Origin of the sequence: Cognatundibacterium rugosum (genome assembly GCF_014284365.1) — a bacterium.
GTDB classification, from domain to species: domain Bacteria; phylum Pseudomonadota; class Gammaproteobacteria; order Burkholderiales; family Burkholderiaceae_D; genus Undibacterium; species Undibacterium rugosum.
In genome coordinates this window covers 1-41,009 of sequence record NZ_JACOGG010000024.1, presented here as the reverse complement: position 1 = coordinate 41,009, position 41,009 = coordinate 1, and the positions used below count along the sequence as shown (strand labels likewise).

At 50.9% G+C, this 41,009-nt stretch carries 35 protein-coding genes; 21 read left to right on the top strand and 14 right to left on the bottom strand.

Features of this window, described 5'->3' with window-relative positions; all coding sequences use genetic code 11:
* Positions 1-195: 195 nt before the first annotated feature.
* Entirely contained in the window at positions 196-441 is a 246-nt protein-coding gene (locus tag H8K47_RS16350) for a hypothetical protein (protein ID WP_186882462.1), read from the bottom strand.
* Between the two features lie 384 nt (positions 442-825).
* On the opposite strand from H8K47_RS16350, the gene H8K47_RS16345 reads away from it, so the two are divergent.
* From H8K47_RS16345 to H8K47_RS16335, 3 genes are all read left to right on the top strand, one after another.
* On the top strand, positions 826-1,554 hold the full coding sequence (locus tag H8K47_RS16345) for a substrate-binding periplasmic protein (RefSeq protein WP_186882461.1): 729 nt from the start codon (positions 826-828) through the stop codon (positions 1,552-1,554).
* 252 nt (positions 1,555-1,806) lie between these two features.
* Positions 1,807-3,987 (top strand): ATP-binding protein, encoded by a 2,181-nt coding sequence (locus H8K47_RS16340; protein WP_186882460.1) that lies wholly within the window; start codon positions 1,807-1,809, stop codon positions 3,985-3,987.
* A 5-nt stretch (positions 3,988-3,992) separates the two neighbouring features.
* Positions 3,993-5,324: a response regulator gene (locus H8K47_RS16335; protein ID WP_186882459.1), complete on the top strand. Its 1,332-nt coding sequence runs from the start codon at positions 3,993-3,995 to the stop codon at positions 5,322-5,324.
* A 174-nt stretch (positions 5,325-5,498) separates the two neighbouring features.
* Here H8K47_RS16335 and H8K47_RS16330 read toward each other — a convergent pair whose 3' ends face one another.
* The gene (locus H8K47_RS16330; protein ID WP_162021193.1) at positions 5,499-5,855 is read right to left on the bottom strand and encodes an FKBP-type peptidyl-prolyl cis-trans isomerase; all 357 of its coding nucleotides are present in this window, start codon (positions 5,853-5,855) and stop codon (positions 5,499-5,501) included.
* 268 nt (positions 5,856-6,123) lie between these two features.
* On the opposite strand from H8K47_RS16330, the gene H8K47_RS16325 reads away from it, so the two are divergent.
* From H8K47_RS16325 to H8K47_RS16300, 6 genes are read left to right on the top strand one after another with little or no spacing between them, the layout of a single operon-like run.
* A complete protein-coding gene (locus H8K47_RS16325; RefSeq protein ID WP_186882458.1) occupies positions 6,124-7,098 on the top strand; it encodes a YVTN family beta-propeller repeat protein in 975 nt (324 codons plus the stop codon).
* A 40-nt stretch (positions 7,099-7,138) separates the two neighbouring features.
* Complete coding sequence (locus H8K47_RS16320) at positions 7,139-7,933, top strand: polysaccharide deacetylase family protein (RefSeq protein WP_230410230.1); 795 nt, start codon at positions 7,139-7,141, stop codon at positions 7,931-7,933.
* Positions 7,933-8,913, top strand: coding sequence for a sterol desaturase family protein (locus H8K47_RS16315; protein WP_186882456.1), 981 nt, complete (start codon positions 7,933-7,935; stop codon positions 8,911-8,913). Before H8K47_RS16320 ends, H8K47_RS16315 begins: the two co-directional genes overlap by 1 nt.
* On the top strand, positions 8,910-9,773 hold the full coding sequence (locus H8K47_RS16310; protein ID WP_186882455.1) for an EI24 domain-containing protein: 864 nt from the start codon (positions 8,910-8,912) through the stop codon (positions 9,771-9,773). Before H8K47_RS16315 ends, H8K47_RS16310 begins: the two co-directional genes overlap by 4 nt.
* Positions 9,774-9,805: 32 nt before the next feature.
* A complete protein-coding gene (locus H8K47_RS16305) occupies positions 9,806-10,609 on the top strand; it encodes a competence/damage-inducible protein A (protein WP_186882454.1) in 804 nt (267 codons plus the stop codon).
* A 9-nt stretch (positions 10,610-10,618) separates the two neighbouring features.
* Positions 10,619-11,956 (top strand): TAXI family TRAP transporter solute-binding subunit, encoded by a 1,338-nt coding sequence (locus tag H8K47_RS16300; RefSeq protein WP_186882453.1) that lies wholly within the window; start codon positions 10,619-10,621, stop codon positions 11,954-11,956.
* A 28-nt stretch (positions 11,957-11,984) separates the two neighbouring features.
* Here H8K47_RS16300 and H8K47_RS16295 read toward each other — a convergent pair whose 3' ends face one another.
* Complete coding sequence (locus tag H8K47_RS16295) at positions 11,985-13,073, bottom strand: threonine aldolase family protein (RefSeq protein ID WP_186882452.1); 1,089 nt, start codon at positions 13,071-13,073, stop codon at positions 11,985-11,987.
* A gap of 143 nt (positions 13,074-13,216) precedes the next feature.
* Between H8K47_RS16295 and H8K47_RS16290 the strand changes: the two genes are divergently transcribed.
* Positions 13,217-14,923: a M14 family zinc carboxypeptidase gene (locus H8K47_RS16290; protein ID WP_186882451.1), complete on the top strand. Its 1,707-nt coding sequence runs from the start codon at positions 13,217-13,219 to the stop codon at positions 14,921-14,923.
* Positions 14,924-15,009: 86 nt separating this feature from the next.
* Here the strand turns inward: H8K47_RS16290 and H8K47_RS16285 are convergent, their stop codons facing one another.
* Positions 15,010-15,579: a hypothetical protein gene (locus H8K47_RS16285; RefSeq protein WP_186882450.1), complete on the bottom strand. Its 570-nt coding sequence runs from the start codon at positions 15,577-15,579 to the stop codon at positions 15,010-15,012.
* 237 nt (positions 15,580-15,816) lie between these two features.
* Here H8K47_RS16285 and H8K47_RS16280 point away from each other — a divergent pair, with 237 nt between their 5' ends.
* Entirely contained in the window at positions 15,817-16,209 is a 393-nt protein-coding gene (locus H8K47_RS16280; RefSeq protein WP_186882449.1) for a hypothetical protein, read from the top strand.
* A gap of 135 nt (positions 16,210-16,344) precedes the next feature.
* On the opposite strand, the gene H8K47_RS16275 is transcribed toward H8K47_RS16280, so the two are convergent.
* From H8K47_RS16275 to hutC, 4 genes are all read right to left on the bottom strand, one after another.
* The gene (locus H8K47_RS16275; RefSeq protein WP_186882448.1) at positions 16,345-16,587 is read right to left on the bottom strand and encodes a DUF3820 family protein; all 243 of its coding nucleotides are present in this window, start codon (positions 16,585-16,587) and stop codon (positions 16,345-16,347) included.
* A complete protein-coding gene (locus tag H8K47_RS16270; RefSeq protein ID WP_186882447.1) occupies positions 16,580-17,227 on the bottom strand; it encodes a DUF2242 domain-containing protein in 648 nt (215 codons plus the stop codon). The genes H8K47_RS16275 and H8K47_RS16270 overlap by 8 nt, the downstream gene beginning before the upstream one ends.
* A gap of 118 nt (positions 17,228-17,345) precedes the next feature.
* Positions 17,346-17,543, bottom strand: a complete 198-nt coding sequence (locus tag H8K47_RS16265; RefSeq protein ID WP_162021181.1) for a hypothetical protein — start codon at positions 17,541-17,543, stop codon at positions 17,346-17,348.
* Between the two features lie 139 nt (positions 17,544-17,682).
* Positions 17,683-18,393, bottom strand: a complete 711-nt coding sequence (gene hutC / locus H8K47_RS16260) for a histidine utilization repressor (RefSeq protein WP_329604182.1) — start codon at positions 18,391-18,393, stop codon at positions 17,683-17,685.
* 235 nt (positions 18,394-18,628) lie between these two features.
* Here hutC and hutU point away from each other — a divergent pair, with 235 nt between their 5' ends.
* The 7 genes from hutU to H8K47_RS16225 all read left to right on the top strand — a co-directional run bounded on the left by hutU (position 18,629) and on the right by H8K47_RS16225 (position 30,262).
* Positions 18,629-20,332: a urocanate hydratase gene (gene hutU / locus H8K47_RS16255; protein ID WP_186882445.1), complete on the top strand. Its 1,704-nt coding sequence runs from the start codon at positions 18,629-18,631 to the stop codon at positions 20,330-20,332.
* A 155-nt stretch (positions 20,333-20,487) separates the two neighbouring features.
* Positions 20,488-22,029 carry a histidine ammonia-lyase gene (gene hutH / locus H8K47_RS16250; RefSeq protein ID WP_186882444.1) on the top strand — a complete coding sequence of 514 codons (1,542 nt, stop codon included), beginning with the start codon at positions 20,488-20,490 and terminating at the stop codon, positions 22,027-22,029.
* A gap of 99 nt (positions 22,030-22,128) precedes the next feature.
* Positions 22,129-22,740: a HutD/Ves family protein gene (locus H8K47_RS16245; RefSeq protein WP_186882443.1), complete on the top strand. Its 612-nt coding sequence runs from the start codon at positions 22,129-22,131 to the stop codon at positions 22,738-22,740.
* Positions 22,740-23,945 (top strand): imidazolonepropionase, encoded by a 1,206-nt coding sequence (gene hutI, locus H8K47_RS16240; protein ID WP_222612822.1) that lies wholly within the window; start codon positions 22,740-22,742, stop codon positions 23,943-23,945. Before H8K47_RS16245 ends, hutI begins: the two co-directional genes overlap by 1 nt.
* Before the next feature lie 305 nt (positions 23,946-24,250).
* Complete coding sequence (locus H8K47_RS16235; protein ID WP_186882442.1) at positions 24,251-27,919, top strand: DUF748 domain-containing protein; 3,669 nt, start codon at positions 24,251-24,253, stop codon at positions 27,917-27,919.
* Between the two features lie 298 nt (positions 27,920-28,217).
* Complete coding sequence (locus tag H8K47_RS16230) at positions 28,218-28,610, top strand: response regulator (RefSeq protein ID WP_186882441.1); 393 nt, start codon at positions 28,218-28,220, stop codon at positions 28,608-28,610.
* Entirely contained in the window at positions 28,610-30,262 is a 1,653-nt protein-coding gene (locus tag H8K47_RS16225; protein ID WP_186882440.1) for a diguanylate cyclase, read from the top strand. The genes H8K47_RS16230 and H8K47_RS16225 overlap by 1 nt, the downstream gene beginning before the upstream one ends.
* 94 nt (positions 30,263-30,356) lie before the next feature.
* On the opposite strand, the gene parC is transcribed toward H8K47_RS16225, so the two are convergent.
* Together parC and H8K47_RS16215 are read right to left on the bottom strand one after the other, a co-directional pair.
* Positions 30,357-32,672 carry a DNA topoisomerase IV subunit A gene (gene parC / locus H8K47_RS16220; RefSeq protein WP_186882439.1) on the bottom strand — a complete coding sequence of 772 codons (2,316 nt, stop codon included), beginning with the start codon at positions 32,670-32,672 and terminating at the stop codon, positions 30,357-30,359.
* 104 nt (positions 32,673-32,776) lie between these two features.
* Entirely contained in the window at positions 32,777-34,768 is a 1,992-nt protein-coding gene (locus tag H8K47_RS16215) for a DNA topoisomerase IV subunit B (protein WP_186882438.1), read from the bottom strand.
* Between the two features lie 134 nt (positions 34,769-34,902).
* On the opposite strand from H8K47_RS16215, the gene H8K47_RS16210 reads away from it, so the two are divergent.
* Positions 34,903-35,730, top strand: coding sequence for a PleD family two-component system response regulator (locus tag H8K47_RS16210; protein ID WP_186882437.1), 828 nt, complete (start codon positions 34,903-34,905; stop codon positions 35,728-35,730).
* Between the two features lie 62 nt (positions 35,731-35,792).
* Here H8K47_RS16210 and H8K47_RS16205 read toward each other — a convergent pair whose 3' ends face one another.
* Positions 35,793-36,962 (bottom strand): vWA domain-containing protein, encoded by a 1,170-nt coding sequence (locus H8K47_RS16205; protein ID WP_186882436.1) that lies wholly within the window; start codon positions 36,960-36,962, stop codon positions 35,793-35,795.
* Positions 36,963-36,965: 3 nt separating this feature from the next.
* Positions 36,966-37,559, bottom strand: a complete 594-nt coding sequence (locus tag H8K47_RS16200; RefSeq protein ID WP_186882435.1) for a GNAT family N-acetyltransferase — start codon at positions 37,557-37,559, stop codon at positions 36,966-36,968.
* Positions 37,560-37,827: 268 nt separating this feature from the next.
* Between H8K47_RS16200 and rpsT the strand changes: the two genes are divergently transcribed.
* Positions 37,828-38,091 carry a 30S ribosomal protein S20 gene (gene rpsT / locus H8K47_RS16195; RefSeq protein WP_162021168.1) on the top strand — a complete coding sequence of 88 codons (264 nt, stop codon included), beginning with the start codon at positions 37,828-37,830 and terminating at the stop codon, positions 38,089-38,091.
* 173 nt (positions 38,092-38,264) lie between these two features.
* Here the strand turns inward: rpsT and H8K47_RS16190 are convergent, their stop codons facing one another.
* Both H8K47_RS16190 and H8K47_RS16185 read right to left on the bottom strand, forming a co-directional pair.
* Positions 38,265-38,717 (bottom strand): DUF192 domain-containing protein, encoded by a 453-nt coding sequence (locus H8K47_RS16190; RefSeq protein WP_186882434.1) that lies wholly within the window; start codon positions 38,715-38,717, stop codon positions 38,265-38,267.
* Between the two features lie 115 nt (positions 38,718-38,832).
* Positions 38,833-39,381 carry a pseudouridine synthase gene (locus H8K47_RS16185; RefSeq protein ID WP_186882433.1) on the bottom strand — a complete coding sequence of 183 codons (549 nt, stop codon included), beginning with the start codon at positions 39,379-39,381 and terminating at the stop codon, positions 38,833-38,835.
* A gap of 182 nt (positions 39,382-39,563) precedes the next feature.
* Here H8K47_RS16185 and icd point away from each other — a divergent pair, with 182 nt between their 5' ends.
* Positions 39,564-40,817 carry an NADP-dependent isocitrate dehydrogenase gene (gene icd, locus H8K47_RS16180; RefSeq protein ID WP_162021165.1) on the top strand — a complete coding sequence of 418 codons (1,254 nt, stop codon included), beginning with the start codon at positions 39,564-39,566 and terminating at the stop codon, positions 40,815-40,817.
* Positions 40,818-41,009 lie beyond the last annotated feature (192 nt).

Genomic DNA, 41,009 nt, shown 5'->3' with positions numbered 1-41,009 from the left:
AGAGCGCAGCCAGCGTTCTCCTGCAGATAGTACTCAACAACCTGTACTTTGAATTGCTTTGTATATTTACTCATGAAAACACCCCAAAAGTATGGACGGGTGTCCAACTTTTGGGGTGCAGTTCATTTTATGGGGTAGCTTTTTTTGTATGTGGTTTTATGGCAGCTTAGTAGTTGGCACAGCTATTACTTATGTTTATCTGCAACTGACCGTCTTGTGCTCGACCTGTTTTAACCACGCGACTTTACCGATCAGCAAATTGGGTTCTTTTTTCCAACTCTCCGTCGTCTCTATGCAGCCATTTTTTTCTTTGGTGAGGTAGCTGCGCGGGTATCCGTCGGGAGGCGTGTCACCAACTGCGAGTAAGCTGTCGTTGGGGGAGGCGTAGTAGTTCGTGGTGGTAGAAGTACAGGCAGTTGCTGACCATACTGCGATGCTCATTACAATTGCTTTGAGCAAGAAACAATGGAGCCTGGTGGCTTGATGTGAAGCGTGAAGTGTAGGCATAGCGGCTTTCCAAGTGTGATTCAACGTGAGCTAGTTAGTGACGAGGCTAAACATATGGACGGGGTCACTTTGCATTGCTCTGATTAACTTAGCATGTCTGTGCAAAAATAACTATTTTTACTACAGCCATCACATTCATTTACAGCAGACAGACAGCGCAAAGCGTTCATTCTTTTTGTGGTTAAAAAATTTAACTGCTTAGTTGCATTTGCGAAATCAGACACTAGACTGAAATAGATACTGTTGCATCAAATCAAATAGTCGCATTTGGATTGTATCTATTATTGATTGAATACTACCTAGATAAGGGGAGTTGATATGCGCAAACTTACTGTGATGGGTTTCTTCTGTTTGTTTTTTATGGGCTCATGTTTCGCAGCTCAGGGAAACAGTTTGGTGATTACTACCGAAAATTATCCCCCCTTCAATATAGTCGATCCTAAAAATCAGGAGATATCCGGCATATCGACAGATAAAGTCCGTGAACTCATGCGCAGAGCTGGCGAAACGATCACGATTAAGGCTTACCCCTGGTCACGTGCGTTTAAGATGGGGCAAGAGGATCTGGATACTTGCGTGTATTCGACAACGCGTACTGCGGAACGAGAGGCTTTGTTCAAATGGGTGGGGCCATTGGTAAAAAACAACTGGTATTTTTTTGCCAGGGCAGATGATGAGCGCCAAATAAAAAGTCTAGAGTCTATGCACTCTTACGTTGTTGGTACTTATCACGATGATGCTGTTGAGAAATATTTGGCAAGCAATGGATTTAAAACAGACCCTGCTAACTACGATGGCGAAAACCCTAAAAAACTCATTGCAAAGCGGATTGACTTCTGGGCAACCGGAGAACTCTTGGGTTTGTACATTCTCAAGGAGCAAGGTATGACACAAAGTGTGAAGCCATTGTTTAAGTTCAATCAAACTGAAATGTATTTGGCATGCAATTTGAAAATTGATCAAAAACGCATCGATAACATGAACAAAGTGCTTCAAGCAATGGAAAAAGACGGAACCAATCTTGCGATTGAGCGGAAATATAAATAATTATTTGCAACTTATTTTCCTAAGTTAAAGATATTTTCTCTCAATGAAGCGATAGACTCAGTATATGAACTAATAGGACTACGCAAAACCGCGCCAGCGGCGTCATGGCTCTTTATCGTGCTTTGTATTGCCGGCGTCACCATGCTTTCTCTGGGCAGTTTTGCGCATATCCTGGCTAATTAGTTAATTAAATAAATGCTAAATTTCCCATAGCGTCATATTCTGTTGATTTGGGGATAGGGAATATTTCCAATGCATCTAAAACTACGTTCTTCGATCATTTTAATGGTCGTTATTGGTTTAACAATTCCAATGTCAGTCAGTAGCCTGCTGACTTTAAGTAAACGCCACCAGGAACTTCGGCAACGCATGGAATCGGATCACAAGCGTGCTCTGGATATCCTGGCACTCGGCATGCAGGAACCCTTGTGGAATTACAATCCGCGCGCGGGTCAGTCGTTATTTGACTCTCTGTTCAACGATCAGCGTATCGTCGGAATTTTTGTAGAAGACAACAGAGGGCGCGAATTTTTGTCTAAACAACTAGCTATCAGACATCAAGGACAACTATTCAGTCTTGATCAGCAAGTGTTATATCAAGGGAACAAAATTGGAAAGGTTCGCTTGGACATGGACAGTGCGTTGCTGGATAAAGAGTTCAAACGAGACCGATGGTTGATTGCTGGCACGATCAGCGCGCAATTATTACTTAGTGTAGCGTTGATTGTTTCACTCTTGCAGCGTCGCTTATTGACGCCGATAAAACGTCTGATGCATGAATCGGAAAGTTTGGCGAAACGCGATTTAAATACGCCATTCAAATGGACTCAATATGATGAGCTGGGTAATTTAGGCGTCAGTCTTGAGCACACTCGATTGTCATTGCAGTCCTTGTTTGAAGAGATTGAATCCAAAAATCGTTTGTTGGAAAACGATATTCAAGAACGTGAGAAAACGCAGAAGGAGCTTCAGTTACACAGGGATCATCTGGAAGACTTGGTAAAAGAACGAACTCACGAATTACAAGTGGCAAAAGAAAAAGCTGATATTGCAAATCAAGCAAAAAGTACTTTTTTGTCAAGCATGACCCATGAGCTGCGCACGCCATTAAACGCAATACTCGGATATTCACAAATACTAAGACGCGACAAAAATCTGAGTGATCGGCAAATGTTGGGTATTCATACCATTTATCAAAGTGGTGAACATCTCCTCACACTGATCAACGATTTACTCGATTTTGCAAAAATAGAAGCAGGAAAGTTCGAATTGGTGCCAGAACCAGTGAATTTTCATTTATTTCTGAATGAAATAGTCAATATTATCAAAGTTAAAGTAGAGCAAAAGAGCTTAGATTTTCACCTGAAGGTGTCTGAAAATTTGCCCGTAGCCGTTTTACTGGATGGTAAGCGTTTAAGGCAAATTCTGCTGAATTTGTTAGGAAATGCGGTGAAGTTTACAGATGCCGGGTGCATAGGGTTGAGCGTCGTCAGTAACATGACAGAAGACCAACAGCTTTGTTTACGTTTCACTGTCTCAGATAGCGGTATAGGCATACAAAAGGAACTGCTGAATAAAATTTTTAAACCATTTGAACAGGTAGGAAATGCACATAGAAACGCTGGAGGGACAGGCTTAGGCTTATCTATCAGCAGTCAACTTGCAAAAATGATGGGGGGAAATATTGAGGTCAGCAGCGAGTACGGAAAAGGCAGCCAGTTTTCATTCCAAATTGTTTTACCTCCATGTTCTGCAGCAGGTGTTCAAAGTGAAATCGCATGTACGCCAATCGGATATCAGGGGGTGACTAAAAAAGTACTGATTGTTGATGACATCGCCGTGAACCGTAACATGCTCAGGGACTCACTCAGCGCGCTTGGTTTCGATATTACCTTGGCTGAAGATGGAAAATTAGCCATCGAATCTGCAAAGAACGATACTCCCGATATCATTTTGATGGACATTCTTATGCCAAATATGAATGGCATAGATGCAATTCGCTGCATACGTGAATCCATGGAGTTGAGACATATTCCAGTGATCGCGGTTTCTGCAAGCGTAACCAGAGAGCAGCAGGTAGAGTCACTGGATTCAGGCGCGAATGCATTTATCAGTAAGCCCGTAGATCTCATTTTATTGATAGAAAAAATAGCTGAGCTTCTTCAGTTGACACTGAAATACGAAAAGCAGGAGGAAAATAGTCAGGCTGAAGTCATTGAGAAAAAGTTAGTTTTCCCTTCTCGCCAAGAAATGGAGTCACTGCGTGAACTAGCCCGTGAAGGCAATATGCGGGAAATTCTGACTCAGGCTGAAAATTTGAAAGTGTCGAATGCAGATTATGAGGTTTTTGCAGAAAAGTTAATGGAGTTGGCGAGAAACTATCAGTCAAAGGCGATTTTGAAGTTAGTTCAAGACGATATTCAACAAGGGTGAAAACCATGAAACTTTCAACTGTTTTGATCGTCGATGATACTCCTGCAAATATTGCAGTTTTAGCTGGCTATATGGAAGATCAGAAGTACAAAGTAGTGGTTGCGCAGGATGGTGAGGAAGCGCTGCAACGCGCCGATTATGTGAGACCAGATCTGATACTGCTTGATGTCATGATGCCAGGGATAGACGGCTTTGAAGTTTGCAGGCGACTAAAGGCCAATGATGCGTTGTCGCATATCCCGGTAATTTTCATGACGGCATTGTCAGATACACAAAGTTTGGTGAATGGGTTCAAGGTTGGTGCCGTCGACTATATTGTTAAACCAATACAAATTGAGGAAGTGCTTGCACGAGTCAAAACACATCTTTCGTTACGTTATGTACAAGCACAATTGGTTGAGAGTAACCAACATCTGAGCCATGAAATTGATGCAAGAACGCAAGCTGAAGTTGAATTAACAAAAATTAGCTCAGATCAAAAACAATTAATCAATAAGCTTCAGGAAGCACAGAACCAATTATTGCAATCAGAGAAAATGGCATCCATTGGTCAGTTGGCAGCCGGCATTGCGCATGAAATTAATAATCCAATTGGATTTGTGAACTCCAATTTGGGCTCATTACAAAGTTATTTTGTGACATTGTTGGACACCTTGAATGCGTTTAAGGACATCACCTTTAAGCAGGGGCTCCAGGCGGATGTACGTTCCCAACTTGGACAAATTTGGCACGATGGCGAAATTGATTTTTTAATTGAAGATTTTGTTGAGTTAATGAAAGAATCTAAAGACGGATTGAATCGCGTCAAAGAGATCGTCACTTCGCTGAAAGATTTTTCACATGTTGGTGGAAAAGAGTGGGCTGAAACTGATTTGCACAAAGGCATAGACAGCACGCTGAATATTGTAAATAACGAAATTAAGTATAAGGCCGATGTGGTCAAGAAATATGGCCAAATTCCACTGGTCAAATGTATCGGTTCTCAATTAAATCAGGTATTTATGAATTTGCTTGTCAATGCAGCGCATGCGATGAAAGAACGTGGAACGATTACAATTTCTACCGAGCTGCAGGAAATAGATGGAGTAAAGTTTGTCAACGTTGAATTCGCAGATACAGGGGAGGGGATACCTCCTGAAATTAAAAACCGGATTTTTGAGCCATTTTTTACGACTAAGCCGATCGGTCAGGGAACGGGCTTAGGATTGTCATTGTCGTATGGCATTATTCAAAAGCATAAAGGTAAGATTGAAGTCGACAGCCAAGTCGGCGTCGGCACCCGTTTTAAAATTTTACTCCCGGTAGTTCCGCCGCAAATTAGTTGCGACCAGGATTAGATTTTCGCACAGAAAGTCTATGCACTTATTTTTTTTGCAATTTTGAATCTAGGTGCGAAAAAAAACGTCTGCCAGTTGCACATAACGGGCAGACGTTTTAGAGGCTGAGTTGCTGGTTCCGCGCTGGTGGCTGAAGCGCCGGCAGCATCAGGGCCGAGCGAACAGGCCCGTGGCTTATACGCCCAGCAGCTCTACTTCAAAAATCAAAGTGGCATTTGGAGGAATCACGCCGCCTGCGCCGCGTGGACCGTAGCCCAGGCTGGAAGGAATAGTCAGGATGCGGGTGCCGCCGATTTTCATGCCTTGTACACCTTCATCCCATCCCTTGATCACGTGGCCTGCGCCCAGTGGGAAAGAGAATGGATCGTTGCGGTCTTTGCTGGAATCGAATTTTTTGCCAGCAGAGCCGTCCGGGTTTTGCAACCAGCCGGTGTAGTGCACCACGACGTGGTTACCGGCTTGCGCTTCGGCGCCTTCGCCGACAACTTTGTCTTCATATTGCAAGCCGCTGACGGTAGTAATCGTGCTCATGGTTTCTCCTCAATCTAAAAAATGTGGCGCAATTGTAGATCAAAAGTCCGCAGCAGATGGCGCGTGCAGGCCGAAATGTTGCCAGCAGCCAGTATTTATGCGGGTTTTGAAAACTAATTTTTGTGAAATAGGGTAAATTTATCGGGATAAGCGCTTGATTTTGCTCAAGTTAGCGGCAAAAGCAGAAAAACCATGTACAGAAACAAAAACTATGTTGTCTTTGCACGGTAAAATGGGAGCTTGATTCATTTATTTGCGGTCTTCTTTCATGCGTAGTCGTTCCTTGCTGGCGTCTTTACTGGTTGCTTTCCTCGTTCCATTTGCTGCACCTGCAGCGCATGCCAATGTGGTGGTGGTACTTAACTCCCGTGATGCTACGGTCAGTTTGCTGGATCAGCAAACCTATAAAGAAATCAATACTTTCCCAGTCGGTAAAGAGCCGCATCATCTGATGGCGACACCCGATAACAAGTCGCTCATCGTGGCCAATGCGGTCGGTGATGAACTGGTGTTCCTTGATCCTAAGACCGGTCAGATTCAGCGTCGTATCAGCGATATCGCCGATCCGTATCAGATTGGTTTTTCACCGGATCAAAAATGGTTTGTGTCGAATTCCCTGCGCCTGGACCGCGTCGATTTTTACCGCTATGACGGCAAGGACCTGAAACTGGCGAACCGTGTGCCGCTCGCGAAACTGCCTAGCCACATGGCCTTTGATGCGGCCAGCACGACCGTGTTCATTACCCAACAGGGCAGCGATCAGGTGTCGGCGATCGATCTGGCGACCCAAAAAGTCAAATGGACTATTCCGGTTGGCAAGCTGCCAGCGGGTATCGTGATGACGCCGGACGATAAATATCTGTTGGTTGGCATCATGGGTAAGGATTATGTCGAAGTGATCGACTGGCGCGCGCAGAAGACGGTGAAGCGTATCAAGGCCGGTGTCGGTACCCATAACTTCCGCGCCATGGGTGACAAGCGTCACATTTTTGTGTCTAACCGTACTTCGAACGAAATTAACATCCTGGATCAGCAAACGCTGGAAATGGTAGGCTCGATACCGGTTCCGGGTGGACCTGATTGTATGGAAGTCAGTGAAGACGGCAAAACGTTGTGGGCGACGCTGCGCTGGATTAAGAAAGTCGCCGTGGTTGATATCCCTAGCCGCAAAGTGATTAAGCTGATACCGGTTGGCCGTTCACCGCATGGTGTGTATTTTGCGAACCGCGCCAGCAATATGTAAGGCAAAGTGTAAGGCAAAGGCAGGGCTGGCCGCAGCCCTGTTGTGTTTCAGCGTCGCCGCTTCGGCGGCTGATGCGCAGCTGCCTGGCACCACCAATGTCGCTAATGCCACCAACACCAACGCGGCCAGCAAGTCCTGTCGTGGCACCATCTATCTGACCTTTGATACCGGCAGTCAGTCGCAGGCCGAATTCATCGCCAGCACCCTCAGAAAATACCGTATCAAGGCTAGTTTTTTTTTGGCCAATGAGAAGACCACGCGCGGCGATTATTCGCTGTCGCCGGAATGGGGCGGCTACTGGAAGCAACTGGTGGCGGATGGCCATGCTTTTGGCAGCCATACCTTTGATCACGTGTATGTGCAGTCGGATGCGCCGGATGGCCGCATACGGCTGAAGCCCCAGTTCGGCGCGCAGGCCGGGCAGAGTTTGCTATGGACCCCGGCGCAATACTGCGAAGAGCTGAAGCGGGTGGACCAGCGTTTCCTGCAACTCACAGGCCAGCATCTGGACCCCTATTGGCGCACACCTGGTGGCAAGCTGACACCTGGTCTGAGTGCAGCCGGTGCTGCCTGTGGTTATGCGCATGTGGGTTGGGCACCAGCCGGGTTTTCCGGGGATGAGTTACCGAGTGAGAAATTCAGTAACGCCAGCCTGTTGCAGCGCATGTTGAGAGACCTCAAAGATGGTGACATCGTGATGGCCCACCTGGGCATCTGGTCACGCCGCGATCCCTGGGCACCGGCGAATCTGGAACCCTTAATTCAGGGCTTGCAGCAGAAATCCTTTTGTTTTGCTACGCTACGCGAGCATCCACTTTATCGTTTGAAAAAATAATGAATGTCTCTGATTTGCTGACCAATAGTCAGGCCTGGCTGTTCGAAACCATCGTACAGCCCGCCATGTTTTTTCTGGGCTTGGGTGAATTTGTCGAAGATGCCTTTGAAGGCGTGGAATGGTTTGTACTCGGCGTGCTGCAATTGATCGTGCTCTATCTGGTCTTGCGCCCGCTGGAAGCCTGGATTCCGGTGCATGCGATTTCCGACCGGCGCGCGCGTTGGAATGATTTCATTTACACCGCGTTACACCGGCTGGGTGCATTTTCCATTGCGGTGTTTTTCATTCTTGATCCGGTGCTGGACCATATCACCGCGCTGCTGCATCTGCAGGGCGTTAATCCGCTGCATCTGGAACATTTGTGGTCGGGCTTTTTACAGTATCCGGCGCTGCTGTTCCTGGCTTATCTGGTGGTGCTGGACTTTTTTGATTATTGGTACCACCGCGCCGAACATCAGTTCAGCTGGTGGTGGGGGCTGCACAGCCTGCACCATAGTCAGCGCAATCTGAATCTGTGGAGCGATAACCGCAATCACTTGCTGGATGACTTTATCCGCGATATTTACATGGGGGTGATTGCGATTGTGATCGGCGTTGAGCCGCGTCAGTACGTGATGCTGGTGATGGCATCGCAAATGCTGCAAAGCCTGCAGCATGCGAATGTGCGCATCCATTTCGGAAAAATCGGCGAGTACCTGCTGGTATCGCCACGCTTTCACCGCTTGCACCATGCGATCGGTATCGGTCATGAAAGCGAAGGCAAAGGCACGCTGGGCGGGCATAATTTCGCGGTCTTGTTCCCGGTTTGGGACGTGTTGTTTGGTACCGCCTTGTTCCAGAAAGAATTTGTGCAGACTGGTATCCGGGATCAGTTACCTGCGCCGGAAGGCAGTGCCAGAAACTATGGGCAGGGTTTCTGGTCTCAGCAATACCTGGGCATCAGACGTATGCTGGGTTTGGAAAAGGAAAGCCATTCATGAATATCGCCGCAGTTGGCCTGGCCTGGGGGCGCGCCGTCGCCGCCCAGCTGCACTATCGTATGCTATTGCTCACGCTGCTGCCGTTTCTGGCCGCACTGGTACTCTGGGGTGTCGTGATCGGTTTTGGGCTGCAGGCCCTGATCGACTTTGTGCAGCAATGGTTGGGCAGCCATAACAGTTTTCAAACTGCAGGTGAGTTGCTGGCGGCGCTGGGACTGCTGAGCTTTAAGGCGATGGTGGTGCCTTTACTGGCAATGTGGTTGCTGCTGCCTTTGATGGTATTTACTGCGCTGTGTTGCATTGCCTTGTTTGCCATGCCTGCGATAGGTCGCCACGTCAGCAGTCGTCATTATCCTGAGCTGGAACTCAGACACGGTGGATCTTTAATCGGTAGCGTAGTCCACTCCATGAGCTCGTTTGTGATTTTCGTGCTGCTGTGGTTGCTGAGCCTGCCGCTGATGTTACTGCCGCCGCTCAACCTGGTGCTGCAGCCACTGCTCTGGGGTTGGCTGACTTACCGTGTGATGAGCTATGATGCGCTGGCGGATTTTGCTGATGCCGATGAGCGCCGTGCCTTGGTGCGCGAGCATCGTTGGTCGCTGATACTGATCGGTACCATCGCCGGTTTGTTTGGCGTAGCGCCTGGGCTGTTATGGCTGGGCGGGGTCTTGTCCTTCCTGTTGCTGCCGCTGATTGCGGGCGTCGCGGTGTGGTTATATGTGTTTGTGTTTGTCTTCACCGGACTCTGGTTTCAGCATTACTGCCTGGCTGCTTTGCAGGCTTACCGGCGTAAGCAGGAACCGGTGCTGGATGACGGCAATGCTGTCAGCGATGCAGCGCCTCTTACTATCCGTAATTAACAGAGTAACTGAACTGAAAAAGTGGAGGCGATATGGGATTTGGTGTCATTATCATCGGCGATGAAATTTTATCCGGCAAGCGGCAGGATAAACATTTAAGCCGTGTGATCGCGAGTCTGCAGCAACGTGGCCTGCAACTCGATTGGGCGGAATATGTGGGCGATCAGCCTGAGCGCATCATCGCGACTTTGCGCCGCAGTTTCGCCTCGGGCGACATCGTGTTTTCCACTGGCGGCATTGGCGCCACGCCGGATGACCACACCCGCCAGTGTGCAGCGGCTGCACTGGACTTACCTATCGTTCTGCATCCTGAAGCGAAAGTCTGCATACAGCAACGCATACTGAATATGGCGGCCGAGGCCGGGCAGACTGTAGATCTGGATAGCCCGGACAATTTACAACGCCTGAAAATGGGCGAATTCCCGCAGGGTGCGGCGCTGATTCCTAATCCCTACAACAATATCCCTGGCTTTGCGATTCAACACCATTACTTCGTGCCCGGCTTTCCGGTGATGGCCTGGCCGATGATAGACTGGGTGCTGGATACCCATTACCCGCATCTGTTCCATCAACAGCCGAAAGCAGAAAAAGCGGTACTGGTGTACGAGGCTATCGAATCTGTGCTGACACCGCTGATGGAACAGCTGGAGCAGGATTTTCCCTTGATAAAAATCTTCAGTCTGCCCAGCGTGGCCACCGCGACGGAACGCCGTCATATTGAGCTGGGCGTGAAGGGCGATCCGCAGCAGGTGGATGCCGCTTTTCAGGTGATGTTAAGCGGCCTCGATGCGCTGCAGTCTGAATATGTGCCAGCGCCTTTGCAGGCTAAAGACTGATCTGGACTGATGCAGAAAATTAAATTCACCCTGTTTTCGCTGCGCGCTTTATTGCTGGCGGCCTTGCCCTTCATTATGACGGCGGTCGTGGTATGTGGCCTCGCTTACTGGCTGGTGGACCCGGCACCTCCGCGCGTGATCGATATGTCGACCGGCCCGGCCAACAGCGCCTATGCACGTTTTGCGCAGCTGTATGCGCAGGAACTGGCAAAAAATAAGATCACCTTGCGGCTGCAGACTTCAGAAGGTTCACAAGAAAATTTTGACCGCATCCGTAGTCCGGATTCGCAAATTGAAGTCGGGTTCGTGCGCAGCGGCTCCACTGATCCTGACAGTGCACAGGAGCAGGGCCTGATTTCTTTGGGTAGTCTGTTTTACGAACCGATCTGGGTGTTTTACCATTCTCGTCAGGAACTTAGCAATCTCAGTCAGTTTAAAGGCAAGCGCATTAATCTGGGTGCCGAGGGCAATGGCATAGGGCGTATTTTCAGACAGATACTGGCAGCCAATCATTTGCAGGAAGCCGATGTACAGATACAGCGCTCACCCGATCAGGATGCGGCTGATGCCTTGTTACGCGGCGATACCGATGTGCTGGTACTCAGCGCAGGCAGTGATTCACCGCTGGTGCAAAGGCTGATGCAAAGCAGCGGCATCCGTCTGTTTGATTTCGTGCAGGCCGAAGCCTATACCCGGCGCTTTCCCTATCTGTCCCAGGTCACGCTGGCGCGCGGCATGATCGATATCGGCAAAGATATTCCGGCGCGCGATTATCATCTGATCTCGCCGACGGTGACCCTGGTCGCGCATGAAAGCCTGCATCCGGCGCTGATCGCCCTGCTGTTGCAAGCTGCACAGAAAATCCATAGCCGCGCCGACTGGCTCAGCCATCGTGCTGAATTCCCTTCGGATCGTTATACCGAAATCCCGGTCTCTGCTGATGCGGAAAAATTCTATCAACATGGTATACCGGTGCTGCAGCGTTATCTGCCATTCTGGATTGCGAATTTCATCGAGCGTATGTGGTTTGTGATCGTGGCGCTCGGTGCCTTGTTATTGCCGTTGTCGAAAATTATTCCGCCGCTGTATGTATGGCGTATCCGTTCGCGCGTATATCGCTGGTACGGCCAGTTACGTCTGGTGGAGCAGGTGATGGACGAGTTGCCAGCAAGTGGACGTACTCAACTGCTGCAACAGCAACTGAGTCGGTTGGATGAGATCGAGGATAAGGTCAACCGCATCAGTATTCCCTTATCTTACGCCGAAGAGTTATACGGCTTGCGCAGTCATATCGATTTCGTGCGCAAACGCATACTCAGTCTGATGACAGAGCCGCCACCGGTGTAATGCCTGCAAAACTGTGCAGGCTGACTACTTATGCCAGTTGTGCCAGTAACTGCAAAGCCTGTACTAACTGTGCATCGGGCAAATTCAGCAACTGGTCGCCGACAACCCATTCGAACATGCATTGCTGTGGCAGTGCCGTGTGTACCGCCTGATTGAACAGCCAGATACCGTGTTCCGCTGCGACCTGATTGCGCCAGGCGATAGCGCGCGCTCTGTCCACCGGCAAGTACAGATGCAGCATATTCACTTGTGGCTGCGCCGGATTGCAGATCAGCGCCGGATAGGCTTGCAGCATGGTATATAACTGCCGGGTTCGGTGCAGGCAGGCCGGCATTGCAGCCAGTCTGGCATCGAATTGCATAGCAGCTGCCACCACATACGGTGTGCGGCGGAATACATTGCCGCCCTGACGGTGCATCCAGACTTTTGCCTTCGCCAAAAAATCCGGGCGACCTAACAACATCGCGCCCGCCATACCACCTATGCCCTTGTAAAAGGATACGTAGACGCTGTCAAAACCAGCCGCAATTTCGTGCAATGGACGCGCATAGCCCGCTGCCGCTTCCCACAGCCGCGCACCGTCCATATGCAGATGGATATCCTGTTTCCGGCAATACGCCTTGATCGCATTCAGCGCCTCCCAGTCAGGTAACTGGCCGCCGATTTCACGCATAGGCAATTCATATTGGGCCGCAGAGATCTGTTCGGCATGCGCCTGTAAATCCGCTACGCCCCAGGGCCGGTAAGGATTGCCGGTGTGGAGCGCGGTGAAGTGCTGCAGGGTTTGAAAATTGGCGCGTTCATGCACCAGAATATGCGAGCTAGGATGTAGCGCCACCAGCGGGCTGCCGCGTTCTTCACAAGCCAGCCGCAAGGCCGTCACTTGCGCCATCGTGCCGCTGATGCAGAATAAACCAGCTTCCATGCCGAGCAGGTCAGCGATTTTCTGTTCGAAAGACTGGATCAGTTCACCTTCACCATACACATCATGGCTGATCTGATGCTGTTCGCACCAGGCGGCCATGTCAGCAAAACTTTGTGCGGGTGAGGGCAGGGCGTGGCCAGGTAATATCGTGTGGCAACTGGCTTTTAATTGCTGTAATTCGGCATCGGTCATGCGGTGGTCTCCGTAGTCAGATTTTTTTTGCGCTCAGTATGCCATGGCTGTTCTGGCCTGCGCAGACTTTCCTGCTTCAGTCCGTTGAGGCTTGCCGATCTGGGCTAGAATCTGGGTTTTCTGCCTCTTGCGAACTTACCATCATGAGCAATACTCACACCGCACATCCAGACTGGATCACCCCGTATGAAGCGGGCAACCGCAACCAGACCACACAGTGGGAAGACTGCATCTCCTTTTATCAAAGGCTAGCGCAGCAATTTCCACAGACATTGCATTTTTTTGAAATCGGTCAGTCTGATTCCGGCCGTCCTATTCACGCCGGTGTGGTGACGGCAGATGGTGTGTTCGACCGGGCGCAGTTAAAGGCAGAGGGCCGCACAGTATTTTTTAATAATAACGGCATCCATCCGGGTGAGCCGGAAGGCGTTGACGGCTGTATGGCGCTGGTGCGTGATTTCTGTACCGATGCTGCACGCCGCGCTGCGCTTGGTTCTACAGTATTTTTGTTCATCCCTCTGTATAACGTGGATGGCAGTAAAAACCGTCAGAATACCTCGCGTGTGAATCAGGATGGGCCTGAGAGTTTTGGCTTCCGTGGCAATAGCCTGCATCTGGATCTGAACCGCGATTTCATCAAATGCGATAGTCTGAATGCCCAGGTATTCAATCGTTTTTTCAGCGCCTGGAGCCCGGATGTGATGGTAGATACCCACACCTCGAATGGTGCAGATTATGCGTACACGATGACGCTGATACAAACCCAGGCTGACAAACTCGGTTATGGCCTCGGTCCTTTCCTGAGCCAGACGATGCTGCCAGCGATTTATGCCGATATGACGCAGCGTGGCTGGCCGACTTGCCCGTATGTGAATCCAGTCAAAGATATCCCGGATCACGGCATCGAGGATTTTCTGGAAACGCCGCGCTTTTCGACGGGCTATGCCGCCTTGCATCACACCATAGGCTTTATGCCGGAAACGCATATGCTCAAGCCCTACGCTGATCGCTATGAGTCGATGCGTGCGCTGGTCGACAGTGTGCTGACTTTCACGGTCAGCCATGGCAGCGAAATTCAGCGACTGCGCCGCGAAGCACGGGCAGCGGCTGCCAGCCAGGCTCAGGTGGCGGTTAAATGGCGTGCCGATCACACACAGCCATCGCACTTTTTATTCAGTGGTTATCAGGCGGTTTACAGCCCCAGCGTGATCGGCAATTACACGCGCCTGTCGTATGACCGCAATCAACCCTGGCAAAAGCCTATCCCCTATTTCAACCGCTTCGTGGCGGATGTGGTGGTGCAGTGCCCGAGTGCCTATCTGATTCCGCAAGCCTGGCGTCATGTGATCGAACGTCTGCAATGGAATGGCGTGCAGGCGGAACGGCTTCGTGCAGATCAGGACTTCACAGTGCAGGTATACCGCATACAAAGTGTACAAACCCGTGCGCATGCGTATGAGGGACATATGTTCCATGATCAGCTGGAACTGCGCAGCAGCGTGGAAACCCTGCATGCCGAGGCCGGTGATTATCTGGTGCACCTGCATCAGGATCAGGCACGCTATGTAATGGAAACGCTGGAACCTCAAGCGCATGACAGCCTGTTCCGCTGGGGCTTTTTCAACAGCGTGCTGGAGAAAAAAGAAGCGTATTCGGATTATGTGTTTGAAGACAGCGCCGCAGAAATCCTGCGCGATGAACCGGAAACCCGCGCCGCTTTTGAATCCTGGAAGGCATCCCATCCTGAGCTCTTAAATAATCAGGAAGCGGTGCTGGATTTCATCTTCACCCATTGTCAGCGTTATCGTGAACCGGAATGGAACCGCTATCCGGTGTATCGCGTGTTGTAATTATTTTTTTGAATTTAATACTGTTCTCAAGTATGTAATTATCGGGGAGTGATTCGGCCAGATTTGGTTGCTCTCCGATTGAAAATTTATAGCTTTGGCTGCAGCTTTTTGCAATTGCCCCTAAACTCATCAACAATAAAATAGGTTTGTGTGTTCGAATGTATTTCTTTGTTTATTAATTTGGCGTCTGCACGACTATGTACAGAATAGTCTTCATCATTGATGCTTAAATTGATGCGGTCTAATGAAATGAATCGGTCACCAAGGACTGAATTTGGTTTGTCTAAATATTTTTTAAAGAATGTGCTGGAACTTGGATCCAAATCTTTTTCATTTAACCAGTCGATAATGAATTGTTGTTTATTGGTAATTTTGCAGTTGTATGCAAACTGGTAATGACTCGTATTGGCTTTGCATAAATTGAGCGTCATGTCTTTGGTCGTGCCATCGATCGGGATTTTGATATAGTCCCGACCGATCAGATACCGTTGGGTAATTTTTTCTTCACTTGGTATAAATATATTTTTTGGGGCATTTATCCCGCGACCTTTAATAGTGCCAGTACATTCAATTGCAGTTTCTTCATGAGCACTAACGAATGTTGGAGTTAGTAACAATGGAACTAAAATTCCTCTCAGCAAAACTAACCTATTCATCGTATTCTCCAGACATTTTCATTTGTGCTAAAAATATCACAACGTACCTAGAAGAGTTGGCAATTTCGTTCTCATGAACACAAAAAGAAGACTGACGTAAATAATTAAATTTCCGTGCGGAAATGCTATTTATTTTTTCGTTCTGATTGCAAATCTGTGCTTTGCATTTACAAAGCTCTTCATTAGAATTAGTTGCTTCAAGCAAAATAGTTTTGCTTATTCGTTGAAGGGGACGTCATGAAAAAATTCTTGAAACTGGCAGTAGCAGGTTTGTTGATCGCAGGTGGTACATCGGTCGCTATGGCTGAAGGTGTGGATGTGTCGGTAGATAGTATTTTCACCGCATTGAGCAGCAGCTCCAATCTGCAGGCAACCGTAGATAACCTGGTCGCGAGTGGTGCTAACCCACAGGCTATCGTGTCTGTTGCCGCAGCAGCCGGTATTCCTTTGAATACCGTCAAAGAACTGCAAGTCTGCAAAAACTCGGCATCTGCAGATGCGAACGTACTTGGTGCATCCTGCATGCGTCAATCCAGCATCACGACTGCGTATGCAGCCGGTGCGAATGACCCAATGAAATTCCTGCCAGCGTCTGCTGCAGGCAAAGTCAAAAAACAAGAAACGAAGTAAGCTCAGCGATCCGGCGCAACGGGCAGCCGCCCGTATGCGGATATCGCTCAGGTCAAAGAAAATCCTGCGTCCAGTGAGTCTGGAGCAGGATTTTTTGTTTATGAAGGGCAAATGCGCTGAGGGCCAGCGTCAGCTTCAGGACGGGCGCAGTGGTCGTAACAGTTCGCGTAAATCGTTATGGTCGATTTCGTACATCAGTTCCAGCAAACGTCCAAGTTCGCCTTTCGGGAAACCCTGACGTGCAAACCAGCCCAGATAATGGCCGGGCAAATCGGCGAGCATACGGCCCTGGTATTTTCCATAAGGCATAGCCATGCTGACCAGACGTTGTAAATCATCGGCCTGACGTGGCCGTGCGAATGGCAAGCCCTCAGTCATCGCCGTGATGTTCTGCTTCAGCGGAACCGGCAGAGGCCGCACCGGGTTTGCTGTCGCTGCCGGTTTCTTTTTTCTCCGCTTCTTTCTTTTCAGGCTCAGGCTCGTTGGGATAGGTTTTCGCGTCCAGATAGCGTTCTACCAGATCAAAGAACTGGTTATAGAACTGACCAGTCGGAATGGTTTCACTGGCGACCTTGACCAGGGCATCATCGGTAGAACCAAACGGTAAAGACACCGAGCCCAAGGCGCTCACACCTATGCTGGCCGAGGTATTGCTTTTCTTGAGCGAATAGCGGTCCCGCACTGCATTGGCAAATACCGTGGTGCTGTTACTGCCTTTGCTGTCCGCGACGCAGACCACATTGAATTCGATTTCAGCGTGGACTTCGGCGTCATGCTGGTATTTGCGGCGGCCTTTGATGATGGCCGGTTTCCAGTCGCTGATGACATACCCCTGACTGAGCAGGGCGCGTCTGGCGGCTTCGCAGGCGCTTTGTTCGGTACCTGGGAAGCTACGCGTAAATACGCCGGACTCACCAAACTCTTCGTGCTGCAAGGCGGCGTTTTTACTGCTTGTGCTACATGCGCCCAGCATCAGACTGAGGCATAGCGAGGATAAAACTAAAATTCGACGACTCATTTTCATCTGAACCAATATTAGCAAAACAAATGTGACGAAAGCGCGGCGCAGAATGGTGCTGCCTATGCGGGGCGTGCCAGCTCAACGCGGGCCAGTGCGATCCCGTTGACTGCGATAATCAGGCTAAGGCTTCCTGCGCTGCCTGTTCCGGAGTCAGGCCATCAAAATACAGATCGGTGAACCACTCTATCTGTTCTTCGATATGGTCCTGCGCCTGTGCACGGGTCGCACCACCGGCGATCAGATGCGTTTCCACTTCTATGCACCAGGCGATCAGCGCTTGTTCTTCCGGATCGAGATCCTGTTTTTTTGCCATGATGTGGCCTTTCTGTTGTTTTTTCTGTTGTTCTGTCTGGTCCGTATTGTAACTTGCTCTGGCAACCAAGGTTGTTACGGCGCTGTTACCATGCGCTTAACAAGCGGGCAGGCCAGTTGCAAATTCACGTGCGCTGGCTTCAGAAGCTGCCGGTGAACTGGTATTGCTTGCCCGGATGCCACATGGTTACGCTGGTCGCGATTTTTCCTTGTGAGCGGGTTTTTCTATGCAGTACCAGGCTCGCTTCCTTGGTCGAAATATGCAGCATCTCCGCGATCTGACGCGGAGGCAGTACTGCCTCAATACGGTAATCCACACCTTGCAAAGGGGCGACTGCCACCAGATATTCATTGGGCGTCATGCTGCTGAAATCCTGTGCCAGATAATCCGGTGTCACGCTGGAATTGACCCAGCGGTCTTCGACCTGTATCGCCACTTCATTCTCAAAATGCACGATCACCGAGTGAAACAGCCGGTGTCCGGGCTTCACCAGAAATTCTGCCGCTAACTGTTCGTTAGCGGGACTTTCACTGAGTTCATGCAATTCACTACGATGCACATGGCCGCGCGAACGGATTTCTTCGGCGATGCTTTTAATTTCCACCAGTGTGGCCTGATATTTTTGTTGTGCCACATACGTGCCCGAGCCCTGTATCCGGTTCAAAATCTGCTCACTGGTCAGCTCGCGCACTGCGCGGTTGACGGTCATGCGCGACACAGAAAACTGCGTGGCCAGCATCGCTTCCGAGGGGATGGCCTGGCCTTCTTTCCAGGTACCGGACTGAATTTCCCGCAATAAGTAATCTTTGATCGCCTGAAAGGCAGGGGCGCTGGCTTGAGTGCTGGACACGTGCTTCCTGTTAAAAAATGGTGGACTCAGCTCAATACATGTTGATCGCTGTGATTCACACTTGTAGTGTGAGTCCGGACTGGTCGTTAAGTTCCTGCATTGTCGCATGTAAATTCCGCTTGCAAAAGTTGTATATACAACTTACACTCAATGCTTAGTAAGACGATGGCTGCAGTCTGTGTCGTGATCGCGCATGACTGAGTCCCGGAAAAACCACCCTCACAGGAGACAAGTCATGACGACGCATTTAGATAATGATCCGCGCTGGGATGCCAGCCGTGTAATTCACGCACCGCATGGTGCTGAGAAGGTTTGTAAGACCTGGGTGGCTGAGGCTGCCTATCGCATGATACAAAATAACCTGGACCCGGCCGTCGCTGAAAATCCTAAGCATCTGGTGGTTTACGGCGGCATAGGCCGCGCGGCACGTAACTGGGAATGCTATGACCAGATTCTGGCTTCACTCAAGGCGCTGGAAGCCAATGAAACCCTGTTGATACAGTCAGGCAAGCCAGTAGGTGTATTCCAGACGCATGAAGATGCACCACGCGTGCTGATCGCGAATTCCAATCTGGTGCCGAAATGGGCGAATTGGGAGCACTTCAATGAACTCGATCGTAAAGGTCTGTTCATGTATGGCCAGATGACTGCAGGCAGCTGGATTTACATCGGCACCCAGGGCATCGTGCAGGGCACATATGAAACCTTCGCAGAAGCCGGACGCCAGCATTACAACGGCGATTGGGGTGGGCGCTGGATACTGACTGCTGGTCTTGGTGGTATGGGTGGTGCTCAGCCATTGGCAGCCAGCTTTGCCGGTGCGGTGTCACTGAATATCGAATGTCAGCAAAGCAGTATCGACTTCCGTCTGCGTACCCGCTATGTCGATAAGCAAGCGAAGGACCTGGACGACGCGCTGGCCCTGATACAGCATCACTGCGAACGTAAAGAAGCGGTTTCTATCGCCTTGCTCGGCAATGCGGCTGAAATCCTGCCTGAGCTGGTCAAGCGCGCCAAAGCGGGCGGCATGAAACCGGATCTGGTGACTGACCAGACGTCGGCTCATGACCTGATCAATGGCTATCTGCCTGTAGGCTGGAGCGTGGAGCAGTGGAAGGCTGCCCAGCGCGATTCGACACAACATGCAAAGCTGACTGCGGACGCGGCTCAGGCGTGTGCGGTGCATGTACAGGCCATGCTGGATTTCCACGCAATGGGTATTCCTACTGTCGACTACGGCAATAATATCCGTCAGGTCGCATTCGATACCGGCGTAAACAATGCCTTCGATTTCCCTGGTTTCGTACCGGCCTATATCCGTCCGCTGTTCTGCGACGGTAAAGGTCCGTTCCGCTGGGTGGCTTTGTCGGGTGATCCGGAAGACATCCGTAAAACCGATGCCAAAATCAAGGAATTATTCCCACATAATAAAGGCGTGCATAAATGGCTGGACATGGCGGGTGAACGTATCGCCTTCCAGGGCTTACCGGCACGTATTTGCTGGCTGGGTCTGGGTGAGCGCCATATCGCCGGCCTCGCATTCAATGAAATGGTCAAAAACGGCGAACTCAAAGCGCCGGTCGTGATCGGTCGTGATCATCTCGACACCGGTTCAGTGTCCAGTCCGAATCGCGAAACCGAGGGTATGCGTGATGGCACCGATGCTGTCTCTGACTGGCCTTTGCTGAATGCCTTACTGAATACCGCCGGTGGCGCCAGCTGGGTCTCTTTGCATCATGGCGGCGGTGTGGGCATGGGTTATTCCCAGCATTCCGGTATGGTGATTGTGGCCGATGGCACTGAGGCTGCTGCAAAGCGTCTGGCGCGCGTGCTGGTCAACGATTGCGGTTCCGGTGTGATGCGTCATGCTGACGCTGGCTATGAACAGGCTATCGCCTGCGCCAAGCGCGAAGGCTTGAATTTGCCGATGATTAAATAAGCAGCATTGCGCATAGTCATCCCGGCCTGCAGGTATATACAGTGCTGTGCCGGGATAAGTTTTGTCGCTAAAAAAGATCAACCAGCTGTTACTCTGATGCCGGACGTCGCTGTCGTTCAGCACCCGGCCAGAGCAGATAAAAAGAGAGAATAAGCATGACTACCTGTTTTGAAATTCAACCTGGCCAATTCAGCCTGTCCGATTTGCGCGCGATCTGGAGCCAGCCGCAAACCCTGAAACTGGCGCCGTCCGCCTATGCAGCGATTAATGCGTCCGCCGATACGATCAGCCAGATCGTCGCCAAAGGCGATGCGGCATACGGTATCAATACCGGCTTTGGCAAATTGGCTAAGACCCGCATACCGGATGAACAGCTGGAACTGTTGCAGCGTAATCTGATTTTGTCGCATTCCGTCGGTTCCGGTGAACTGATTTCTGATGAAGTGGTGCGCCTGATTCTGGCCATGAAAATCGCCAGCCTGGCACGTGGAGTGTCCGGTATTCGTGCCTCGGTGATCGACAGCATGATCGCGATGGTTAACGCTGGCATCATGCCGGCCATACCGGTCAAGGGCTCGGTCGGTGCTTCGGGCGATCTGGCACCGTTGTCACATATGACGCTGGCGCTGCTGGGTGAGGGCGAAGTACGGGTCAACGGGCAATTGCAGGCTGCACGTGAAGCACTGGCAGCTGCTGGCATTACGCCTGTGGTGCTGGCCGCAAAAGAAGGTCTGGCGCTGATTAACGGTACCCAGGTATCGACTGCGCTGGCTTTACATGGCCTGTTTTTGGCAGAGCGTCTGCTGGAAGCGGCGACCATTACCGGTGCTTTGTCGGTCGACGCTGCTAAAGGCAGCGACGCACCGTTTGATGCACGTATTCATAGCAGCCGTGGTCAGCCTGGTCAGATCGCGACCGCTGCAATTTACCGTTCGCTGCTGGCTGGCAGTGAAATCCGCCAGTCGCATCTGGTCAATGACGAGCGCGTGCAAGATCCATATTGCCTGCGCTGCCAGCCTCAGGTCATGGGTGCCTGTCTGGATATCATCAATAATGCAGCGCGTACTTTGCTGATTGAAGCCAATGCAGTGACCGACAACCCGCTGGTGTTTGTAGAAACCGGTGAAGTCATATCCGGTGGTAATTTCCATGCTGAGCCAGTCGCGTTTGCGGCGGATACGCTGGCACTCGCGATTGCGGAAATTGGCTCGATTTCTGAACGCCGTATTGCATTGCTGATCGACGCTTCTATCTCAGGTCTGCCACCGTTCCTGGTGCCGTCTTCGGGTCTGAATTCCGGCTTTATGATTGCGCATGTGACCGCAGCTGCGCTGGCTTCCGAAAACAAATCCCATGCCCATCCTTCCAGCGTCGACACGATTCCAACTTCGGCCAATCAGGAGGATCATGTCAGTATGGCGACTTATGGCGCGCGCCGCCTGCATGAAATGGCACATAACACAGCGACTATAGTCGGCATCGAATTGCTGGCAGCGGCGCAGGGCGTGGATTTCCATGCACCACTCAAAACCTCGGACACGCTGAACCAGGTACATGCATTGCTGCGTACGAAGGTCAGCTTCTATGACAAAGACCGCTACTTTGCGCCGGATATCGAAGCTGCAAAAGCGCTGGTGATTTCAGGCAGCCTGAGTGCACAATGTCAGGACTTGTATCAATCGTTGTATTTGAGTTGAACTTAGCTGAACAGAGTTGAGGGCCTGAAGGCTTAAACTGCTGCACGGGGTTTAGCCAGCCCTCACTCTGTTCATTGTGTATTTTTTGCGGAAACCTTTATGCGTCACTGGACTTTGCACGATTATCACACCATGCCCTGGAAGAATGGCGGCGGCTCCACGACCGAGCTTGCGGTATTTCCTGAGCAGGCAGGGCTCGATCAGTTTATCTGGCGTCTGAGCACAGCCAGCGTCAGCAGTGCCGGTCCATTTTCACATTTTGCGCGCATAGACCGCACACTGGCTGTGTTATCTGGTCAGGGTCTGATCATGCAATGCGATAGTGAGAGTCAACATGCGGCCAGCGTCACGCTGACCCGTGACAGCCAGCCTTACCGCTTTGCCGGTGAAACGCCGGTGTTTGCCGAGCTGGTGCAGGGCGAGACGGTGCTGGATTTGAATATGATGACACGCCGTGACATTTGCACCCACTATATGCAAAGGCTGGGGGCTGGTCAGCATGTGATCTCGGCACAGGATGCGCAGCAGGTATTGCTGTTTTGTGCGCGTGGTGAAGCCAGGCTGGATAACGGCAGTCTGTTGCAGGCCAGCGATTTGTGCCTGTTCGAAGAAAGCACGGAACACGCAGGTGTACGCTTCACGATTGAGGCGGCAGAACAGGCGGAACTGTATCTGATCCGCATACATTTTTTAGCGACAGGATTAAGCTGATGCAATGGGATAGCTGCTGGCTGAATGTGCATCTGGCCACGATGCGCGAAGGATATGGAGAAATCCGGGATGCCGCGATAGCGGTCAAAGACGGGCGCATCGCCTGGCTGGGGCCACAGGCAGAATTGCCGTCTGGCTGGCAAGCCAGTGCCGTGTATGATGCTGGCAGCGCCTGGATGACGCCGGGGCTGATCGATAGTCATACCCATCTGGTGTATGCAGGAAACCGCAGCAATGAATTTGAGGCTCGCCTGAATGGCGTTGCCTACGAAGACATTGCACACCAGGGTGGCGGCATCGTTGCTACCGTGCGCGCTACCCGTGCCGCCAGCGAAGAAGAGTTACTGGCAGCCACTTTGCCACGTCTGCACAGCTTACTCAAAGAAGGTGTGACCACGCTGGAAATCAAATCTGGCTATGGCCTGGATCTGGCTTCTGAAGCGCGCATATTGCGTGTCGCCAGAAGGATCGCCGCCAGTTTCCCGGTGCGGGTCAGTACTACCTTTCTGGGCGCACATGCGGTGCCGCCGGAGTTTGCGGGACGCAGCGATGACTATCTGCGCGTGGTGTGTGAAGAAATGATGCCTGCACTGGCCACTGAAGGACTGATCGATGCGGTCGATGCTTTCTGTGAAAAAATCGGATTTTCTGCGGCCCAGACTGAGCGCGTATTTCAGGCTGCGCAAGCATTGGGCTTGCCGGTCAAACTGCATGCCGAACAATTATCTGATCAGCAGGGCGCGGCACTGACGGCGCGTTATCAGGGCTTATCTGCCGACCATTTGGAATATCTGTCGCAAGACGGGATCGCCGCGATGGCCAGTGCAGGAACGGTTGCGGTATTGCTGCCCGGTGCATTTTACTTTTTGCGCGAAACGCAGTTGCCACCGGTCGCCGCCTTACGTGCTGCCGGGGTGCCAATTGCGCTGGCGACGGATTGCAATCCGGGCACCTCGCCCATGACATCGCTGTTGCTGACCATGAATATGGCTTGCACCTTATTCCGCATGACACCACTGGAAGCCTTGCAAGGCGTGACCTGTCACGCGGCACGGGCGCTGGGGCTGGCGCAGGAAACAGGGAAGCTGGAAGTTGGTCTGTCCGCTGATTTTGCTATCTGGGATATCGACCGACCGGCTGATCTGGCTTACTTTATAGGTGGAAATTTCCTCAAGGAAAAAGTTTTTCGTGGTCGATTACAGTAATTCCTCTAAGACACATTTTTTTAACCCCGCTGCGGCGGGGTTTGTTTTTGTTCAACGTATAATAGTGATCTGAAGATACAGGATCGCCATTTTTTTCAGATTTGAGCGACCTCCATCCTGTTAAGTCTGATGATAGAGCGACGGCCACGGTGTTGCGCTTACTGTCGTTGCCGGTGGCTTTGTGTTTGGATAGCTGTAGTTCAGTCAAGGCGGCACAAGATCATCGTTGCACGCCGTTTCCGGTTTCATCGTTCTACATCAGTGTCGGGGATGCCCACTGATCCGTACTCAAAAAGGTTGATAACATGTCTCAGTTTCGCGAATTTTTCACACGTGGAAAAACAAGACGCTGGATGAGCGGCTTGGCTGCCCTGCTGCTACTGAGCATGCTGCTTAGCTGGTTATTGCTGCCTGGCTGGCTCAAAACGGTATTGATAGAACAAACCCAACAGCAGACTGGACGTAAGCTGGAACTCGATCAGCTCCGCTTCTCACCTTTGCAGTTAGCGGTCACGGCAGAGGGACTACGATTATATGAAGCAGACCAAAAGAATATTGCGCTAAGTGTGCATAAGGCCGAGCTGAACCTGTCTGTTACTTCCTTATTTCATCGTGCCGCAGTGGTCGATGAAATCCGGCTGGAACAGCCGGAAGTTTTTCTGGTACGCGAGAGTGCTGGCGAAGCGGGTGTGTATAATTTTTCCGATATTCTCAATAAACTCGCGGCTCAGCCAAAAAGTGACGGCGAGACGCGTTTTGCGATCAGCAATATACAGATACAGGGTGGCCGGATACAACTCCATGATCGTGTACTGAACAAGCAATTCGTACTCAGCGAGATCGCTGTCGGTGTGCCTTTTGTATCGAATTTTCCCAAAGCGATAGATAGTTTTGTTGAACCAAAATTTCAGGCAAAACTGAATGGCGCGCCAATAGACCTCAAGGCACGCGCCAAGCCATTTACCAAAGGTCTGGATACCAGTCTCGCCATTGATTTACATGCACTGGATCTGGCGCAGCTCGTTCCTTATCTGCCCGTGTCGCTGCCGGTGCAGCTCAGTTCTGCTTTACTCGATACCCGGCTGGATCTGAGTTTCAAACAACAGGCGCATGCGCAAATTGTGTTGTCCGGCGAGCTGGGTCTGCGTCAGCTCAAATTATTGGACAAGGCCGGCGCTGAGTTGTTACAACTGGAAGCGGTAAAAACCGAAATCCGTCAATTCGACTTGCAAAAAATGTCCGCAGACATCGGCAAGCTACATCTGACCGGCCCGCAGGTTTGGCTGACGATGGATAAAAAGCAGGGTTTGAACTGGGCCAGCCTGACACAGAGCAGTACCGCAAATTCGTCGGTAAAGCAGGCAAATAAGTCTGTCAGTGAGTCTGACCGCGAGTCTGCAAAATCAGGTGCAGCAGCACCTCAGTCCACTGCGTTGCCGGCCATCGTGCTGCATCAACTCGCGATCAATGATGGGCAGCTGCATTTACGCGACAGCCTGCACAGTACGACGGAGCAGGTACTGGATTTCAGCCAGATCACTTTGCACGCACAAGGTATATCCACCCATAAGGATGCGGCGGCAGCGACCGTCCATCTGCAGCTCAAAGGCAGCGCCGGTGAGGGGCTGGAGCTGGAGGCGCAGTTGCAGCCTTTAAGTGCCGCATTGAATGGTAAGCTGAGTATTGAACAGCTGGCGCTGGAGCACTATCAGGGTTTTATCAGTCCTTATCTGCAAGCCACTGTACAGGGTGAACTGAAGGCGCAGACTCAGATTGCATGGCAGGAAGGCATACTGGCTTTATCGGCGATGGATGCCGAACTCAGCCGTTTTCAGATTGTAGGTAAAAAAGAAGATGGCAGCATTGCTTTGCAATCCTTGCGTCTGGAGCAGCTTGCGCTCGACACCGGCAAGCGCGAGCTCAGCGTCGATGCGATACGTCTGCAAGGTTTGAATACCGATCTGCGCCGCAGCAAAGAGTTCGCCAGTGGGTTTCAACACTGGCTGGTGCAAGCACCGACACAGGGCGGTGCTGCCCCAGCTAACTCGGCGGCACCAGGCAAGGCCTGGAAACTGGCTGCGGGCCGGGTACAACTGGACAACGCCGCTTTGCAATTCCAGGATAGCTCGGTGAGCCCTGCGGTTAAATTGACGACAGAAAATCTGAATCTGCAATTGCAAGGCTGGCGCAGTGATTTAGCGAATGCCATGCAATTCCAGTTGCAATCCCGCCTGAACCGCAAAGGTAGCCTGAAACTGAATGGCAGCAGCACTGCGCAATTAGCGCAACTCAAGCTGGATCTGGATGCACAGGGCTTGCCGGTGGCTGGTTTGTATCCGTATTTCTCTTCATTGCTGAATGTGGAAATCACACAAGGCGTGGCCAGTGCCAAAGGTCAGCTGCAACTGGCGCGTGTGCTGGAGCCACAAAGGGAAATTCGCTATCAGGGTAAGCTGGGTTTCAGTGATTTTCAAATCGTTGAAAATGGCTCGGATCAGGATTTCCTGGACTGGAAAGCGATAATGTTTGATGGCTTAAGTGTGAGCCTGACACCGACGCAGCAGATGGTCGACATGAAGCAACTGAGCTTGAAAGACTTTTATGCCAGAGCGGTATTGTCAGAGCAAGGTAAGCTGAATTTGCAAAATATCGTGGTGCAAACAAAAGCGCAGCCTTCAGCTACAGGGGAGGCACCTGCACTGACAGCTGCAGCCAGCGTCGCTGCAGTCACACAGGCACCGACAGGCGCCGCTGAGCCAGCGCAAGCTACAGCGGCACGCAAGCCAGTGATACGGATAGGGCAAATTGCAATTCGCGGCGGTAACGTCAATTTCACCGATAATTTCATCAAACCGAATTACAAAGCGAATCTGACTGGTGTGTCGGGCAATATCGGTACACTGGCATCCGATAATCCTCAGCCGGCCACGGTGGAGTTGAATGGCAAAGTTGACGACGATGCGCCGCTGCTGATTTCCGGCACATTGAATCCCTTGTCCGAGCCGGTCTTCCTCGATATTAAAGGGAGTGCGAACGGCATAGAGCTGACCCGTCTGACGCCATATGCTGCCAAATATGCGGGCTATGTGATCGACAAAGGTAAGCTTTCTATGCAAGTCAGCTATCGCATCGAAAATCAGCAATTGAAAGCGGATAATGCCGTCACGCTGGATCAACTGACTTTTGGTGAGCGCGTCGAGAGCCCCAGTGCGACCCGTTTACCGGTAATGCTGGCAGTTGCTTTATTGCGCGACAACGATGGCCGTATTGCGATTAACTTACCGATTTCCGGTTCTTTATCGGACCCGCAGTTCTCGGTCGGCAGCATCATCATGAAGGTGTTTGTGAATGTGCTCACCAAAGCCGTGACGTCACCGTTTGCATTGCTCGGATCAATGTTTGGCGGCGGGGAAGAACTCGCCTACGTGGAATTTGAGGCAGGTGCGGCACAGCTGACGCCAGCCATGACGGCGAAGCTGGACCAGTTGGCCAAGGCGCTCATGAATCGCCAGGCACTTAAGCTGGACATCATAGGCCGGATCGACCCTGAGACGGATGCCGCTGGTGTGCGTAGCCGTAAGTTGGCTGCACGCCTGCAGGAGGCAAAGTGGCGTGACGGATTGAAAAAGGATAAGTCTGTGAAGCTCAGTGAAGTCAGTCTGGATGCAACTGAGCGTCAGCGCTATCTGCAGGCTTTGTATGATGCGGCCAAATTTGAAAAGCCAAAGAATATGCTGGGGTTGAATAAATCGCTGCCTGCTGCAGAGATGGAAGCGATGCTGATACGTCACACGGCCATCGGCGAAGAGGATATGCGTGAACTGGCACAAAAACGTGCCGATCTGGTACGGGATTACCTGGAAGATGTTGCCGGAGTACCACGCGAACGCCTGTTCCTGATCGCCCCCAAACTCAAGGCGGATGACCTGAAGGATAAGGGCTCAGCGGCGCGGGTTGACTTTTCACTCAAATAACTGAATGAGGTTCTGCTGACAGCAGCTGGCACTTCTTAAGCTTAGATAAGAGGCTTTATTCCTGAGCTGGGCTGTGCTGGCGCAAAGATTGCGTGGTGTACCTTATTTTAAAATGTGAGCCAGATAAAATGACTTTGTGTGTAGTGCGCATACTCCAGATAGTCCGTGCCGTTTAATGCAGACGGCACCAGCTCTGATCAAACCTAATCAGGAAATTTAATTGTTTTAGCCACAATCTTGAATTATCCTGAACCGATCAAACCGAAGTAATCAACTGAAGTATTCAACAGGAGTGACAATGACAGCAGCAAGCCTTCATCATATTTTGTATGTAGAAGACGATCCGGATATTCAGACGGTTGCACAGATTTCGCTTGAGGTAGTAGGTGGGTTTGCCTTGAACACCTGTAGTTCCGGCGCACTGGCGCTATCTGTCGTGAATGGTGGATATACCCCTGATTTGTTGTTGCTGGATGTGATGATGCCAAACATGGATGGTCCGACCACCTTGAATGAATTGCGCAAAATTCCGGCGACGGCAAATACGCCTGTGGTTTTTATGACGGCCAAAGTTCAGTCATCTGAGCTGGAGTTTTACCGTTCACTGGGTGCGATAGGTGTGATAGCCAAGCCTTTTGATCCTATGGAACTCTCGGCCCAAGTGAATAAGTTGTGGCTGGAAAGAGCGTAATGAATAGTAAAAATGACAGCTTGCTGGAGAAATTACGTGCTTTAGAAGCTGTATTCCTGCAAAAATTGCCAGGCAAGTGCGAAGAGATTATCTCTGCACTCAACGATTTTGCTGCGCATCCAGATAACAAAGATGCGCTGACGGTATTGCACCGGCATTTGCATACGATGGCCGGGTCAGCAGGGACTTTTGGTTTTTCTGAGCTGGGCTTACAGGCCCGGGCTTTCGAATCCCGTATTAAGCCCTGGCTGGTAAGTCCGGTCTGGACTGCGGAAGAAGTGCAGCATCTGGCAACAGAGTTACGTCATTATTTCACGCATGCCGTGGCTGATCTCAGGCAGGCGCCAGACCATGAAAGTGAGCTCATGGCGGATCTGGTTCATGGCGAGGATGTATTAAACGAAACCCGTCTGATTTATCTGGTGGATGAAGATGAGGATCAGCAGGCAGCTATTACGTTACAGCTGGAGCACTTCGGCTATGAAGTCCGGCGTATCCCGCATTTAAAAGACCTGGCGCTGGCGATTGCGACACGCCGTCCGGACGTGATCGTGATTGAGCTCAGTTTTCCGGAAGGGAAGAATGCCGGTGTCGATGAAATTAAGCGCATTGAGCAATTGCAGCGCTTGCGCATCCCGACTATTTTCATCTCTAAAACCAGTAGTTTTGAGTCGCGCTTGCTGGCGGTACGGGCCAAGGGCGACGGTTACTTCACGAAGCCGGTCGATGTCGTGGCGCTGACTGAACGCATCGATACAATTTCTCAGCGAGATCTGAGCAATGGCTACCGCATATTAATCATCGACGATGACGTGGTCACCGCCAAATTTTATGGTGCCATACTGCGTGACGTAGGTATGAATGTGCGTTTGCTCAATGACCCGACGCAGGTACTTGCCGTGATGACGGATTTTCGTCCTGAGCTATTGCTGCTGGACGTATATATGCCAGTCTGCAGCGGCGTCGAATTGTCTCGCCTGATACGTCAGGATAACTCGTATGTTGATGTGCCTATCGTATTTTTATCGAGCGAAGCCGATGTGAATAAGCAGCTCGATGCCGTCAAGGCGGGTGCCGATGATTTCATCACTAAACCGGTACCTCCTGAGTATCTGGTCTCTTCGCTGTCGACCCGCGCTGAGCGTTACCGCTCACTGCGTGCCTTGATCATGCGTGATGGTTTAACCGGCTTGCTGAATCACACTGCGATTAAAGAACAGCTGGAAGCTGAAGTATTGCAGGCTCACAGAAATGGCGCGCCGCTGGCGTTGGCGATGATAGATCTGGATAATTTCAAGAAGATCAATGACAGCTACGGTCATGCGACCGGGGATCAGGTATTACGCACGCTGGCCCGTATTCTGCGTCAGCGTTTGCGCCGTACTGACATCGTTGGCCGTTACGGTGGTGAAGAGTTTGCCGTGATTTTCCCAGATACGACGGCCAGTACCGCCAGGCGTGTGCTGGATAAGGTGCGACAGGCATTTTCTAAAGTCAGTCAGCATTCGGAAGATGTGGAATTCTCTGTGACTTTCTCTGCCGGTGTAGCTGATATGGAAAAAGCAAATGATCCAGATCAGCTATTTGATGTGGCGGATACTGCCATGTATGTATCCAAACAGGAAGGCCGCAACCGCATCACTCTGGCATAAAGCAAACATAAAGCAAACGTGTTAAGTCAAAAGCCCGGAATCTTCAACAGATTCCGGGCTTTTTTATTTCAGTGCTTGAAACGCATTTCAGGTTTTAGCTGATGCGTTGCAGGCTCAAAGGTTTGATTTTTGATTCCAGCACTTTGCCTTTGCGGGCACGCTTATTGATATGCACCAGCAAAGCATTGGCACTCAGGCTGACTTCCTGCGCTTTGCCACCACGTCCGGTACCAGTGACTTTGAGTCCTTTTTGACTGATGACCTGCACTGCGCTCAGGTTTTCCTTGTCTTCCAGCTCCATCAGGATCACGCCACGGCCACCGCTTGACAGTTGCTTGATTTCAGCCAGACCAAAGACCAGTAGTCTGCCATTGGCGGACAAGCACGCAATCGCGCTGGCATCTTCGCTGATCACACCCGGTGGCAGCGGAAGATCACTGTCTTCCAGCGTCATAAAGGCTTTCCCAGCCTTCATTCTGCCCACCATATCGCCGACTTTAGCGGTGAAGCCATAACCCGCGCTGGATGCCATCAGCAGCGCCTGTTCGCTACTGCCAGCGAAGTAATGCAGGATTTTGCTGCCTGGTGCCAGATCAATCAGGGTGGTGACCGGTACACCATCACCACGTGCGCCGGGCAGGGCAGACACAGCGACCGAATACACGCGGCCATTGGAGCCGAATACCAGCATATGGTCGACCGTGCGGCATTCAAAGGTGCCATACAGGCTGTCACCCGCTTTGAAGCTGAATTGGGCAGTGTCATGACCATGGCCGGTACGCGCACGTACCCAGCCTTTTTCCGAAATTACTACGGTGACCGGTTCATCCACAACTTTTTGCTCAACCGAGGCTTTGGCTGCTTCTTCTATCAGTGTACGGCGCGCATCGCCAAATTGTTTGGCATCGCTTTCGATTTCCTTGATCAGCATTTTTTTCATGGATGCCGGATTGTCCAGCAAGTCATGCAGCGTCGCTTTTTCCTTGCGCAGCTCAGCCAGTTCTTGCTGGATCTTGATGGTTTCCAGACGCGCCAACTGACGCAGCCGGATTTCCAGGATATCCTCGGCCTGCCGTTCAGACAGCCGGAACGCCTGAATCAGCGCGGGTTTGGGCTCGTCCGATTCGCGGATGATGCGGATCACCTCATCGATATTGAGCAGGACTGCTTCGCGTCCTTCCAGGATGTGAATGCGGTCATCGACTTTTTTCAGACGATATTGGGTGCGGCGAGTCACAGTCGTGAAGCGGAATGCGATCCATTCATTGAGGATATCAATCAGGCCCTTCTGACGCGGACGTCCATCCCCGCCTATCATCACCAGATTCATCGATGCAGAGGTTTCCAGCGATGTATGCGCCAGCAGCATTTGCATGAACTCGGTCTGATCCTGATTCTTGGATTTTGGTTCAAACACCAGTCGGACCGGCGCATCTTTGCCCGATTCGTCACGTACCGTATCGAGTACTGACAGGATGATTTGTTTGAGCGAGACCTGTTCCGGCGACAAAGTCTTTTTACCCGTCTTGATTTTCGGATTGGTGAGTTCTTCTATCTCTTCCAATACTTTCTGGGACGATGTGCCAGGTGGCAGTTCGGTGACGACCGCCTGCCATTGGCCGCGCGCCAGCTCTTCGATTTTCCAGCGAGCCCTGACTTTCATACTGCCGCGGCCACTGGCATACATTTCTGCGATGTTGGACGATGGTGTGATGATCTGACCACCACCCGGAAAATCCGGGCCAGGAATATAGGTCATCAGTTCTGTATGAGACATACCTGGATTGCGGATCAGCGCCACGGCAGCTTTGGCAACTTCGCTCAGATTATGTGAAGGAATTTCAGTCGCCAGACCGACCGCAATACCGGAAGCGCCATTGAGCAGCACAAAGGGCAGACGTGCTGGCAGTAGTTTTGGTTCTTGTGTGGTGCCATCGTAGTTAGGCTGAAAATCAACGGTACCTTCGTCTATTTCATCCATCAACAGGCGCGAAATCGGCGTCAGTCGTGCTTCGGTATAGCGCATCGCCGCTGCACCGTCGCCATCGCGCGAACCGAAGTTACCCTGACCGTCGATCAAGGGATAACGCAGCGAAAAGTCCTGTGCCATACGTACCAATGCGTCGTACACAGACTGATCACCGTGCGGATGCAGCTTGCCCAGCACATCGCCGACTACGGCCGCGGATTTGCGGGGTTTGGCACTGGCATTCAGCCCCAGTTCATTCATCGCGTACAGGATGCGGCGCTGTACCGGTTTCTGTCCGTCGCAAACATCCGGTAAGGCGCGGCCTTTGACGACGGAAATTGCGTAGTCCAGATAGGCACGTTCGGCGAAGGTCGCCAGCGTCAGTGCATCACCATCCGCAGGGGGAGGGGCTTGTTCAAATAAATTTGCTTGTTCGCTCATAGCTGCTTATAGGCTGATTTGCTTATTAGTTGGTTGCTAGGCCTGATAGCAGACCTGGCATGTGACATTCTTGTGTTCGGGGGATACTTCAGCGTCAGGCTGGATTAAATATCTGCTTCCACTGCATTCCCATGCTCTTCTATCCAGGCGCGGCGTGCAGCGGCTTCACCTTTACCCATCAGCATATTGAAACGGGCTTCGGAAAAATCCTGATCAAATTCACCCAGCGCTACCGGTAACAGACGACGGGTATCCGGATTCATGGTGGTTTCCCACAATTGTTCCGCATTCATTTCACCCAGACCTTTAAAGCGCGAGATGCTCCAGGCACCGTCTTTGACGCCATCCTTGCGCAGCTTGTCTTCAATTGCAGTCAGTTCACCTTCGTCCAGCGCATAGATTTTCTGGGCTGGTTTTTTACCACGTGCAGGCGCATCAACGCGGAACAGCGGTGGTCTCGCGACGCAGATGTGGCCACGCGCAATCAGTTGCGGGAAGTGTTTGAAGAACAGCGTGAGCAAAAGTACCTGGATGTGTGAACCATCGACGTCCGCATCGGACAAGATGCAGATTTTGCCGTAACGCAGATTGGACAGATCAGGCTGGTCATTGGGGCCGTGTGGATCAACGCCTATCGCAACGGCGATATCGTGAATCTCATTATTGGCAAACAAGCGGTCACGCTCTGATTCCCAGGAATTTAACACCTTACCGCGCAGCGGCAGAATAGCCTGGAACTCTTTATCACGGCCCATTTTGGCGGAACCACCTGCCGAGTCACCTTCCACCAGGAAGATTTCATTGCGGGTGATGTCGTTGGATTCGCAGTCCGTCAGCTTGCCCGGCAACACAGCGACACCAGAGGATTTTTTCTTTTCGACTTTTTGTGCCGAACGCAGACGGGACTGTGCCTGTTTGATGACCAGTTCCGCCAGTTTTTTGCCGTACTCCACGTGCGAATTCAGCCAGAGTTCCAGTGGTGGCTTGGTAAACGACGAGACCAGCCGCACCGCATCGCGTGAATTCAGACGTTCTTTAATCTGCCCTTGGAATTGTGGGTCCAGCACTTTGGCAGACAGCACGAAAGAAACCCGTGCAAACACGTCTTCCGGCAGCAATTTAACGCCTTTCGGCAGCAGGGAGTGCATTTCGGCAAAGCTCTTTACCGCGCCAAATAAACCTTCGCGCAAGCCGGATTCGTGGGTGCCACCGGCAGGGGTAGGAATCAGATTGACATAGGATTCACGCACCACATTGCCTTCTTCTGTCCATGCCACGACCCAGGATGCGCCTTCGCCTTCAGCAAAGCCATCATTGTCAGAACCGGCAAACTGTTCACCCTCGAACAGCGGGATCAGGGGTTCGCCATGCGAGGACTGTGCCAATGCTTCGGTCAGGTAGCCGCGTAAGCCCTGGTCATATTGCCAGACCAGGGATTCCCCCGTTTTGGCATTGGTCAGTGTGACTTTAACGCCGGGTAACAACACGGCCTTGGAGCGCAACAATCGCTGCAATTCACCGAGTGGAATATTGGCAGAATCGAAGTACTTTGCATCTGGCCAGATCGAGACACGGGTACCGTTTTTCTTGTCGCCACGCGGGATGGGCTGGCTGCGTAAAGGTTCGATCACGTCGCCATCGGCAAAAGTCAGCTGATGCAATCCGGCCTCGCGCCAAACTGTGATTTCCAGACGTTTAGACAGTGCATTGGTGACTGACACACCGACGCCATGCAGACCACCGGAAAAGGCATAGGCACCGCCTGAACCTTTATCGAACTTACCGCCAGCATGCAAACGGGTGAACACGATTTCTACGGTAGGCACACCCTCTTCCGGATGCAGGCCAACCGGAATGCCGCGGCCATCATCTTCCACACTGACACTGCCATCGGTATTGAGTGTGACCTGAATGTGTTTGCAATGACCACCCAGTGCTTCATCGGACGCATTGTCGATTACTTCCTGGATGATATGTAGCGGGTTTTCGGTCCGCGTGTACATACCCGGACGCTGCTTGACCGGTTCGAGTCCTTTCAGGACCCGGATCGAGGATTCGCTATAGTCAGTGCTTGCTGTATTTTTTTTGGTTGCCATGCGAAGTAAAAACTGTTGTTTTGGTTAATTGATGGATGTTAAGTTGCAATTTTTTTGTTTGCAGTACACATTTCGATGTATTCTTGCACAGGTTTTGGCAGCTATTGTAGCTGTATTGAGTAGATGGATAAACGATGTCACTAAAAACTCCAACGATTGCCATCCGCTTGCTTGGATTTTCTGCAAAGGAGGAAGAGACCTTTTCCACCGTGCTGGCGGTAGCACGCGAGAAGGGCTATCGCTATTCCTGTCTGAAACCAGGTTGCATACAGGACCCGGATATGTACATCGTCAATGCCAGCGAATTGAAAGCGATTGCTGACTTATCGGACTTGCATCCCGGAGAAGCGCAACCCGTGCTGTTGGTCGGAAAAACGGATATCGATCTGCCCTATCAGGTGATGCCTAAGCCTATACGCTGGCGTAAAATTTTCGAGATTCTGGATGCGTTGATCGATAAGCGTGAGTTGTTATTGACCACGCTAAGTGCCTTTTCCGCGATTTCTGTGCATGAACGCCGCCGTCATAAAAGGCTGGATCTGGATCTGACTGAACCTGCGGTATATGAACGCATGCGTCAACAGCCTATGGCCAAGGGCGGTATACTGATCGTCGACAAAGACACGCATTTCCGTGAGTATGTCGCTGGCATCATGGATGCCTATGGCGTGCCGGTGACACTGGCTTCTGACGAGCGCAGCGCATTGCTCTTAGATGGCAACCATCAGCATGCCCTCACCATGATCAATACCTCAACGCCAAATGTCGATCCATATCGCTTATGTGAGGGATTGAAGCGTCAGAACAGCGGATTGAAAACAGCAGTTATTTTTCTGGTTGACCGTAGTTTTGAGTACAAGCTGGGATTGGGGAATAAAGTCAGGTGCGAGGGGTTTCTGGTCAAGCCTTTGTCGCGCAGACTGGTGCTGAAAACTATCAAGAAATTCATGCAACTTGACTGATGGCGCATATAGCCTGTCGCAAAAAAACGCAGCTGGTATGCTGCGTTTTTTTGCTGCTGTGCCTATTTGCTGAGCAAACGCATCGCACGCGCCAATCCGTCTAAGGTCACGGGAAACATGCGGTCGCTGATTAACTGGCGCATGATAGCGATGGACTGGCGATACTGCCACAGACCTTCAGGTTCCGGATTCAGCCACACCGTTTTCGGGAAAGTATGGGTAAAACGCTGTATCCACGCGGCACCGGCTTCTTCATTGTTGTACTCCACCGAGCCACCCGGTTGCAGGATTTCATAGGGGCTCATGGTTGCATCGCCGACAAAGATAACTTTCGTATCTGGCGGATATTTACGCAGCACGTCCCAGGTTGGGAATTTCTCGGCATGACGGCGCCGGTTGTTTTTCCATAGATAGTCGTAGACGCAGTTATGGAAATAGAAAAATTCCATATTTTTGAATTCGGTTTTTGCGGCGGAAAATAATTCTTCAGTTTGCGCGATGTGGTCATCCATAGTGCCACCGACGTCCAGCAACATGAGGACTTTGATATTGTTCTTACGCTCAGGCTGCATGCGTATATCCAGATAGCCTGCATTGTTGGCGGTGGCGCGAATAGTCGCATCGAGTGCCAGTTCTTCTTCCGCACCATGACGGGCAAATTTACGCAGTCTGCGTAAGGCTACCTTGATATTGCGGGTGCCGAGTTCGCGTTCTTCATCGTAGTCTTTAAAGGTCCGCGCCTCCCAGACTTTGACCGCGCTACGGTTGCCGCCTTTGCCGCCTATGCGTATGCCTTCGGGATTGGTGCCGCCGTTGCCGAAAGGTGAGGTGCCGCCGGTGCCTATCCAGCGGTTACCGCCTTCATGTCTTTCTTTCTGTTCCTTCAGCAGCTCTTTGAGTTTGTCCATCAGCTTATCGTAGCCAAACTTTTCTATGGCAGCGCGTTGCTCATCAGTGAGCTCACGTTGCATGCGCTTTTGCAGCCAGTCCAGCGGAATCTCAGGATATTTTTCAAACAGGGTATCTATCCCTTTGAAATATTTGCCGAACGCCTGATCAAACTTATCGTAATGCGCTTCGTCCTTGACCAGGATGGTGCGGGATAAAAAGTAGAAGTCATCCAGCGACAGGCTGATGAGGCCTTTTTCCAACGCTTCCAGCAATACCAGAAATTCCTTAATCGAAACCGGAACTTTGGCGTCTTTGAGCGTAAAGAAAAAATCGATTAACACGTATCACTCTCCATATTGTTGTCGCATATATTGCAGATTCTGACTGACTCCTGGCCATTCATTGCGCAGGATGCTATACACCACGGTATCACGAATCCGGCCATCCGGCAGTATCATGTGATTGCGCAGAACACCGTCACGCTTCGCTCCCAGCCTTTCTATCGCAGCCTGGGAGCGGCGGTTAAACCAGTCGGTGCGGAATTCTACGGCGATGCACTGCCAGACTTCAAATGCATGCCTGAGCAGCAGGTGCTTGCACTCGGTATTGACGCCGCTGCGCTGGGCTGAGCGCGCGTACCAGGTGTAGCCGATTTCCACCCTTTGATGCGTGTGCTCGATATTACAGTAACGGGTGGAACCTATGATTTTCCCACTTTGATTGTCGCGCACAGCAAATGGCAGTGCGCGTTGTTGTTGCTGCATTTCCAGTGCAGTTGCCAGCCATTGTGATACCTGGTCGGGTCGTGGCACTGAGGTGAAAAACAGCTTCCACAGTTCGCCATCCGCTGCTGCGGCGCGAATGTCGTCCAGATGTGACTCGTTCAATGGCTCCAGACTGATGTGTTGGCCTTGCAGATAAATTGGTTTGAGGTCCATGTTTGCTATTCCGGGCGGGGGATAAATAATTTTTTGTATGCACTTTACTATGATCAGGGAATCATCCCGTTTTGTCTTGCACAGAAAGTGAAAAATCAGATGAAAACAGTCAGGAAAAAGTTTATAATCACCAATTCACTCAAAACCACAGCGATGCTTGCTAACGAAAAAAAAACGCGTTATACTGCAAAGCTGTATAGAATTTTGCGGCGTGGCATTTGATCAACTTGCTTTGACCTCGTCGCTTTGACCACGTTTAGGAAATCTCATGGCAAATACCGCACAAGCACGCAAACGTGCTCGTCAAGCAGTAAAACAAAACGCGCATAACTCCAGCCAACGTTCTGCATTGCGTACTGCAATCAAGGCTGTTCGTAAAGCAATCGAAGCTGGTGATAAAGCTGCTGCTGCGACAATCTTCCAAGCATCTGTTTCTAAAATCGACAGTATCGCTGACAAGAAAATCATTCACAAAAACAAGGCAGCTCGCCATAAGAGCCGTCTGGCATCCGCTCTGAAAGCACTGGCTTAATATCCAGCTGTTTCACCTGCAAATTGCAGGATCGGAAGAAAAAACCGCAAATTTATTTGCGGTTTTTTGTTTTTCTCAGATTGTTTGTCTGCTGTTAGGTCTGTTCGTTGCAGTATGCCTGCCCAGAGCAAGGAAAAGTCCGGCTTTTCCTTGCTGCCTTGCCGGTGGCCAGCTTACTTTAGTGGCAAACCGTCTATCTTAGTGCCAGGTTTGATATTTCTTTGCTTAAACCAGCCCTGATTCATCTCCAGTGCGTAATGCACGACTTTCTTGGCGCAGTGGGATTCCAGTGTCTGCGGTTTCATATCCTCGATATTGACTATTGTTCCTTCTGCGTCAATAAAGGCGACAGACAGCGGGATCAGTGTGTTTTTCATCCACATACATACACCTGCCGGTGCGCCGAAGTCGAAAATCATGCCTTCGTTCGTGCCCATCTTCGTCCTCAGCATCAGGCCTTGCTGACGGTCTGCATCGTTCGCAGCAACCTCGGCCTGGATTAGGTGCATCCCTGCAGAAAGTTGCTTAACTGGCAGTTTTGTCTGTGCATATGCCGCGTGGCCAGTGAAAAATAAGCCTGCCAGCACGAGGCTAAATGATGTTGCAAAACGAAAAGTTGGGTTCATTGTCTTGGTCTGCATAAAAAATTGAAACGTAATCCTACCGCAAAAAAAATCAGGAAGGTTCAATTGCTACATCTTTCACGGCGGCTTACTGCCTGTGACTGGTATCTGCGGCCGGTCAGTTCAGCTTCACTTCCTGCCACTCACCTGGCAACAGAGGGTGGGATTCTAAAGAAAAGCCCGCTATACCGGTGCGTATCAGACGCAGGGTCGGCAAGCCCACGGCGGCCGTCATGCGCCGCACCTGGCGGTTTTTTCCTTCAGACAGGATCATGCATAGCCAGCTAGTCGGGATCTGTGCACGCTGCCGGATTGGCGGCTGGCGTGGCCACAGCCATTCAGGCTCATGGATGTGTTTGACGGTACAAGGCTGGGTAATGAAGTCACCCAAGTCCAGCGGCTGCCGCAATTGTTTCAGTTGCTCGCTGCTGGGGCTACCCTCAACCTGTACCAGATAGGTCTTAGGTAGTTTGTGTGCGGGGTGGCTGATACGGTTTTGCAGTTTTCCGTCATCGGTGAGTAAAATTAATCCCTCACTATCTGCATCTAAACGACCTGCAGGATATATATTGGGAATGTCCACATAGGCCGCCAGCGTAGGGCGGTCAGGATGATGTGAGAACTGGCACATCACGTTAAAGGGCTTGTTGAGTAATATCAGTTTCATGGCAATATGGTAACCGCAATTCAGTAAACTGATGGCATCCAGTAAAATACTAGTGCATAATACGAAATGAAAGTCTTCTGTCTTATATAAGAGTTAATGTGAATAGCGGTATTTTTATATATAGGCAAGGCATATTGTGAAAAAAGCGCGTGTCGCTTGATCGCCTAACTACGGAGAAAACAATGTATCAACATATTCAAGTTCCTGCAGAAGGTAAAAAAATTACCGTCAACGCGGATTTCTCACTGACCGTTCCTGACAATCCTATCATTCCTTTCATCGAGGGTGATGGTACCGGCGTTGATATTAGCCCGGTCATGATCAAAGTTGTCGATGCTGCAGTAGCAAAAGCTTACGGTGGCAAGCGTAAAATCAGCTGGATGGAAATCTATGCTGGTGAAAAATCGACCAAAGTGTATGGTCCTGACGTGTGGTTGCCTGAAGAAACGCTGAAAGTACTGAAAGACTACGTTGTTTCTATCAAAGGTCCTTTGACAACTCCAGTTGGTGGCGGTATCCGCTCCCTGAACGTTGCGCTGCGTCAAGAGCTGGATCTGTACGTTTGTTTGCGTCCAGTACGTTATTTCAAAGGCGTGCCATCCCCAGTGCGTGAGCCAGAAAAAACCGACATGGTGATCTTCCGTGAAAACTCTGAAGATATCTATGCTGGTATCGAATTCGCAGAAGGCTCTGACCAGGTTAAAAAACTGATCAAGTTCCTGCAAGACGAAATGGGCGTTAAGAAAATCCGTTTCCCTGAGTCTTCTGGTATCGGCGTGAAGCCAGTTTCCCGTGAAGGTACAGAGCGTCTGGTGCGTAAAGCAATCCAGTACGCAATCGACAATGACAAGCCATCTGTGACGATCGTCCACAAAGGCAACATCATGAAATACACCGAAGGCGGCTTCCGTGACTGGGCATATGCTCTGGCACAAAAAGAATTCGGCGCAGAATTGATTGATGGCGGCCCATGGTGCAAATTCAAGAATCCTAAGACAGGCAAAGACATCGTCGTTAAGGATTCTATCGCTGATGCGTTCTTGCAACAGATTTTGTTGCGTCCAGCAGAATACAGCGTGATCGCAACCCTGAACCTGAACGGCGACTACATCTCTGACGCGCTGGCAGCACAGGTAGGTGGTATCGGTATCGCTCCAGGTGCTAACCTGTCTGATTCCGTGGCGATGTTCGAAGCTACTCACGGTACAGCACCTAAGTACGCAGGTAAAGATTATGTGAACCCAGGTTCCCTGATCTTGTCTGCTGAAATGATGCTGCGTCACATGGGCTGGACTGAAGCCGCTGATCTGTTGATTTCTTCGACAGAAAAAGCAATCACTTCCAAAAAAGTGACTTACGATTTCGCACGTCTGATGGAAGGTGCTACTCAGGTATCTTGCTCCGGTTTCGGCGACGTCATGATCGAAAACATGTAATACGCGACGCTATTCTGCACTCACTCTGGGTGCAGAGAATAGCCTGTGAAAAAAAACCAGCACTTGTGAACTGCACCCCAAAAGTTGGACACCCGTCCATACTTTTGGGGTGTTTTCATGAGTAAATATACAAAGCAATTCAAAGTACAGGTTGTTGAGTACTATCTGCAGGAGAACGCTGGCTGCGCTCTG

Excerpts from the sequence above, each read along its gene's own strand:
- H8K47_RS16350 (WP_186882462.1), bottom strand. The coding sequence starts at position 441 with ATGAGCATCGCAGTATGGTCAGCAACTGCCTGTACTTCTACCACCACG.
- H8K47_RS16345 (WP_186882461.1), top strand. The coding sequence starts at position 826 with ATGCGCAAACTTACTGTGATGGGTTTCTTCTGTTTGTTTTTTATGGGC.
- H8K47_RS16340 (WP_186882460.1), top strand. The coding sequence starts at position 1,807 with ATGCATCTAAAACTACGTTCTTCGATCATTTTAATGGTCGTTATTGGT.
- H8K47_RS16335 (WP_186882459.1), top strand. The coding sequence starts at position 3,993 with ATGAAACTTTCAACTGTTTTGATCGTCGATGATACTCCTGCAAATATT.
- H8K47_RS16330 (WP_162021193.1), bottom strand. The coding sequence starts at position 5,855 with ATGAGCACGATTACTACCGTCAGCGGCTTGCAATATGAAGACAAAGTT.
- H8K47_RS16325 (WP_186882458.1), top strand. The coding sequence starts at position 6,124 with ATGCGTAGTCGTTCCTTGCTGGCGTCTTTACTGGTTGCTTTCCTCGTT.
- H8K47_RS16315 (WP_186882456.1), top strand. The coding sequence starts at position 7,933 with ATGAATGTCTCTGATTTGCTGACCAATAGTCAGGCCTGGCTGTTCGAA.
- H8K47_RS16310 (WP_186882455.1), top strand. The coding sequence starts at position 8,910 with ATGAATATCGCCGCAGTTGGCCTGGCCTGGGGGCGCGCCGTCGCCGCC.
- H8K47_RS16305 (WP_186882454.1), top strand. The coding sequence starts at position 9,806 with ATGGGATTTGGTGTCATTATCATCGGCGATGAAATTTTATCCGGCAAG.
- H8K47_RS16300 (WP_186882453.1), top strand. The coding sequence starts at position 10,619 with ATGCAGAAAATTAAATTCACCCTGTTTTCGCTGCGCGCTTTATTGCTG.
- H8K47_RS16295 (WP_186882452.1), bottom strand. The coding sequence starts at position 13,073 with ATGACCGATGCCGAATTACAGCAATTAAAAGCCAGTTGCCACACGATA.
- H8K47_RS16290 (WP_186882451.1), top strand. The coding sequence starts at position 13,217 with ATGAGCAATACTCACACCGCACATCCAGACTGGATCACCCCGTATGAA.
- H8K47_RS16285 (WP_186882450.1), bottom strand. The coding sequence starts at position 15,579 with ATGAATAGGTTAGTTTTGCTGAGAGGAATTTTAGTTCCATTGTTACTA.
- H8K47_RS16280 (WP_186882449.1), top strand. The coding sequence starts at position 15,817 with ATGAAAAAATTCTTGAAACTGGCAGTAGCAGGTTTGTTGATCGCAGGT.
- H8K47_RS16275 (WP_186882448.1), bottom strand. The coding sequence starts at position 16,587 with ATGACTGAGGGCTTGCCATTCGCACGGCCACGTCAGGCCGATGATTTA.
- H8K47_RS16270 (WP_186882447.1), bottom strand. The coding sequence starts at position 17,227 with ATGAGTCGTCGAATTTTAGTTTTATCCTCGCTATGCCTCAGTCTGATG.
- H8K47_RS16265 (WP_162021181.1), bottom strand. The coding sequence starts at position 17,543 with ATGGCAAAAAAACAGGATCTCGATCCGGAAGAACAAGCGCTGATCGCC.
- hutU (WP_186882445.1), top strand. The coding sequence starts at position 18,629 with ATGACGACGCATTTAGATAATGATCCGCGCTGGGATGCCAGCCGTGTA.
- hutH (WP_186882444.1), top strand. The coding sequence starts at position 20,488 with ATGACTACCTGTTTTGAAATTCAACCTGGCCAATTCAGCCTGTCCGAT.
- H8K47_RS16245 (WP_186882443.1), top strand. The coding sequence starts at position 22,129 with ATGCGTCACTGGACTTTGCACGATTATCACACCATGCCCTGGAAGAAT.
- hutI (WP_222612822.1), top strand. The coding sequence starts at position 22,740 with ATGCAATGGGATAGCTGCTGGCTGAATGTGCATCTGGCCACGATGCGC.
- H8K47_RS16235 (WP_186882442.1), top strand. The coding sequence starts at position 24,251 with ATGTCTCAGTTTCGCGAATTTTTCACACGTGGAAAAACAAGACGCTGG.
- H8K47_RS16230 (WP_186882441.1), top strand. The coding sequence starts at position 28,218 with ATGACAGCAGCAAGCCTTCATCATATTTTGTATGTAGAAGACGATCCG.
- H8K47_RS16225 (WP_186882440.1), top strand. The coding sequence starts at position 28,610 with ATGAATAGTAAAAATGACAGCTTGCTGGAGAAATTACGTGCTTTAGAA.
- parC (WP_186882439.1), bottom strand. The coding sequence starts at position 32,672 with ATGAGCGAACAAGCAAATTTATTTGAACAAGCCCCTCCCCCTGCGGAT.
- H8K47_RS16215 (WP_186882438.1), bottom strand. The coding sequence starts at position 34,768 with ATGGCAACCAAAAAAAATACAGCAAGCACTGACTATAGCGAATCCTCG.
- H8K47_RS16210 (WP_186882437.1), top strand. The coding sequence starts at position 34,903 with ATGTCACTAAAAACTCCAACGATTGCCATCCGCTTGCTTGGATTTTCT.
- H8K47_RS16200 (WP_186882435.1), bottom strand. The coding sequence starts at position 37,559 with ATGGACCTCAAACCAATTTATCTGCAAGGCCAACACATCAGTCTGGAG.
- rpsT (WP_162021168.1), top strand. The coding sequence starts at position 37,828 with ATGGCAAATACCGCACAAGCACGCAAACGTGCTCGTCAAGCAGTAAAA.
- H8K47_RS16190 (WP_186882434.1), bottom strand. The coding sequence starts at position 38,717 with ATGAACCCAACTTTTCGTTTTGCAACATCATTTAGCCTCGTGCTGGCA.
- H8K47_RS16185 (WP_186882433.1), bottom strand. The coding sequence starts at position 39,381 with ATGAAACTGATATTACTCAACAAGCCCTTTAACGTGATGTGCCAGTTC.
- icd (WP_162021165.1), top strand. The coding sequence starts at position 39,564 with ATGTATCAACATATTCAAGTTCCTGCAGAAGGTAAAAAAATTACCGTC.